Source organism: Xanthomonas sp. D-36-1 (assembly GCF_017746155.1).
In the GTDB taxonomy this organism is placed as follows: domain Bacteria; phylum Pseudomonadota; class Gammaproteobacteria; order Xanthomonadales; family Xanthomonadaceae; genus Xanthomonas; species Xanthomonas cissicola.
This window is the reverse complement of the sequence record NZ_JAGHWR010000019.1, coordinates 1-57,671: the sequence shown is the minus strand read 5'-3', so window position 1 is coordinate 57,671 and position 57,671 is coordinate 1. Positions and strand designations below refer to the sequence as shown.

The window sequence follows — 57,671 nt, the reverse complement described above, 5'->3', positions numbered from 1 at the left end:
AGATCGCCGACATCATCTCCGTCATCGACGGCATTGCCTTCCAGACCAACATCCTGGCGCTGAACGCCGCGGTGGAAGCTGCCCGGGCAGGCGAACAGGGTCGTGGCTTTGCGGTTGTTGCCTCGGAAGTGCGCACGCTGGCGCAACGCTCCTCCGGCGCAGCGAAGGAGATCAAGGACCTGATCGACGATTCCGTCCAACGCGTGGCCGAAGGCTCGGCACTGGTGCAGCGCCGGCAAGACCATGGGCGAGGTCGTGGCCAGCGTCCAGCGCGTCACCGACATCATGGGCGAAATTTCGGCGGCCTCGCAGGAGCAATCTGCCGGCATCGAACAGGTCAATCAAACCATCACGCACATGGATGAAACCACGCAACAGAATGCGGCGCTGGTGGAAGAAGCCACTGCCGCCGCCCGCTCCCTGGAAGAACAAGCCGTGCAACTCACCGACGCGGTCGCCATCTTCAAGATCGATGCACGGCAGGCACGCCGCGCAGACGCGCGCGCTACCGCACCGGTCGCGCATCTGTTGGACAAGGTACGCCACGCCTGAGCAGTGGCGTGGCCGCCGGCTGACTTTCAAAGGGGCAGCTGGCGTGAGCGCACCGCAGCGCTTGCCGGCGGCGATCGCAACAAGCCACTCACGTCCTCCCAAGCGCGCCCTGAGCGCGCGCTTGGCTGTTGCAACGGCGCAGCTACCTTTGCAGGGACACCATCTGCGCCAACGCCGCCTGTTCGCTGTCAAATAAACTGCCGAACATATCGAATTGTCGAGCAATCCCTGCACCGGCGGCGATCCGACGGCCCGGCCTGGCGGGTGGACTGCAATAGATCACCATGGACCAGCAGAATTTCCGGCTCCCACACCTGCGCAATGACTGCATAACGCTGCAGACAGAGCGATTAGCGCAGCGCCACGTGCTCGGGTAGCAGCAACAGCACACACAGCAGCAGCATGAAGACCGCGATCAGTCCATCCAGTATCTGCCACGCACGCGGATGCCGGAACACCGGCTGCAACAAGCGGGCGCCATAGCCCAGGCCAGAGAACCAACTGACGCTGGCGATACACGCACCGAGCGCAAATGCCCAGCGCAACGCACCGGGATAATGCGTGGCCAGGCTGCCGAGCAAGAGCATCGTATCGAGATAGACGTGCGGATTGAGGAAGGTAAACGCCAGGCAGGTGAGCACTGCGCGTTGCCAGTGTTCTTCGCCCTGTTGCGCCGGGGTCATTGTGCCTTCGCCGCGCCAGGCACGGCGCGCGGCCATCCAGCCATAGACTGCAAGAAATGCGGCACCTGCGTAACGCAGCAGCTGCAGCAGGCCCGACCATTGCTGCGCCAATACGCCGATTCCGGCGACACCGAGCAATATCAGCGCGATATCCCCTAGTACGCAGATCGTCACCACTAGCCCCACGTGCTGGCGCTTGAGTCCTTGCCGCAGCACGAACGCATTCTGCGCGCCAATCGCAACGATGAGGCCGACACCGGCGAGAAAGCCGGCGATTATTGCTTGAGCGATCACAGTGTTGTCTCCGGGTAAGGAGTGCATCGTCTGCCATTGCAGATCATTAGAAAAACTAAATAATCTGTATGCTGCTTAGATCTCCTAATGCGCTCAAACTATGGATCTCCTACATCCTCAACTGGCCGCATTCGCAGCCGTATTGGACGAAGGCAGCTTCGACGCTGCTGCACAGCGGCTGGCGGTAACGCCCTCGGCAATCTCGCAACGCATCAAGGCGCTCGAAGATCGACTGGGGCAGGTACTGGTCATGCGTAAGGCGCCTTGCCGGCCAACACCGGCAGGCGAACGGCTGTTGCGCCGACTTAAGCCCATGCAGGTACTCGAAGCCGAAGCGATTGCCGACTTCCTGCCTGGCGATGGCGTCGCCGGCCATCTGCGCACACTCGCCATCGCGGTCAATGACGACTCGCTACAAACCTGGTTCCTGCAGGCGTTGTCGTCGCTGCACCAGACGCACAACTTCCTGTTCGATGTGCAGGTGGACGACCAGGATCACACCCTGGAATTGTTGCGCACTGGCAGCGTACTGGGCGCGGTCACCTCCGAGCGCGCGCCACTGCAGGGCTGCAATGTCCACGCATTGGGCGTGATGCGGTACCACGCAGTCGCATCGGCAGCGTTCGTCGCTGCGCACTTCAAGGGTGGCTTTACGGCCAGCGCGCTGGACCAGGCGCCGATGATGGTATTCAATCGCAAGGACACGTTGCAGGCGCGCTTCGTCAGGCGCATCACGCGCACCCGGTTGGCCCCGCCCACGCATTACCTGCCCACCTCCACCGGTTTCGTCGAAGCCGCTGCACGCGGACTCGGCTGGTGCCTGGCACCCGAAGCGATGGTGCTGCCTGCGGTGCGCAACCAGCAGGTCGTCATCATCGACCCCACCCGCTGGCTCGATGTCCCGCTGTACTGGCAATACGCCGCTGTGCGCTCGAGCGCCTTGCAGCAACTCAGCCAGGCACTGCGCGAGGCCGCTGCCACCAGCTTGCGTGGCAGCAGATAGACACCACAGCCACCGTTCTCACTGCCTGCCCATCGCCGGGCTGCCATGCATCGGCTTGCGGGGCATGCGCGCCAGCGCACTGTGGCAGACAGGGCTATCGCACTTCTCGCCGGCTACCCGTGTCGTTCAACTTCGGCAACACACGCGCTCGATCACTCGGCGCTGCGCTGCTGCAACAGCGAGAGCGCATGTTTTAGATCGCGAAAATGGAAAGGCTTCTGCAGACCGTGCCGGTGCCGGTACTTCTCGGGAATCCCGCCCTGCGCATAGCCGGTCACGAAGATATACGGAACACCGCGCGCGTCCAGTTCTTCTGCAATTGGAAACGACCAGGTGCCGCCAAGATTGATGTCCAGCAGTGCCAGGTCGAGGTTGCCTTCCTGCACCGCTTGCAGCGCTGCGTCCACGTCGGCCACGGTTGCCGCCACCTCGTAGCCCAGTTCCGCCAGGCAATCCTCCAGGAGCATCGCCACCAACGACTCGTCTTCGACCAGGAGCACGCGCATGGTCATGGCCGTGCCTCGGCATGCTCGGGCGGCAACGGGATGGAAACGCGGAAACACACGCCAGCCGGGTCGAACGACAGCTCAACCTCGCCCTTGAGGTCGTGCTTCAAGCCACGCTCCAAAAGACGCGTGCCGAATCCTTTGTGCGTGGGTGGTTGCACGGGCGGCCCCCCGCTTTCGCGCCAGATCAATTCGAGGCGCTCCTGCTCGCCGCGTGTGCTGCGCTCCCACGAAACCATGACATTCCCAGCTGGCAAGGATAATGCGCCGTGCTTGAGCGCGTTCGTGCACAGCTCATGCAGCGCCATCGACAGCGCCAATGCCCGCCGCGGATCCAGCCGACAAGAATCGCCCTGCAGCGTGAAGCGCTGGCTGTCGTGCGACTCATACAGCGCGGCAGCGTCGCGGGTCAGTTCCAGGACGTCGGCACTGACCCAGTTTTCGCGCGTCAGCGTGTCGTGTGCCCGCGACAGCGCCAGCAAGCGCGCGTCGAGCTTTTCCTGAGCGTCGGCCAAGCCGCCGGCGTTGGTGAACGACTGCCGCGCCAACGATTGCACCATTACCAACGAATTCTTGACCCGGTGGTTGAGCTCGTTGATCAACAGTTGCAGGTGCTGCTCATGCTGCTTGTGCTCGGTGATGTCGCGCGTGGCGCCAGCGATCGCCTCGACCCTGCCATCGGGTCCGAATACCGGAGTAAAAATGTAGTCGTAGATGCGCAGGCCCTTGGTGGTATGCGGGAATGGCACCTCGCCGCGCACCGGCTGGCCTGTTGCGATCACCTGTTCGATCTCTTCATCGTGCATGGCCGCATGCCAGGGCTCGTAGCCCAGTTCCAGGCAGGTCTTGCCGCAGGCGTCTTCCCAGCGCATGCCCCACATCGTCAACAACGCCTGATTGGCGTAGACGAAGCGATGCTGGATATCGAACACATACAAAAGATCCGGTGTTGCCTGTAGCAGGGCCTCGTAAATGCGCGATTTCGCTGCGTCTTCCTGATGCTCGGCCATTGCGTCATGCTTCCAAAATTGATGCGAACGATAAATGCACTTACGTGAACGCCTGATCATGCGTATTTGACGTCGAATCCAGCGCAGAAAACGCCCGCCGTCACCGAAGAGACCGGTTGCAATCGATCGATAACGCAACTGCACTCCACTCTTTCCTCTTGCGCGGCCAATCCCGCACCAACCAAAGCCGTAGTGATGACCGGTTCCTGGTCGCCCTGCACCACCGTCCCTGATAGCCTTCGGGGTTATTCCGCAGTGATTGCCGATTCGTCATGAAAAAAGCCGTTGTTCTGTTGTCCGGTGGCATGGATTCCGCCGCCGTTATCGCACTCGCGCAGGAGCAGGGCTTTGCCGTCTACGCGCTAAGCGTGCGCTATGGCCAACGCCACACGTCGGAACTGGACGCCGCAGCGCGCGTTGCTGCCGCGCAGGGCGTCATTGCGCATAAGGTGGTCGACGTGGACCTGCGCAGCATCGGCGGCTCGGCGTTGACCGACGACATCGACGTCCCCGACGCTGGCGGCGAAGGCATCCCGGTCACGTACGTCCCTGCGCGCAACACCATCATGCTGTCGCTGGCGCTCGGCTGGGCCGAGGTCATCGGCGCCAACGACTTGTTTTGTGGCGTCAATGCGGTGGACTACTCTGGCTACCCCGATTGCCGTCCCGAGTTCGTGCGCGCTTTCGAGGTGCTGGCCAACCTGGCTACCAAGGCAGGCGTGGAAGGTGCAGGGCTACGCGTGCACGCACCGCTGCAGTTCCTCAGCAAGGCCGACATCGTCCGTGAAGGCGTGCGCCTGGGTGTGGACTTCGGCCTCACGGTCTCCTGCTACCGCGCCGATGCGGATGGGCGCGCCTGCGGCCACTGCGACGCCTGCCGCCTGCGCGCAGCCGGCTTCGCCGATGCCGGCGTTCCCGACCCCACGCACTACGCCATTTTGTCTTGACGCCCGCGTAGGGTAGAATGCGCACCCCGACGCAATGTCGGGGTCAGTGGGCCGTTAGCTCAGTCGGTAGAGCAGAAGACTTTTAATCTTTTGGTCGATGGTTCGAATCCATCACGGCCCACCATCTCCAGCAAGGCTTTCAGCGAACTTCATCGCTGCGCAAGAAGGCACCCACTCCGCCATTCCGCAATCTTCGGTCGCCCTGCAAGCCTGCAGGTACCGATGCACCGCGACGTCATCGCCGTGCGCCTAAGGTCTTTGCCACCTTGTGGGATCGCCCGCTGCCAGATCAGACCGACTTACCGCCCAGATCTTTTTGCCAGCGTAAGGCGGGTTCCTGAGGCGCCGCGTTACCTGCCTGATCCTCAGCGCCCAGCCTCGTCGTTCCACAGCAGCTTATGCAGCTGCATCTGGAAGCGCACCGGCAAGCGATCTGCCACGATCCAGTCGGCCAGCTGGCGCGCGCTTACCTCGCTTTTGCTCGGCGAAAACCACACCGTGCAGCGGCGATCCAGGCCATGCGCGGCGACGACCTCGCGCGACCATTCGTAGTCGGCGCGGCTGCAAATCACCAACTTGATCTGGTCGCGTGCGGTCAGCAGCGGCAGGTTTTCCCAGCGATTGCGCGCCTGCTCGCCGGATGCGGGCGTCTTGATGTCGACCACGCGCGAAACGCGCGGATCCACGGCAGACACGTCCAGCGCACCGGAAGTTTCCAGCGAAACGTCGTAACCGGCGTCGCAAAGCTTCTCCAGCAATAACAGACAACGCTTCTGTGCCAACGGCTCGCCACCGGTCACGCAGACATGGCGCACGCCATGACTGGCGACCTCGGCAACGATGGCGTCGATGTCATGCCACTGCCCGCCATGGAACGCGTAGGCAGTGTCGCAATACAGGCAGCGCAACGGGCAGCCGGTCAGGCGCACGAACACCGTCGGCCAGCCGGCGGCATCGGCCTCGCCTTGCAGGGACAAAAAGATTTCGGTGATCTTCAATCGCGGCAATGGCGACTGGACGATCTCGCTGGGGACGGCGGCGTTCATGGGCGAAGTATGCGCCGTGCCGACCGGCACAGACGCGCAGGCTCAGCGCAGTTGCTGGCCGAGACGGATGGACTGCAGGCGCTCCTGCGCAACGCGTGCCGCGTCGGAGCCAGGGTACTGCGTAGCGACCTGCTGCAAGGTCTGCTGGGCCTCGTTGTTCTTGCCTTCGCCGTACTGCGACAGGCCAAGCTTCAACAAGCCGCCGGCGGCCTTGTCATGGGTGGGATAACGGCTGACGAGATCGCGGAACTGCGTCTCGGCAAGCTGGAAATTGCGGGTGGCGTAATAGCTTTCGCCCAGCCAATACAAGGCATTGGGGGTATAGACGCCGTTGGGATAGAGCTCCAGAAAGCTCAGGAACAGCTGCGATGCATCGTCGTACTTGCCGTTCTTCAACGCATCGAAGGCCACGTTGTAGGCAGTACGTTCGTCGTTGCTGACGGCCAGGGTGCCCGGGTCGCCATGGACGGTGGGCGGCTTCTCGGAAGTTGCCGCCACTGCGGGCCGCGCGGCAGGTGCCGGGGCCGGGGTCACGCTGCCGGTCGCTGGGGGCAATGGCGGTGTTGCGCCACCTGCGCCTTCCAACCGGTTCAAGCGTCCATCCAGGTCCAGGTATTGGTCCTTGGACTGCTGCTTGAGTTGCTCATTGTCGTGCTGCAGCTGTTCGACGGTCGACCGCAACGCCTGCAGGTCCGAACGCGCCTGCTGCAGCTGATTGAGGAGATCGTTGTTGGCCTGGCTATTGGCCTGCTGCTGCTCGAGCACGGCCACACGATCAGCGAGACTGGCTCGCTGGGCGTATGCCGGCGCGGCGACCACAAGGGCCGCCGCGACGAACAGGGATGTCACTCGAAAGCGCATCGCTTCTTACTGAGCCGTGTACACGATTTCGACGCGGCGGTTCTGCGACCAGCAGGACTCGTTCGACTCGGTGCAGACCGGACGCTCTTCGCCGTAGCTGACGACGGTCAGCTGGCTGGCCGAACCGCCGGCAGCCTGCAGCGAGGACGACACGGCATTGCCGCGACGCTCGCCCAGACCCATGTTGTACTCACGCGAACCGCGCTCGTCCGCATTGCCCTGCAGGGTGATGCGCGAGGAAGGGCGGTCACGCAGGTACTTGGCGTGGCAAGCCATGATGGCCTGGAATTCCGGCTTCAGGGAGTCCTGATCCAGATCGAAGTAAACAACGCGCTGACGCAGGCAGGCATCGGTATCCAGGTCGCCCGGGCCGTACAGGCCAGAGGTGGACGGGCCGGTGGGAACCGAGGAACCAGCGGTGGTATCGGTCGCAGGAGGCGGAGTTTCCTTCACCTTCTTCGAGCAACCAGCCAGCACAGCAACGGACAGCAGGGAGACAAGCAAGACGCGGGTGGACTTGTTCATGGGGTACCTATGGAGGCTCTGGGCCAATGAGTGGTTTAACGCAGCGAAATATTAACATTAATGCGCGGTTCGGTAAGGCCCCCATGCGGGTTCTCTCACATCGCCGTCGGCCAGCACCAGGCGCTGGCGGACCCGAGCGTCGGAAGAGACCGCGTACAGCACGCCACGGCCGCCTTCGCGTGCGGCGTACAACACCATGCTGGCGTTAGGCGCAAAGCTCGGCGATTCGTCCAGCGAACCCGGCGACAGCGTGCTCCAGCTGGGCGAACCCAGGCTGCGGTCCATCATCGCGATGCGGTAGGTGTTGCCGCTGCCCTGTGCCACGGCAATCTTCTTGCCGTCGAACGACACGCTGGCGGTGGCGTTGTAGTTGCCTTGGAAGGTCACGCGGTTGGCGCTGCCGCCGCTGGCTGCCACCTGGTAGATCTGCGGACGACCGCCACGATCGGAGGTGAAGTAGATGCTGCCGCCATCCGGCGCCCAGGTCGGCTCGGTGTCGATGCCGAAGTGGTTGGTGAGCTGGGTCAGCTGCTTGCTTCCCAGGTCCATTACGTAGATTTCCGGGTTACCGCTGCGCGACAGCGCCAGCGCCAGGCGACGCCCGTCCGGCGAGAACGACGGTGCGCCGTTGATGCCGCGGAAGCTGGAGACCAGCTCGCGTGCGCCGGTGGCGATGTCCTGCAGGTAGATCGACGAGTTGCCGCGCTCGAAGCTCACATACGCCAACTTCTTGCCGTCCGGGCTCCAGTTCGGCGACAGCAGCGGCTCGGCCGAACGCACGATGGTTTGCGGGTTGTAGCCATCCGAGTCAGCCACCATCAGCGCATAACGCATGGCGCCGCCCTTGCCGCTGGCGGTCACGTAGGCAATGCGGGTCCAGAATGCACCGCGCACGCCAGTGATTTTTTCGTAGATGGCATCGGCCATCTGGTGCGAAACATCGCGCATTGCGTTGGCACGCGCGGTCATCGCCAGGCCCAGCATGCGCTCGCCCTTGGCCACGTCGAACAACTCGTATTCGACCCGGTATGCGCCTTCGCCGGCGTCCATGACGCGGCCGACCACGATGTAGTTCTGCTTGAGGGTGCGCCAGGTCTGGAACTGCACCTCGGTGCCACGGGTCGGCTTTTCGACGATCTGCGCAGCCGGCAACGTGCGGAACTGGCCGGAACGATCCAGGTCGGCGCCGACCACGGCGGATACGTCGGTCTGCGGCGCGGTGCCCGAGCCCTGATAGGGCATCGGAATGACGGCGATCGGCGTGGCAGACGCGCTACCGCCGACGATATCGATGGTGAGGCCTTGCTGCTGCGCGAGTGCGCTCAGCGGCAACAACAGGGCGGTCAAGGCGGCTAGCCAACGCAGCGGTTTTTTCATGGACGGCTCGGATCGGGCAGGAAAAGTGTGCAAGGGATAGCAATCAACGAGTGAACATACTCGCAATCGTGAATGAGGTGACGTGAAAACGGAGCGAGCGATGGTGTAGCGACATGGACAGCCCCATGGACGATAACGCGGGGTGGCATCAGGCTGCGGCGACAGTGGTCGCCGCAGCCAGACCAGGGTCACTGATCCTGCGCCGTGAACACAAAGGTCAGGTTGCGCTGGAACACCGATTCGAAACCGCGGTAGGGCAACGGCTGGGCGCTCAACACGGCGGCTTCGATCGAACGCTGGCCAGCCTCGTCGTAGGGGCAGCCGGGTGCTACCTTGGCCTCCATCACGCTGCCGCCCGGCAACTGGCGGATGTTGATGGTGCATTTTTGGCCTGGCGGCACCGACGGCGGACGCACCCATTGCGCCAGCACTTTCTGCTGGATCGCGGCAGCGTACTTGGCCGACAGGTCGGTACTGGTACCGCCCTGCCCTGCGGTCGGCTGCGCGCTGGTCGCCGCGGCCGCGGAGGCCTGTTGCGCACGCGCGGCCGCGACCTGGCGCAACTTCTGCTCGGCCAGCGCCATTTCCTTATCGGCTTGCGCGCGCTGACGACGGATCTCGGCGATCTTCTTCTGGCGTTCGGCTTCTTCCGCCGCCTGCTGTGCGGCCGCCTGTTTCTTCTTGGCGTCGGCTTCTTCCTGCTGCTTGGCCAGGCGCAATTTCTGCTCGGCCTCTTCCTGGCGTTTGCGCTCGGTCAGGTCGATCTGCTCCTGGCGACGCTTGGCTTCCTGTTCCTGCTTGGCCTTTTCGGCGGAAATGGCCAATGCATCCACGCGCTCCTGGTCGACCTTGTCGGGCTGGGCGACGCGCTCCTGTGCCTGCGCCTGCTGCGGCGTGGGTGCATCCTGCGGGCGCGGCTCGGGGATCGGCTGCGGCGGTGGCACGCTGTCTTCCGGCGCGGGTTCGGGCAACGGCGCAGGCGGGGGCGGCGTTTCGACCGGCGTGGCCTTCAATGCCTGGCGCGCAACCCGCGCCTCGGCAGCCGACACGTCCAGCGAGGCCTCCATGCTGGGGTCGCCGGCTGCCGGTTCCACCGAGCGTTCCGGCGACCACAGCCAGCCGGCGATGAACACCAGCGCGACCAGGACGTGCACGACCAATGCCAGTACGACCGGTCGAAACCAGCCGTCGTCGCGCGCCGTCTGCGTGGGGAGCGCGTCAGCGTGCATCGCTGCCTGCGCTGCCGCCGGAGTCGGAAATCAGGCCCACCTTCTCGACCTTGGCCTGCTTGAGCACGTCGATGGCGTCCATGATCTTCTGGTACGGCGCGGCGCGATCGCCGGCCACCACCACACGTGCGTCCTTGTCCTGCGCCACGATGGCAGCCAACTGTGCCTGCAGCGCGGCCACGTCCATCGCCTGCGGCTTGCCCTTGGGCAGTTGCAGCGCCAATTTGCCATCGGCAGCGACCACCACCACCACCGGGTCCTGCTTGCTCTCCAGCGCCTTGGCGCGCGAGCTGGGCAGACTGACGTCGGTGCTCAGGGTCAGCAGCGGTGCGGTGACCATGAAGATGATCAGCAGCACCAGCATCACGTCGATATACGGCACGACGTTGATGTCGGATTTGAGCTTGCGCTTCTTACGACGGGAAATACCGGAGATCATCGCGAAACGTTCCTAATTAATCCTCGGCGCCGGGCGGCAGTGGAGTCGCGCGGCGCCCGGGTGAGGGACAGCCGCGCATCACGCTGTGCATCGACGCGACTGGCTCGCCCGGCCACGTCCCGCATCAAACCGTGCGGATGCATGCCGGGAGCGCGCATCACTCGTCCGCGCCAGCCTGGCGCTGCAGGATGGAGCTGAACTCGTCGGCGAAGGTCTCGTAGCGCACCGACAGCCGTTCCACGCGGGTGGTGAAGCGGTTGTAGGCCCACACCGCCGGAATCGCCACGAACAGGCCGATGGCGGTGGCGAACAGCGCTTCGGAGATACCCGGCGCCACGGCCGCGATGCCGGCCTGCTCGCCGCTGCTGACCATGTCGTGCATGGTCACCATGATGCCGAACACGGTACCGACCAGGCCGACGTACGGCGCGGTGGAGCCGATGTTGGCCAGCAATTCGAGATTGCGCTCGAGCTGGTCGACCTCACGGGTAAAGGCAGTGCGCATGGCGCGCTGCGCGCCTTCCAGTTGCACGCGCGCGTCCAGACGGCGGCGATCGCGCAGGCGCGAGAACTCGCGGAAGCCGCTTTCGAACATCGACTCCAGACCGCCAACGGTCCGGTTGCGGTCGGTTGCCGAGGCATACAGCTTGGCCAGGTCCGCACCGGACCAGAAGCGGTTCTCGAACTCGTCGGCCTCGCGATTGGCCAGCTTGAACGCACGCGCCTTGCGGAAAATGATCACCCAGCTGATGAACGAGCCGATCAGCAGCAGCAGCACGATGATCTTGACCGGGATACTGGCGCGCAGGATCAGGTCCACATAGTTGATGCTGCTGTTGTGCGCCACGCTGGCGGTCTGCGCCGCGGCAGCGGCGACGTCCTGCGGTAGTGCTTCCACTACCGTGTCCTGCAGGGCCAGGAGCAATGCAATCGACATCCGTTCGTTCCTCAGTAATCGGATTCTGGGGTTTCTAGAGCTTTCAACACGTCATACAGCGCATCGTCCATGCCACGCGGACGGAAGTCGCTGGCACCGAGCGCGGCAATGCGCACCTCGGCGGTCAGCAGCACTTCGCCTTCGCGACGGACCGATTGCGCGAACAGCAGGCTGGCCCGTCTGCATCGCAGCAACACCGCCGACACTGACAGCGCGTCGTCGAGCCGGGCCGGCTTGAGGAAATCCAGTTGCATCGAGCGAACCGCAAACACCAGGTCGTGCTCCTGGCGCATACGCTCCTGCCCGTAACCGAGCGCGCGCATCCACTCCGTGCGCGCACGTTCCATGAAGGCAACGTAGCGCGCGTGGTAGACCACCCCGCCGGCATCGGTATCTTCCCAGTAGACGCGTGTCGGCCAACTGAATACCGGCGGGGATTGGGGATTCGGGAATCGGGATTCGATGGTCATGGGCACGGAGCTTCGTTCGGGACGGCCCAGGTTGGCGACCAACAGAGCGTTCTCAAAACAGGTCTCCCGGTTCGCCGATGCCCGGGGCGCGGTCGCGCGGCGGTTTCAGGCCCAGATGCAGATAGGCCTTGGGCGTGACCATGCGGCCGCGCGCGGTGCGGACCAGAAAGCCCTGCTGGATCAGGTACGGCTCGATGACATCTTCCAGCGTGCCGCGCTCTTCCGACAGCGAGGCGGCCAACGATTCCACGCCGACCGGGCCGCCGTCGAAGTGCTCGACGATGGTGCGCAACATGCGGCGGTCGAGCTCGTCAAAGCCTTCCGGGTCGACCTTGAGCATCTGCATGGCCGCCTGCGCCACCGGCAGATCGATATGCCCGGCCGCCTTGACCTGTGCGTAGTCGCGTACGCGACGCAGCAAGCGATTGGCGATACGCGGGGTACCGCGCGCGCGGCGTGCGATTTCCGCCGCGCCTTCGGGCGTGCAGTCGATGCCGAGGATCGCCGCCGAGCGGATCACGATGCGGGTCAGTTCCTGCGGGGAATAGAACTCCAGCCGTTGCACGATGCCGAAGCGGTCGCGCAGCGGTGCGGTCAGCAACCCGGCACGCGTGGTGGCGCCGATCAGGGTGAACGGCGGCAGATCGATCTTGATCGAACGCGCAGCCGGGCCGTCGCCGATCATGATGTCGATCTGGAAATCTTCCATCGCCGGATATAGCACTTCTTCCACCACCGGCGAGAGGCGATGGATTTCGTCGATGAACAACACATCGTGTGGCTGCAGGTTGGTCAGCAGCGCGGCCAGATCGCCGGCCTTTTCGATCACCGGGCCGGAGGTCACGCGCAGGCTCACGCCCAGCTCGTTGGCGATGACGTGACTCAGCGTGGTCTTGCCGAGCCCGGGCGGGCCGAAGATCAGCACATGATCCATCGCCTCGCCACGCGCCTTGGCCGCCTGGATGTAGATCTCCATCTGCTCGCGCACCGGCTGCTGGCCGAGATAATCGGCAAGGCGCTTGGGACGAATGCTCGCATCGGCGGCGTCGTCTTCGCGGGTGGAGCTGCTGGCGATGATGCGCTGCTCGGTCATCCGACCATCTTCTCATGCCGCGCGCGGATGGCACAGCATCTAGACATCAAGCTCGGCCTGGCGCATGCCTGGACCGTGTTATGCACTTTGAGATGAGATGGGTTGGCTGCCAGCGGTGCGGAGCCGGTGCTGCGTAATGCCGGCTTGGCCGGCGCCAAGCCGCGCGGGGCGCGCTCCGTGCCGCTCACGGCCAACCCTCAGGAAGCGCCCTGCGGCGCGCCGATACCGCGTTGCGCGCCTTGCCCAGGCAGCCAGCCTGGCGGGCCGCAGCGCACGCCTTGTCTCGACGCGGCACAGACGCTTGGCAATCACCTCACACTACATGACACGCGCTAGATCTCGACTTGTGCGCCCAACTCCACCAGGCGGTTGCCGGGGATGCGGAAGAATCCGGTGGCCGGGGCGGCATTGCGGTGCATCAGGGCGAACAGCTTGTCGCGCCAGATCGGCATGCCGCGGTTGGCGCTGGCCACGATGGTTTCGCGGCTGGCGAAATAGGTGGTGTCCATCGGATCGAAATAGATCCCGCCCTGATCGCAGGAGCGCATCAGCGCCAGCGGCACGTCCGGGGTCTCCATGAAACCGAAGCGCACATGCACGCGGTAGAACTCGTCGCCGATCGCGTCGATCTTCAGCCGCTTCCCGGCGGCCGCGTACGGCACCTGCAGGGTTTCCACGGTCAGGAACACATTGCGCTCGTGCAGCACCTTGTTGTGCTTGAGGTTATGCATCAGCGCGTGCGGCACCACCATCGGGTCGGCGGTCAGGAACACGGCCGTCCCGGGCACGCGCACCGGCGGTGCCAGCATCAACCCGGGCAGGAAGGTGTCCAGCTTGATGCCGTCCTTGCGGATCTCGTCGTGCAGCAGCTTGCGGCCGCGGCGCCAGGTACGCATCAGGGTGAACAGGATCAGGCCCAGCAACAACGGGAACCAGGCGCCGTCCAGGAACTTGATGATGTTGGCGTAGAAGAACGCACAGTCCACCGCCAGGAACACCAGCGCGAACAACCACAGCAGCGGCGCCGGCACGCGCGGGTTGGCACGTGCGTAGATGATCATCAACACGGTGGTGATCAGCATGGTGCCGGTCACCGAGACGCCGTACGCGGTGGCCAACGAGGCCGAGTCGCCGAAACCGATCACCGCCACCGCCACCAGCGCCAGCAGGCACCAGTTCACCGCCGGCACGTAGATCTGGCCGATGGTGGAGTGCGAGGTGTGGCGAATGTGCATGCGCGGGATGTAGCCGAGCTGCATGGCCTGGCTGGCCACCGAATAGGCGCCGGTGATCAGTGCCTGCGAGGCGATCACCGTGGCCGCGGTGGCCAGCACGATCATCGGGTACAGCGCCCACTCCGGCACCGCCTCGTAGAACGGGTTGCTGACCGCGGCCGGATTGCGCAGCACCAACGCGCCCTGCCCCAGGTAGGTCAAGGTCAGCATCGGCAAGACCACGAACTGCCACGAGCGGCGGATCGCCTTGGCACCGAAATGGCCCATGTCCGCGTACAGCGCTTCGCCGCCGGTCACCGCCAGCACCACTGCGCCGAGCACGAACACCGCATGCCAGTTGTGTTGCGCGAAGAAGCGCACGCCCCACCACGGATTCAGCGCATGCAGCACTTCCGGTGCGCGGGCCATGTTGTAGACGCCGATCGCGCCCAACGCGAAGAACCAGAGCAGGGTGATCGGCCCGAATGCCTTGCCGACGCGTTCGGTGCCGAAGCGCTGCGCCAGGAACAGCATGCTCAGCACCACCAACGTGATCGGCACCACGAACGGCTCCAGCTTGGGCGCGGCCACCTCCAGGCCCTCCACCGCAGACAGCACCGAAATCGCCGGGGTGATGACGCCGTCGCCAAAGAACAGCGAGGCGCCGAAGATGCCGAGGATGCCGACCACATACATCGAGCGCGAGCCGCCCGGCAGGGTGCGCTGCGCCAGCGCGGTCAACGCCATGATGCCGCCCTCGCCATCGTTGTCGGCGCGCATGATCACGGTGACGTATTTGAGCGTGACCACCAGCATCAGCGCCCAGAACACCAGCGACAGGATGCCCAGCACGGTGTCGTGGTCCGGGGTCAGCCCGTAGTGCGGCGAAAACGCCTCTTTGAGCGTATACAGCGGGCTGGTACCGATATCGCCGAAGACGACGCCGATCGCGCCGATGACCAAGGCGGTCTGGCTATTGGCGGGCGCGTGGCTGGAGCCGGCTGATTTGGGGGTGTGAGACATGAGGTGGGCAGTTTTCGCCAGACAGCGTGAAGAAGATGAGGGAGACAGCACCTATCGAAGGTGCCTGCACTGACGTCACAGGCACCCAAGGTACGGGCTGGCCGCGGGCAAGGATGCGCAGTGTACGGGCCGCCCCTGTCGATGCCGAGTGCCGGCCGCGCCCGCTTTGCAGCCAGGCGATGGTCCGTGGCCGCGCCTAGCGCAGCGCGGCTTGCAGCGCCTTGCGAATGACGGTCGCGACCTCGTCGCCTTCTGCACCGGCGTCGCGCGCCATGCGGGCGGCCTCGGCCGGCTTGTAGCCCAGCTGTTGCAAGGCCACGGTGGCTTCGGAAACGGCATCGGGCCCCAACTGTCCGGTAATCGGTGCACCGCTGCTGAAATCGGCGGCGCGGTCGCGCAGTTCCACCACCATGCGCTCGGCGGTCTTCTTGCCGATGCCGGGAATGCGCGTCAGTGCCGTGATGTCGCCGCTGGTGATCAGGCGGGCGAACTCGTCCACGCTGACCCCGGACAACACCGCCAGCGCGATCTTGGCGCCGATGCCGGTGACCTTCTGCACATCGCGGAACAGCCGCCGCTCGCCCTCGCGCAGGAAGCCGTACAGCGACACGCTGTCTTCCTTTTGCGCGTAATGGGTAAACAGGATCACGTCGCGACCGACATCGGGCAGGTCGTAGAAGGTGCTCATCGGCGCCTCCAGCTCATACCCCACCCCACCCACGTCGATCACCAGCCACGGCGGCTGCTTGTAGGCCAGGATCCCGCGCAGACGGCCGATCATTGGGCACCGCCGTTGTGGTGCGGGGATTGGGGATTGGGGATTGGGGATTGGCAAGAACCCTCGCTGCCGTCAACAACAGTCTCACCCCGACGAAGCGGTGCAGCGCGCGCGGACTCGACTTTGCGAATCCCCAATCCCAAATCCCGAATCCCGATTGTCATTTCTTGCGGCTCCAGGCCTGTTGGGTATTGACGCCCAGGCGTTGCGCGGTGGCGCGCACGTGGGCGTGAGTGATGGCGACCGCCAATGCGTCGGCAGCGTCGGGCTGCAGCTTGCCATTCAAGTTGAGCATGATGCCGACCATGTGCTGCACCTGCACCTTGTCGGCGCCGCCCTTCCCGACCAGCGCCAGTTTGATTTCCTTGGCCGCGTATTCGTGCACGGGCAGGTCGCGCATGACCACCGCGCAGATCGCCGCGCCGCGCGCGTGGCCGAGCTTGAGCGCCGAAGCGGCACTCTTGCCCATGAACACCTTTTCGATCGCGACTTCATCCGGCCGATAGATCTCGATCAACTCGCCCAAGCCCTGCAGCAGGCGCTTGAGCCGCTGGGAGAAATCACCCTCGCCCAGCAGCATCAGCGGCGCGTGGTGCACATGCCGGGTGCGACCGCCCTCGTCGATATCGATGATGCCGATGCCGGTGCGCTGCGAACCCGGATCGATGCCCAGGATGCGGGTCATTGAGCGGCCGGGAATTGGGAGTCGGGAATCGGGAATGGGTAAAGCGGCCTACTGGCGTGCTCGACATTGCCGAGCGATGCAGGATGCTGCTGTTTCGATTCCCGATTCTCCATTCCCGATTCCCGGCGCCTCAGGCGCCAAGCGCCGCTTGATCGACGTTCGAATACACGTCCTGCACGTCGTCCAGGTCTTCGAGCATGTCCAGTAGCTTGCGGACCTGCACGGCGGTATCGCCGTCCACGGCGATGTCGTTGTCGGCGCGGAAGGTGATTTCGGCGTGTGCCGGTTCCAGCCCTGCAGCGACCAGGGCGTCCCTGACCTGGGCGAAGGCGTCCGGGGCGGTCAGCACGTCGATGGCTCCGTCTTCCGGGTACACCACCACATCGTCGGCGCCGGCTTCGATGGCGGCATCGGTGAGGGTGTCTTCATCGATGCCGGCAGCGAAGCTCAGCACGCCCAGGCGCTTGAACATGAAGGCCACCGAGCCCTCGGTGCCCATGTTGCCGCCGCATTTGCTGAAGGCATGGCGCACATCGGCCACGGTGCGCACGCGGTTGTCGGTCAGGCAGTCCACGATCACCGCCACGCCGCCGGGCGCGTAGCCCTCGTAGCGCACTTCTTCGTATTCCACCCCTTCCAGCTCGCCGGTGGACTTCTTGATGGCGCGCTCCATCACGTCCTTGGACATGTTCGACGACAGGCCCTTGTCCATGGCGGTGCGCAGACGCGGATTGTTGGACGGGTCGCCGCCACCGGCGCGGGCGGCCACGCTGATCTCGCGGATGATCTTGGTAAACATCTTGCCGCGTTTGGCGTCGGAGGCGTTCTTGCGGCCTTCGATCGAGGGACCTCTACCCATGGGTGGTTCCAGACTGGCTTCAATGACAGGGCGCGGATTTTACCTGATTGCCTGCCTTCACCGGGGCAGCGCCATCCGCCGGCGCATGTTCACGGCTGGAAGCGGCCGGTGCGCAGAAAGGCCAGCGCCTGTGCGGCGGCTTCGGGCGAGCGCAACAGCCCGCTGTGGCTTGCCCGCACTACGCAATGGTCGCGCAGCCCGGGCAGGCGGGTTTCGGCCAGCGTCACGGTGCCGTCCGAGTCACCTTCAAGGGGGGCGAGCCAGCGACCGATCCCGCGCGCCACGTTGCCGGCCACCTGGCCGATCTCGGCCTGGCCGTCCCAGCGCACAAAACCCTGTTGCAAGATCGCAGCGCTGCGGCCCATCGCCCATCGCCCGCCACGCTGCGCCAGCCCGCGCGCGGCGGCGCTGCCGCACAACGGCGAGCCCAGGCAGACCACGCGACGCACCGGCAGGTCGGGCGCATCCTGCAATGCCTGCAGGGTCATCAGCCCACCCAGGCTGTGACAGATCACCAACTGCACGCGGCTGGCGCGCAGGCGTTCGATCAGATGCGGCACCGCATGCGCGGGGCCGCCGAGCACGCTGGCGTAACCGAACAGCGCAGGCGCCAGCCCGTGGGCACGCATCCGCCGCGCCAATGGCAGCAGCCAGTGCGCGGTGTTCCAGATGCCATGCACCAGCAGCACGTCGGCGGTCGCGGCGCTCGCCTCCTCGCGGGGACTGCGCCGCGGCGGCGCCGGGCTAATGGGTGATGCGCTGGACACTGAGATGGTTACCGGCAGAGGGCGTCAGCTGCGTGTGCGGTGCGCGCTGGATGCCAGGGCCAACGCGCAATGGCAACCGGCGGCAGCACTGGTGCGTTCAGTCCGCTGCCAGCACCGGCCTGCGCCGCAGGATGTATTCGCGGTCGACGATCTTGCCAACCGGAAAATCGTATTCGCCCACCTTTTCGAATCCGTAGCGGGCGTAGAAGCGTTGCGCGCCGAAATTCTCCGACCACACGCCGATCCACAAGGTGCGTGGACCGTCGCGCTCCAACCATTGCAGTGCGGTTTCGAACAATCGGCTGCCCCAGCCGCTGTTCTGATAGTCCTTCAGCAGATACAACCGCTTCAGCTCCCCATCGCCGGGACGCACCTGGTCATGCGGCAGTCCGCAGGGGCCGGCGGCCGCATGGCCGACCAGCAGGTTGTCCATCTCCAGCAGCCAGATCGCGTAATCCGGGTGCGCCAGCACGGTCCGCGCGCGCTCCACGGCATAGGTCTCTTCCAGAAAACCGCGCAGGTCCTCTTCCGGATACAGATGCCCGAAGGTTTCGGTAAAGGTCTGCGCGGCCAGAAGCGACAGCGCTTCGGCATCGTCCGGCGTGGCGCGGCGAATGCGGGTCATGCGGGCCCCTCTGGCAAGTCGACGCGGCAGCTTCTCGCATGCCGCGGCGTTGCTGCAAGTGGGGAATGGAGAATCGGGAATCGGGAATTGTCGAGCGCCCTGCGCGCCGGACACTGGATGCGTCTGCTCGGCTGGTGGTGTGAGCACCCTGAGGTCTTATTGACATGTGCGATGGAGTGGCACAAAAAGCGCTGCATCGCCTGCTTGAGCCTGCGCGCAGTTCCTCTGCAGGTACTGAGGTTTTAGGAAAGTCGCCGTGCGAGATTTGGGGGGAGCGACCTACGCACGCGAGCTGCGCGTGAAGCTGTTCGATCCGCGCGCTGAGTGCAGCGCGGACCGGCCGGCAAAGCCTTGCGCGCAAACTGCTCGCTGCGCATGAGCGCACACGGCCACGCAACGGGCGTGGCCGTGTGCGATGGCGGATCAGACCTGCTTCGGGCGCACCTGCACGTGCACTTCGGCGAGCTGGTCGGCAGCGATCGGCGACGGGGCGTCGGTCATCAGATCCTGCGCGCCGGTGGTCTTGGGGAACGGGATGACGTCGCGAATCGACTCGGTACCGGCCATCAGCGCGGCGATGCGGTCGATACCGAAGGCGATGCCGCCGTGCGGCGGTGCGCCATAGTTCAAGGCATCCAGCAGGAAGCCGAACTTGGCGCGCGCCTCTTCGGCACCGATGCCGAGCAGTTCGAACACTGCGCTCTGCATGTCCGGGCGATGGATACGGATCGAGCCGCCGCCGATTTCATTGCCGTTGAGCACCATGTCGTAGCCGCGCGAGACCGCAGTGCGGGCATTGGCGCGCAGGTCGGCAATATCGTCCACCGCCGGTGCGGTGAAGGGGTGATGCAAGGCGACGTAACGCTGCGCCTCTTCGTCCCATTCGAACATCGGAAAGTCGGTGACCCACAGCGGCGCCCAGCCGTCGGCGATCAGGTTGAACTCCTTGCCGGCCTTCAGGCGCAGCGCGCCCATGAAGTCGGACACCTTGGTGTAGCCGCCGGCACCGAAGAACACGATGTCGCCATTGCCGGCGCCCACATGCTTGAGCAGCGCGGCGAAGGATTCTTCACTGAAGAACTTGGCGATCGGCGAACTGACCTCGCCGGTCTCCGACAGCTTGATGTAGGCCAGGCCCTTGGCGCCGTATTTGGCGGCGTGCGCTGCGTATTCGTCGATCTGCTTGCGCGACAGGCTGGCGCCACCGGGAATGCGCAGCGCGGCGACACGCCCATCGGCATCGTTGGCGGCAGCGGTGAACACCGGGAATTGGCTGGCCTTGACCAGCTCGGCCACGTCGACCAGTTCCAGCGCGATGCGCAGATCCGGCTTGTCCGACCCAAAGCGGCGCATCGCCTCGGCCCAGGTCATGCGCGGGAACTGCGCAGCCAGGTCCACGTCCACCACTTCCTTGAAGATGGCGCGGATCATGTCTTCGACGAAATCCTGCACGTCGCGCTCGCGCACGAAGGCGAACTCCATGTCGAGCTGGGTGAATTCCAGCTGGCGGTCGGCGCGCAGCGCTTCGTCGCGGAAGCAGCGCGCGATCTGGTAGTAGCGGTCGAAGCCGGCCACCATCAGGATCTGCTTGAACAGCTGCGGGCTCTGCGGCAGCGCATAGAATTCGCCCGGATGCATGCGCGCCGGCACCAGGAAGTCGCGCGCGCCTTCCGGGGTGGCCTTGGTCAGGATCGGGGTTTCGATGTCCTGGAAGTCGCGCGCATCCAGATGCCGGCGCAGCGCCTGCACCAGCTTGATGCGGGTGCGCTGCATGCGCTGCATCTCCGGACGACGCAGGTCAAGATAGCGGTACTTCAGGCGGGTTTCTTCGCCCGGATTCTCACGCGCGTGGAACGGCAGCGGCGCGGCCTTGTTGAGGATGCTGATGCGCGTGGCGATCACTTCCACCTTGCCGCTGCGCAGCTTGTCGTTGACCGCATGCCGCGCGCGCACCACACCTTCCACCTGCAACACGTCCTCGTAGCCCAGGCTGGCGGCCACCTTGAACAGCTCTGCGCTGGCGTCGTCGCCGGCCACCGGTTCCACCGTCACCTGCACGATGCCCTCGTGGTCGCGCAGGTCGATGAAGCACACCCCGCCCAGGTTGCGGGCCACGTCGGTCCAGCCGGCGAGAGTGACGGTTTGGCCGATCAAGGTCTCGTCGACCAGGCCGCAGAAGTGGGTACGCATCGAAAGCTCCGCTGAAAACCCGACGCAGGACAGCGCCGGAAAGCCGGATATTCTGGGGCCGGCGGGCGACAGGAGCAAATGCGCGGGCGCTCATGGGCGCTTAAGTCAGCGCCCGGCTGAATAGGCGCCACGCCCCTCCTGCACCAAGGACGACACGATGCTGCGCACTGCCCTGCTGCTCTCCGGCTTCGGCCTGATCACCTTGACCGGCGCCTTTGCCAGCGTCACTGCCAGCGCCCAGGAGCGCGGCTGGAACGGCCCCAGCATCACCTGTTCCAGCAACGACAATCGCCGTCGCGAGTGCGATACGCCGTTCCGCGGCCGCGCGGTACTGGTGGAAAACATCTCTGGCACGCGCTGCATCGAAGGCCGCAACTGGGGCAGCGAGCGCGGCCGGATCTGGGTGGACAACGGCTGTCGCGGCCGTTTCGTCGAAACCCGCAACGGCGGCGGCTGGGGCGGCGGCAATGGCCCCGGCGACTTTGGCGGGGTCGCTGGAACGGTGCGCTGCGAGAGCAACGATCAGCGTCAGAAGATCTGCGATACCGGCTGGCGCCGCGCCATGTTGGTGCGCCAACTCTCCAACACACCCTGTGTGGAAGGCCGCAACTGGCGCCAGGAGGGCGGCCGGATCTGGGTGGACGACGGCTGCCGGGGCGAATTCGCACAGGCCCGCGGCGGCGGCTGGGACGGCGGTTATGGCGGCCGCGACGACCGCCCCGGCAACGGCTACACCATCACCTGCGCCAGCGACGACCGGCGCCTGCGCGCCTGCGCCTGGGATGGCCGCTATGGCCGCCCGGTACTGACCCGCCAGTTATCGGACACACGCTGTGAGGAAGGCCGCAGCTGGGGATACGACGATCGTCGCGCCACGGTGTGGGTCAACGATGGCTGCCGGGGGCGTTTCGAGGCGCGCTGAGGCAGCGAATGGGCGCGCCGCGTGCGGCTGGGTCCAGGGGTTGGGACTTCCGCCCTGCCAGCGGCTGCGGCGCGCTGGTCCGGCTCAGGCGGGGTCGGACGCTGGCTTGGCGGCTGGCTTGCTCTCCGCGGTCGCCGCCGGTTTGGCATCGCCACCGGTGCCGCTGCTTTCGGTGAGGTTCTTCTTTTTCTCGCCGGCGGACTTGAAGTCGGTCTCGTACCAGCCGCTGCCGGACAGGCGGAAAGACGGCGCGGTGACCTGGCGCTTGATCGTGGCCGCGGCGCAGGCCGGGTAGGTTTGCGGATCGGGGTCGGCCATTTTCTGTAGGCGGTCGAATGCGTGGCCGCAGGTAGTGCACTGGAAACCGTAGATGGGCATGGCAAGGATCAGCCGAAGACGTTGCAAGGGGCGCAAATTCTAGACGCATGCGGGCTGGCAAGTGCAGTGCCTGGCGACGGGCAGCGGGCCGCCGCTGATGCGTGTACATGGCCGGCGCCAGGCGACGGCGGCAATGCGCGATGGCCGCTTCGACAGCCGCACATGTCGATGCGCTGGCTTACCGACGCAATGCCGTACCACGCTACGCGCAGGCATGGCTGGCGGCAGCATGGCGGCGAGTGCGGCGCACGCCCCCTCTGCGTGCGCGCCATGCGCGCCACGCATGCATGGGTTGCGCACCCAAGCAACGCAACGAATGCGCAACCACAAAACCGCGGGCTGCGGCAATCACATCCCCACGCAATCGCTAAAAACGCGCACGCGCCAACGGCGCCGATCGAGCCGCACCGACCAGGCTGCTACACTCGAACACGTGATCGACGCGCCTTTCCCCCCACGAGGGCCGCATCCATGTTGCGGTTGACTGCCTTATTGCTTGGCGTTGCCCTGCTGCTCACCGGTAGCGGGTTGCTGGGCACCCTGCTCGCCGTGCGCGGCGATCAGGCCGGTTTCGATGCGCGGGCGTTGGGGTTGATCATGTCCGGCTACTTCGCCGGCTTCTTTCTCGGCACCTTCTTTGCACCACCGCTGATTCGCCGCATCGGCCATATCCGCGCATTTGCGTTTTATGCGGCGCTGGCGGCCATTGCGGTGTTGCTGCATCCGATCTGGTTGAACGCCTGGGGCTGGGGCGTGCTGCGCCTGGTGACCGGCGCGGCGCTGGTCGGCCTGTATACGGTGATCGAAAGCTGGCTCAACGCCGAGCCGGACGCGCGTCGGCGCAGCCGGGTGTTTTCGGTCTACATGGCGATCAATCTGTCGGCGCTGGCACTGGGCCAGGTCCTGCTCACCATCGGCGATGCGGGCGCACCGGCGATGTTCACGCTGACGGCGATCCTGATCTGTGCGGCAATGATGCCGGTGATGACCACGCGCCTGATTCCGCCCGAAGTGCCGCATGTCTCGCGCCTGCGACTGAAAACGCTGTACGCGTTGGCGCCGGTGGCAACCATCGGCGCGGGACTGTCGGGCCTGGCGATGGGTGCGTTCTGGGGCTTGTTGCCGGTCTACGCCAACCGCATCGGACTGGATGCCGACGGCGTGGCGATGTTCATGCTCACCGCCATCGTGGGCGGTGCGGTGCTGCAGTGGCCGATCGGGCGCATCAGCGATGGGCATGACCGCCGCATCGGCCTGGTGACCGTGAGCGCGCTGGCCGCTGCCATCGCGATCGCTGCCGCATTGCCGATGGTGCAGACGCAGACCACCGTGCTGTTCGTGCTGTTCTTCGTCTATGGCGGGTTGGCGTTTTCGCTGTACCCGTTCGCGGTGGCGCACATGCTCGATTACCTGCCGCGCGAAGACCTGCTGTCCGGCAGCAGCAGCTTGTTGCTGGTGCATGGCGTAGGTGCGGCGATCGGCCCGGCGTTGGCGGGCGGTGCCATGCAGAAATTCGGCCCGGCCGCGCTGCCGGTGTACTTCGCAGTGATGCTGTTGGCACTGGCTGGATTCACGCTATCGCGGCTGCTGCGCTTCGCCCGCCGCCGCACCCATCCGATCGCCTTCCGCCCGATGCTGCGCACCACGCCGTCAGCACTGGAGTTGATGCCGGAAACACAGCAGACCGAAGCGCCGCCGCACGCCAGGCACCGCTGACAACACTGTTTCGCGCTGTTTTCCAGGATGCTTGAACGGTTCGATCAGCGGACTGCAGAGGTGCGGCTGCGACCAGCACTGCTTCGATAAATCCCGACACTTTGCGCGCTCTGAAAAGCGATTGAATGCTGTTGCTGCGTCGGCGGCAGGCGGATGATCTGTTGCTTGGCTGCAGGGCCCTTGCACGCCAACTATTGCGGGACACGCTGCAAGTACGTCCTTGTCAGCTCCGTGACGGCATCCATGCCGCCAAGGGTCCCGCGACGGTAAGCGGGCAAGGACCAGTCGAGTTGGTCGGTGCGCATAGCTCTCAATAAACAGCCAGGAAACCGTCTGGCGCGGTGTCCTCACCGCTTGCGGGACCGTTGGTGGCATGGATGCCGCATCGAGCCCCCATGGACGGGTTGACGGCGTGTCCCGCAAGCGGTGAGGGCACCGCGCCCGCGACCGACTCAGCTTCTGACTCAACCCGCTGACCAAACCCAAACCCGCTTCGCCCAACGGTTTCGTTAGCGCGCCTGGAAACATCCAAACAGCACTAAACAGTCGTCGCTTCACAACCCAGGCTGCGAACATCCAACGAGTGATCGAGACCACGCTTCCAGCGCGGTCATCATCACGCAACGCAATCGCGGCAGTCTTCCCAGATCCCCTTCCCCGCTGTGGATTTCAATGGATTCGATGTCCTCCTTGCGCGTGCGCCATCCTGCCACGCTCGCGTTACTGCTGGTTCCGCTCACCCTGCCCGCGTACGCACAGCAGGTTCCCGACGGCGCAACCCCCGACCCGGCCGCAGCCGTACCGGCCAGCGCTGACGAGCAAGTATCGACGCTGGATCAGGTGCAAGTGGTCGGCCAGGCAATGACCTATTCCAAGACCTCCGTCAGCAAGGAGATGCTGGACCGCCAGTTCGTGCTCGGCAGCGTCAACGATGCGCTCAACGAACTGCCCGGCGTGGTGGTGACCGAAGCCGATGCCTTCGGCTCGTCGGATTGGGGCACGCAAATCAGCATGCGCGGCTTCGTCAGCAATCGCGATACGCAGCAGATCGGCACCACGATCGACGGCGTGCCCAATGGTGGCTCGGCGTACGGCGGTGGCTCCAAGGCCAACCGCTTTATCGACATGCCGGATCTGGAAACGGTGGAAGTGAGCCAGGGCACCGCCGACATCGCCTCGCGCTCCAACGAGGCGCTGGGCGGCACCTTGAATTACCTCACCAGCGAACCGCTGGAAACGCAGCGTGTGCGCGTGATCGGCGGCATTGGCGATAACCAGGCGCGCAAGTACTACGCGCGCTACGACACCGGCCTGATCGGCGGCAATACGCGTGCATGGGTCAGTGGCTCGTCGGCACGCAACGACGACTGGATCGACGGCAGCGGCCACACCAGCCGCGATCACCTGGCCGGCAAGTTCGTCAGCGTGTTGAATCAGTGGACGCTCAGCGGCTACGCCTCTTACGACGATGCCGACGAATCCGAATACGCCAGCGTGACCCCGCAGCAATTCGCACGCGACCCCGAGCACGACCTGCTGACCGGCACGCTCACCGGCATTCCGTATCTGGACCAGAACTATCGCTCCGGCTCGCGTGCATTACGCAAGAATACGTTTGGCTACGTGCGTGGCGCGTTTGATGGCGGCAGCGGCTTCAAGACCACGCTGACCGGCTATGCCCACCGCATGCAGGGGCGCGGCGACTGGATTCCGCCGTATCTGGTGGATGTCAGCAACGATGGCGCCGGCATGCCGGAATCCGAGGCGCGTGGCGGCAACACCGTGTATGGCGGCAGCGATCTGGGCAAGCTGTATTACCTCACCCCCGGCGGCGCAGCTGCCACCATGCTGGCCGGCTGTGCCGGCAGCGATGCGATGCCGGCCCAATCCAATCCGGCCTGCTATCCGGCCGGTTCGGTGCCAGTGCAATCGTATCGACATAGCCACTACGACAATCACCGCGCCGGCGCGATGGCCGATGTGGAATGGCGGACCGATCTCGGCGCCATCGACAACACCGTGCGTGCCGGTGCCTGGCTGGAGCGCGTTGAGCGCAGCGTCACCCGCGACTGGCACCGCCTGCTCAACGTCGGCACCAACATCAGCTTCGATCATCAGCCGTATTGGGTGCAGTTCAAGGATAACTACCAGACCGACGAGCAGATGTATTACCTGGAAGACGTGATGCGCTATGGCGCATTCGCCTGGCGCGTAAGCGTAAAGCAATTCTTCGTCGACCAGACCCGCGACCGCCGCATCGGCGATGCGCAGCACCTGCAATCGGATTCGCATTCCGACCCGCTGCTGTCGGCCGGCCTGACCTGGACGACACCGGTGCAGGGCCTGGAAGCCTTTGCCGGTTACTCGCAGAACTTCGCCGCGATTCCGTCCGGCGTGCTGGGCGAAACCGACCCGGTCGCACTGAGCCGGGTGAAACCGGAAACCGCCGACAACATCGAACTCGGCCTGCGTGTCAGCCGCTGGCCGTTGACCGGCAGCGTCACGCTGTACGACATTCGCTTCGACAACCGCATCGTGTATGTGCCGGCCAACTTCGTCACCGGTATCGATTACCTGGGCGAAACCGACGGCGTGTACGAAAACTTCGGCGGCGTGCATGCGCGCGGCGTGGAAGCAGCGCTGGGCTACGGCTGGGACAACGGCTGGCGCATCAATGGCGCCTACACCTACAACAAGGCCGATTATCTCGGCAGCGGCGATGCCGCGCGCGATACCGCATTGGAGATCACGCCCGGTGCACAGGTGGTCGGCCAACCGCGCAATACGCTGGTGGTGTCGGCCGACTGGCGCGGTCAGGCATGGCGCTTCGGTGTCTCCGGACGCTACCTGGGCAAGCGCTACCTGGACGCATCCAACCGCGCCGCACTCGATGGCGTGACCACCTTCGATGCCAATCTGGGGGTGGAGCTTTCGCAACTGACCTCGCAGCTCAAAGGCCTGCAGCTGGCGCTCAACGTCAGCAACCTCACCGACAAGCGCTATCTGGAAGGCGTGGACGGCAGCGACAGCGCCTTTATTGCCGCACCGCGCACCGTGGGCCTGACCCTGACGCTGGACCTGTAACGGTGAACTGCCATGCTATGCGATGCCCGCACCAGACATCGGTGCGAGCGGTCCTTCCGATGCGATGAGCCCACATGATCGATCTGCCCCGACGCCGCCTGCTGCAAGCCGGCTTCACCAGCGGCGCGGCCGCATTGCTGCCCAGCATCGCGCGCGCCGCCGCCATCGCGCCGGACCGCCGCAACGGCACGCTGGAGGATCTTCAGCATGTGGTGATCCTGATGCAGGAAAACCGCGCGTTCGATCATTACTTCGGCGCGCTGCCCGGGGTGCGCGGGTTCGGCGACCGTTTCCCGATTCCTGCGCCGCCCTTGCCGGGCGCACCGGCGCGCACGGTGTGGCTGCAACCCAGCGAGGACGGCCGGCAGTGGCTGACGCCGTTCGCGTTGGACACCGCCGCGCAGTTCGGCTTCATGCGCGTCAAGGGCACCCCGCATAGCTGGCCGGATGCACAACAGGCCTGGGACCATGGCCGGCTCGGGCACTGGGCCGCCGCCAAGCACAATCATGCGCTGGGCTATTACACGCGCGCGGACATTCCCTTCCAGTACGCGCTGGCCGATGCCTTTACCGTCTGCGATGCGTACCACGCTGCGATCCAGACCGGCACCAATTCCAATCGCGTGTTCCTGTGGACCGGCGGCAACGATCCGCAGGCGCGCGCAGGCGGCCCGGTGATCGGCAATTCGCACGACAACTTTGCGGAACTGGGCGGTTTTGCCGAGCCATATCACTGGGGCACCTACGTCCAGGCGCTGCAGCACGCCGGTGTGTCCTGGCAGATCTATCAGGACATGGCAGACAACTTCACCGACAACCCATTGGCCGGCTTTGCGGCATTTCGACAGGCGTACAGCGCCGCGCCCGGACACGACCCGCAACTGCGCGCGCGTGGCGTGAGCACGCGCGGTCTGGCGCAGCTGCGCGAGGACGTACTGGGCGGGCGCCTGCCTGCGGTGAGCTACATCATTGCCGATGCGGCCGGCAGCGAGCATCCGGATCCGTCCAGCCCCGCCCAGGGTGCGGCCTACACCGCACGCGTGCTGGATGCGCTCACTGCCGATCCGGCGGTGTGGAGTCGCACCGCCTTGCTGGTGATGTTCGACGAGAACGACGGCTTCTTCGACCATGTGCCGCCGCCCGCGCCACCGTCGCCGGATGCACGCGCAACTGGCGGGTTTGCCGGCGCATCGACGATTGCCACCGACGACGACTATCACCGCCACCCGGCACCGGGCGAACAGAAAGTGGATCTTCCCGCGCTACGCGGGCGGCCGTATGGGCTTGGCCCGCGCGTGCCGATGTATCTGGTCTCGCCATGGAGCCGCGGCGGCTGGGTGGATTCGCAGGTGTACGACCACACCTCGGTGCTGCGTCTGCTGGAACGCCGCTTCGGCGTGCCTGCGCCGGAGATCACGCCCTGGCGGCGTGCGGTGTGCGGCGACTTGACCAACGCCTTCGATTTCCGCCAGACCGATGCGCGCCCCTTCGCCGCCGCGCTGCCCGATGTCGGCGCAACCGCAGCGCGCGCAGCAGCCTTGCGCGAGCACGCACTGCCGCCGTTGCCGGCCACGTTGCAGCCGCCCGAGCAACCGTTCGGCGTGCGCCGCTCTCGCGCGCTGCCGTATCGTCCCAGCGTGGAGCTGATCTACCTGCCCGAGCGCGGCGAAGTGAACCTCCGCATGGCCAACGCGGGCGCGGCGGCGGTGCTGCATGTCCACGACCGCTTCGATCTGGCCGCAATTCCGCGCCGCTATACGGTGGGGAATGGCGCCACCGTGGACGGCACGTGGACCACCTACGACGGCCGCTACGATCTGTGGCTGCTCGGTCCCAACGGCTTCCATCGTCACTATCGGGGCGATGTGGGTGCACCGCTGCTGGTGGCCGAGATGGCGCGGGATCCGAACGATTCCGCATCCGTGTCGCTATCGCTGCGCAATGCTGGCAGCACGGCCCTGCAGGTGGAGCTGCAACCGGGCGCGTACGCAGCCGCACAGCCGCACGAACGCCTCAGCATTGCACCCGGCACCACTGAACAGCGGCACTGGAAGGCGGCGGCAACCGGCGGCTGGTACGACCTGTGGGTGAACCACGACGGCGTGGCCCAGCGTCTGGCCGGGCGCATCGAAACCGGCGCAGACAGCGTCAGCGACCCGGCCATGGGTGGGCCGGCGCGGCTGCAGCAAGAGCTGCCTGTCTTGACCGGCGCACTCGATTAAGAGCGGCTTACCCAACGACTGCGCGCTCCGCCACGCGTGCGCGGTCGACGCCAGGTGCGGCATGTCCCACGCGTACACGGCGGTTCCGAGCGCAAGGTCCACATCCGCCGGACGACTACTCGCTACGTTTTGGTAGCCGCTCCAAGCCTTTGCGGCTCTGAATGCGCTGAGCGTGCAGATGGCTGCGCGGTCGGCGGGCTTGCGCACGGTTGCACTCAGCGCGCGCCAGGTGCGTCCGGCAGGGCAACCATCGCTGACCAGGTTTCCACCAGCGGCGGCCCATGTGCGATCGGCAGTGTGGCCGCGCGCAGGCCGAACGCAGCAGATGTCCGTCCCTTCCAGAACCATGGCCAGGACTTGATCGCTACCGCCGGGGAACACCAGCACCGCCGCACGGGTGTTGCGACCCTTGGGCGCGTAGACCGTCATTGTCGGGCGGATGACAGCGCTCACCTTGGTCCATGGGAAGCGCCCCTCGCCGATGCCCACCGCCGCTGGCTTCGGATGGCAAACCGCATCAGGCACCGCTTGCGGCCAGAGCGGTATCTCGACCTAGCCAGGCGCTGGCTGCCAGGCAGCGGCCATTACGAGCCCATGCACAAACAACAGCGCAACCGCCGCACACCAATGACGCAGCTTGATTTGCGCTGTGAACTGCTGAAAAGCCGACAGGTAACAGCGAGCACGTCGTGGGTTCACACGCGAATGAAACGTGGAAAACAGTTGGCGGTTGCACTCAACCTGCGATGCTCTCGCGTACCGCAACTGCCACCGCCTTCAACGCCGCATCGCGTGCCGCGTCGTCGACCTTGGCGCCGTTCAAGTACGTGGTCAGCAGCAGTGGCCCCCTGCCCTTCGGCGGCCAGAGGATGGCGATGTCGTTGCGCGTGTCGGTGCCGTTGCTGCCGGTCTTGTCGCCGATCTTCCAGCCGGCCGTGAGCCCCGCACGCAGGCAATCGTCTCCGGTGCGGTTGTCGATCATCCAGTCGGTCAGCTGTTTGCGCGAGGCTGGCTGCAGCGCGTCGCCAAGCAGCAGCGTGCGCAGCGTGGCCGCCATTGCCGCAGGCGTGGTGGTATCGCGGGGGTCGCCGGCGGCGAACCGGTTCATCTCCGGTTCGTAGCGGTCGGTGCGGGTCTGGGCATCGCCGATGCCGCGCAGGAATGCAGTCACGCCGGCCGGGTCGCCAACCAGCGGGAACAACAGATTGGCGGCAGGGTTGTCGCTGTAAATCATCGTGGCCCGGCACAGTTCGCCGATACTCAGCGAACCGCCGACATGGCGTTCGGTCACCGGGGCATGCTCGAGCATGTCGGAAGCGCGGATCTTGACCTGCCGTGCCAGCGTCAGCTTGCCCTGGTCCACCTGCTGCAGCACCGCGGCAGCCAATACACAAATTTGAAGGTGCTGCACATCGGAAAGCGCTCGTCCTCGCGCTGCCCGAGGCGCTTGCCGGTGGCGCTGTCGAGCAGGCAGATGCCCAGGCGGCCGCCAGTGCCACGTTCGATCTGCGCCCACCGTGCCCGCAGCATGTCGTCCACGTTCACCGCGGGGGTGAGCGCACACGCGGGTCTGGACGCTGCAAGCAGCACGCCCGCGCCGGTTGCGTACAGGAACTGTCGCCGATTCAACATGCGGTTGCCTCCTTGAGAGAGCCCGCAGTATCGATGCGCACGACGCAGCCGACCATCGCGATGTTTCGATCTCAGGCATGAATTGGACTAATCTCTGCCCATGCCCCGACCCCGCCTGCCGCTCAATGCCCTGCGCGCGTTCGAAGCCGCCGCGCGCCATCAGAATCTGACCCGCGCGGCCAACGAGTTGTGCGTCAGCCAGGCCGCGCTGAGTCACCAGATCAAGGCGCTGGAGCAGCAGCTGGGCACCAGCCTGTTCCACCGCCTGCCGCGCGGGGTGGCACTGACCGACGAAGGCGCCGCGCTGGCACCGGTGCTCGGCGAGGCCTTCGACCGCATCGCCGCCACCTTGGAACGCTTCGCCAATGGCCGTTACCGTGAGGTGCTCAGCGTGGGCGTGGTCGGCACCTTCGCCACCGGCTGGCTGTTGCCGCGGCTGGCGGCATTTCATGCAGCGCATGCGGATATCGAGCTGCGCCTGTCCACCCACAACAACCGCGTCGACCTGGCCGGAGAAGGCCTGGATCTGGCCATCCGCTTCGGCGATGGCGACTGGCAGGGCCAGGTTGCCGAAGCGGTGATGGAAGCGCCCTTTGCGCCGGTGTGTGCGCCGGCAATGGCGCGCGGCTTGGGCGTGCCGGAGGATCTGGCGCGCGTGCCGTTACTGCGCTCGTATCGTCTGGATGAGTGGCCGCAGTGGTTTCGCGCGGCGCGTGTGACGGAGGTGCCCGCGCGCGGCACCATGTTCGATTCGTCGCTCACCCTGGCCAGCGCAGCGGCAGCCGGTGCCGGCGTGGCGTTGTTGCCGCTGCCGATGTTTCGCCAGGACCTGGATGCCGGGCGCCTGGTCTGCCCGTTCCCGATCGCCATCGATGCCGGGCGCTACTGGCTGACGCGGCTACGCTCGCGGCCGCAAAGCGACGCCGGGCGCCGGTTGCGCGATTGGCTACTGGCCGAACAGCACGGCAGCAGCTGAGCAGCACTGCCGCGCTTAGGACGCCTTGGACGTCTTTCCCACCTGCACCGCCAGCTGACGAAACGCCTCGTACTGCGCCCTGTCGGCGAACCAGTGCGGGCAGAACAGCTCGAACAGCCGGTCGTTGTGGTACAGCAGCAGCACCCGCTCGTTTTCGCGGATGCGGATGTAATCGGACCAGGGGCGACGCAGATGGCCGTCCGCCCAGGTGATTTCCAGTGCGTTCTCGTCCCATGCATAGGTGTAGGGATGCCGCAGCGCGGCCTGCTGCGCGTGCAGGCGTTTGATCCGCCGTGGCAGGCCCCACACGTGCAACAGCGCCAGGCCGATCAACCCGCCGCCACCGCTGCCGATCAGCACCTGGCCAATGATCTCGTTCGCGTCACTCAGTTGCAGCACCACTACGCCGACCAGCAGCAGAACAGCCAGAAACACCATCACACGTTTGGACGACTGACGCGCATGCAGGCGCTGTGCGGCCAGATGGTCTTCCAGGCTGATGGTGGCGGTGATCATGGGCAACCTCCTTGTTGGGCTCCAGGCGCAGCGTAACCCAGCGGTATTTGTCGTGACTAACGACAGGTAGCGCAATCGGCAGGCGGGTACGAACCGTGCGCAGAACCACAACGTAAGAGGGTTACCTGCCGCACCGCGCACCGGCCGCAGCCACCCGATGGCTGCGCAGTCGTATTGTCAGCCGCTCTTACGCACCGTCGATCAACTCCATCCACGCCGCCTCTGCCTCAGCCAGCTGCAGCGCGGTTGCTTCGCGGTCGCGTCCGAGCACGGCCATCTTCTCGCTGTCGGCGTAGTTGCCGGGATTGGCCAGCTCGCGATCCAGCGCAGCAAGCGCCGCTTCCAGCTCGCCGACGCGCTTTTCGGCGCTGGCCAGCTTGTGCGGGTTGACGGCTTTTTTCGGCGGCAGCGGCTTGGTGGGCGGTGGCGGAGTCGGCGCCACTTCGGCCATCTTCTGCTTGGTGCCCTGCGCAGCCGGGCGACTACGCAACCAGGCCGCGTATTCGTCCAGGTCGCCGGCGAACGGCTCGACCACGCCATCGGCCACGCGCCAGAAACTGTCGCAGACCAGGCCGATCAGATGGCGGTCGTGCGAGACCATCACGATGGCCCCCTCAAAATCGCTCAGCGCCTCGGCCAGCGCTTCACGCATTTCCAGGTCCAAGTGGTTGGTCGGTTCGTCGAGCAGCAGCACGTTCGGCTGCTGCCAGGCGATCAACGCCAGCGCCAGACGCGCGCGCTCGCCGCCGGAGAAGCCATCCACCACTTCGAAGGCGCGGTCGCCGGCGAAATTCCATTTACCCAAAAAATCGCGAAACGCCTGATTGGCGCCATCCGGCGACAGCTCGCGGAAGTGGTCCATCGGCGATTGGCCTTCGTGCAGCGATTCCACCGTGTGCTGGGCGAAGTAACCGATGCGCAAATCCGGATGCGCGCTGCGCTCGCCAGATAGTGGCGCCAGCTCGCCCACCAGCGTTTTGACCAGCGTCGACTTACCCGCGCCATTGGGCCCAAGCAAACCAATCCGGTCACCCGCCTCTAGCCCGAATCCAACATCATGCAGCACGGTAATGGCATCGCTGGAACCACGCTTTTGCGATTCCCCATTCCCGATTCCAGAATCCCGCGGCGCAGCGGCATAGCCGCAAGCGGCATGATTCAACCGAATCAACGAAAACGGCAGACGATTGGGCTGCGCGAACTGGATGCGAAACTCGCGCTCGGCGCGCACCGCCTCGGTGCCGGCCATCTTGGCCAGGCGCTTCATGCGGCTCTGCGCCTGGGTCGCCTTGCTGGCCTGCGCCTTGAAGCGGTCGATGAAGCTCTGCAGATGCGCGCGCTCGGCCTGTTCCTTGTCGTGCGCGATCTGTTGCTGACGCAAATGTTCGATGCGCTGGCGTTCGAAATCGGTGTAGCCACCGACATACAGCTTGGCGGTGCCGCCATGCAGGTGCAGGGTGTGGGTGGCCACGTTGTCGAGAAATTCGCGGTCATGCGAAATCAGCAGCAGCGTACCCGGGTACTTGAGCAGCCACTGCTCCAGCCACAGCACCGCATCCATGTCCAAGTGGTTGGTCGGTTCGTCGAGCAGCAGCAGGTCGCTGGGCATCATCAGCGCGCGCGCCAGATTCAGCCGCACGCGCCAGCCGCCGGAGAACGACGACACCGCGCGATGGTGCGTGTCTGCTGGAAATCCCAGACCGTGCAGCAACTTGCCGGCGCGCGCTTCGGCGTCGTAGGCACCGATCTCGGCCATTTTCTGGTGTGCGTTGGCCACCGCCTCCCAGTCTTCGCGCGCGGTGGCTGCGGCTTCTTCCTGCAGCACCGCGGAGACTTCGATGTCCCCGCCCAGTACGAACGACAGCGCCGGGTCGGGCAAGGACGGGGTTTCCTGCGAAACGCTGGCCGTGCGCACTTTGCCGGGCAGATCGACATCGCCCTTGTCGGCCTCCAGCTCGCCCTTCACCGCAGCGAACAGGCTTGACTTGCCGGTGCCGTTACGGCCCACCACACCGACGCGGTAGCCGGCGTGCATGGTCAGGTCGACATTGGAGAGCAGCAGACGCTCGCCGCGTCGCATGGAGAAGTTACGCAGGGAAATCATTGATGGACAGTCCAATAGAACGAAAAGGAATGAGCAGATGAGCAGCATTCCTGCGACGCCATTCTAGCGTTAACGAATAATTAGCGCCTTCAGCGTGGCCGCCGTCTTCTTCGCCCTCCCGCGACCGCCGCCTGCCTAGCCTTGCCTGGTCCTGCCTGGACCCACGTTTTTGGAGTTGTCATGAACACCCCCGTTTCCGCGCTTGCGACCGCCGTGGTCGCTGCACTGCTTGCCTCCCCCGCCCTGGCCCAGACCGCCGCGCCGGCGACTGCCCCGGCCAACACCCTGGATACGGTCATCGTCACCGGCACCCGCGTGTCGGACCGCACCGTGGCCGAGTCGCAGTCGCCGATCGACATCATCAGCGCCGAATCGCTGCAGGCCACCGGCACCCCGGAACTGGCCACCGCGCTGGCGCGCGCCCTGCCCTCGTTGAACTTCCCGCGCCCGGCGCTGAGCGATGGCACCAGCGCGATCCGCCCCGCGCAGCTGCGCGGCCTGTCGCCCGATCAGGTGCTGGTGCTGGTCAATGGCAAGCGCCGCCATACCTCCTCGCTGCTCAACCTCAACGGCACCATTGGTCGCGGCGCGGCGGCGGTGGATCTGAACACCATCCCGGTCGCGGCCATCGCACGGGTGGAAGTGCTGCGCGACGGCGCCTCGGCCCAATACGGCTCCGACGCCATTGCCGGTGTGGTCAACATCGTGCTCAAGGGCGCAGAAAAGGGCGGCAGCCTGCAAGCCGGCTTCGGCCAGTATTCGGCGGGCGACGGCAACAACTACGAGCTCTCCGGCGACACCGGCGTGGCCTACGGCGGCGACCGCGGCTGGCTGCACGTCGCCGCCCAGCTCAACCAGCAGGATCCCACCGACCGTGCGCGCGCCTATGCCGGCGCGCCCAGCGTCTCGCAGCCGGCAGTCGGCCAGAAGGCGTTCAAGATCGGCGACCCGGAGGTCAATGCGCAGGCGGTCTCGGCCAATACCGAATTCGCCTTCAGCGACAGCATCACCGGCTATGCGTTCGCCACCGCCAGCAACCGCGACATCACCTCGTTCGCGTTCTTCCGCGCGCCGGGCAGCACCACCCAGAATATCTTGTCGATCTATCCGCAGGGCTTCCTGCCGGAAATCCAGACCTACGCCAAGGACCGCTCGCTGGTGGCCGGCGTGCGCGGTTCCACCGCCAGCGGTTGGGACTGGGACGCCAGCTACAACTACGGCTACAACCGCATCGATTTCCATACCCGCAATACGCTCAATGTGAGCCTGGGCCCGACCTCGCCCACCTCGTTCTACGACGGCGCGCTGGAAACCACGCAGAACATCGTCAACCTGGACGTCAAGCGCGGTTTCGACTGGGGCCTGGCCTATCCGGTGACGGTGGCCTTCGGCGCCGAGTACCGCAACGAAAAGTGGAACCAGTCACCGGGCGAAGTGGGCTCGTATTTCCAGACCGGCACACTGGCCGGCGGCGCGCAGGGCTTCGGTGGATTCGCGCCCAGCGTCTCGGGCCAGTACTCGCGCGACAGCTACGCGCTGTATGCGGATCTGGAAGCCGACTTCACCGACAAGTTCTCTGCCGGCCTGGCCGGGCGGTACGAGGACTTCAGCGATTTCGGCAGCCAGGCCTCGGGCAAGTTGTCGGCGCGCTACGCCTTCACCGACAGGATCGCGTTGCGCGGCACGGTGTCGTCGGGCTTCCGCGCGCCATCGCTGGCGCAGCAATATTTCCAGTCCACCAGCACCACCTTCCTGGCCGGCAACCCGAACCCGTTCGAGATCCGCACCTTCCCCGCCGACAGCAACGTAGCGCGCGCGCTCGGCGCCGAACCGCTGGATGCGGAAACCTCGCTGTCCTACAGCCTGGGCCTGGTGCTGCAGCCGACCGATGCGCTCTACCTCACCGTGGATGCATACCAGATCGATGTGGACGACCGCATCGTGCTGTCGTCCAACCTCACCGGCACCGGCGTGCGCAGCCTGCTGGAATCGCAGGGCATCTTCGGCATCAACGGCGGGCGCTACTTCACTAATGCAGTGGACACGCGCACGCGCGGCGTGGACGTGGTGGGGAGCTACCGCTGGCAGCTGGCCGCCAGCAGCGTGGACCTGACCGCCGGCTACAACTACTCGGAAACCGAGGTGCGCAGCGTGGCCGCCAACCCGGCAGCGTTGTCGGCCAACGGGCTGAGCCTGGAGCGCATCGACCGCACCGAGCGTGGCCGCATCGAAGAAGGCTTCCCGCGCGACAAGTTCCTGATCAACGGCAGCTGGAACCTGGAGCACTGGACGCTGGCACTCGGGGCCACGCGCTACGGCAAGTACAGCACCCGCCCGGCAGACGCGAGCAACGACCAGACCTTCGGTGCCAAGTGGGTGGTGGATGCATCGGCCAGCTACAAGGTCGACCGTTGGACGCTGACGCTGGGCGCAGACAATGTGCTGGATGAATATCCGGACGAAAACAGCTTCGCCAATTCCACCAGCGGGCAATTCCCCTACAGCAACCTGTCGCCGTTCGGCTTCAACGGTGCGTATGTGTATGGGCGCATCAACTACCGCTGGTAAGCGCTGCGCTTGAGCAGCCGATCTCGTCCTCGTGATCGTGAGGCGGGCGATGCGATCGGCCATCTCGCGATCAGCACGAGGCATCCGCAGCCTGCGCCGTGATCGAGAACGCGGCGTCGATGCACGCATGGCAATCTTCGACATCGAGAGTCGACCACACGCCCCGGCCAGCCCGGGGCGTGTGCGTATCGGCCAGGCGTTGCCTACGGCCTCTTTGGAGCGGCAAACACACTCACTGCCAGCGCCAGGCGGACGCAGCCGGTGCTCGGTGCTCGGTGCAGCATCGACCATGCGTGCACCGCGGTTGGTGTGCGCCGTCTGCGCGCACCTGGCAACTACGCGCCACGCTCTGGAAGCCGCCCTGCGCACCGCATCGCTGCGAGGTGAAGAACAGCCGGCAGCTGCGGTGGTATCAACTGTGCTCCCGTCATTGCCGGAGCACGCTCCATGCAAACATCGCAGCTGTCGCGCGGACGCTTGATCGACCATCTGCACCTGGTGGTGCAGGACCTACCGGCCAGCCGGCGCTTCTACCAGGCTGTGCTGGACGTGCTCGGCATTCCGGTCGGTGGCGAAGGCGACGGCTTCTTCTGGGCCGACGAACTGTTCGTCTCCGACCGCAACACGGTGGCACAAGGTGTGCTGACCGGCCGCCATCACCTAGCGTTTCAGGCACGCGATGTGGCGATGGTGCAGGCCTTCCATCAGGCGGCACTCGCCCATGGGGGTCGCGACAATGGTGCGCCCGGCCAGCGCCCCTATCACCCGCACTACTACGCTGCGTTCGTGCTCGATCCGGACGGCAACAACATCGAAGCGGTCTTCCATGGTGTTGCGCAACGCAGTGCAGATGCGGTGCAGATCACATTCTGATGCGCAAGTTTCATAACTGGTATTGCCGTCCACTATGGTGCAAGCGAGCGCCCGCCGCAGCAAGTCTGGTGCACGCGTCGCATCAATTTGGTGCACGATGACAACGTTGCCAGTAGCACGACAGGGATGACAGTTGCTTGCGCAACGTAACCAAAATTTGACATGCGGTTACACGTGGTTAATGGTTGAGAACGCACCGCAGCTGCCGCGATGGACGCGGCCCGGGAGGGGGCCCCTGCGATGCATCCGTTCCCCACTCGGAGTTGTCACCGCATGAATTGCAAGACCAGTCCACTCGCAGTCGCCGTTGTTCTTGCACTGTCGTTTTCCGCTTCAACCGCATCTGCACAGTCGCAGGCGCCGACCCAGAAAACACTCGACACCCTGATCGTGACCGGCACGCGTGTGGCCGATCGCACGGTCGCCGAATCGGCATCGCCGATCGACATCATCTCGCCGCAGGCACTGGAATCGACCGGTACCACCGAATTGGCGACCGCGCTTTCACGCGCGATTCCCTCGCTCAATTTTCCGCGCCCGGCCATCTCCGACGGCTCTGACGCGGTGCGTCCGGCACAGCTGCGCGGCCTGTCGCCCGATCAGGTGCTGGTGCTGGTCAACGGCAAGCGCTACCACAGCACGGCGTTGATCAATCTCAACGATACCCAGGGGCGTGGCTCTTCGCCGGCAGACCTCAACACCATTCCGATCGCCGCGGTGGAGCGCATCGAAGTGCTGCGCGATGGTGCATCGGCGCAATACGGCTCGGATGCCATCGCCGGCGTGATCAATGTCGTGCTCAAGGGCAGCGGCGAAGGCGGCAGCATCAATGGCCGCTATGGCAAGTACAGCGCTGGCGACGGCGAGCAGTATCAGTTGTCCGGCGATGCCGGTTTCAGCTTCGCCGGCACCGGCAAGGTGCACCTGGCCGCACAGGCCGGGCACTCGGATCAGACCAACCGCGCGTTGCCCTTCCAGGGCCGTGTGGAGCAACGTTACGGCGACCCCGACATCGACCAGGGCGCGCTTTCGTTCAACGGCGAATACAGCCCCACCGATTACCTCACCTTCTATTCGTTCGGCATGGTCAGCCGGCGCGAAGTATTGTCCAACGGCTATTTCCGTTTTGCCGGCGATAATCGCAACCGCCCGGAAATCTATCCGGACGGCTTCCTTCCGCAGATCTACAACGTCAGCAAAGACGTCTCGTGGGTAGGCGGTCTGAAGACCTCAACCGAAGGTGGCTTGAACATCGATCTGAGCTACAACTACGGCCAGAACAATCTCACCTTCGATGTGCGCAACAGCTTGAACAACAGCCTCGGCGTGACCAGCCCGACCGACTTCCACGCCGGTACGCTGGAAGTGACACAAAACGTGCTTAATGCCGATTTCACCAAGACGCTGGATTGGGGCCTGGCCTATCCGGTGACGCTGGCCTTCGGTGCCGAATGGCGCGGCGAGAAGTTCAACCAGTCGCCCGGCGATGCGGCGTCCTCGGCCAACGGCGGTATTCCCTCGGCCAACGGATCGTTGATTCCCGGCGCACAGGTGTTCCCGGGCTTCAAGCTCTCCGACGCCGGTTACTACAACCGCAACAGTCATTCGGTCTACGCCGATCTGGAAGCGGATCTGACCGAAAAATTGTCGGCCGGGCTGGCAGGGCGCTACGAGAAGTACAGCGACTTCGGCGACACCGCCACCGGCAAGCTGTCGCTGCGCTATGCCTTTACCGACAAGGTGGCGGTGCGTGCGACTGCGTCCACCGGCTTCCGCGCGCCGTCGCTGCAGCAGCAGAACTTCCAGTCGATCGCCACCCAGTTCCTCAACGTGGCACAGCCCAACGGCACGGTGACCGCGATTCCGTTCGAGATCGGCACCTTCCGTACCGATAACCCTGCCGCGATTGCGCTCGGTGCCGAACCGCTCAAGGCCGAAGAATCCAAGAATTACGGCCTGGGCGTGGTGTTGCAGCCGGTGGAGAATCTGTACATCACGGTGGATGCATATCGCATCGATATCGACGATCGCATCGTGCTGTCTGAAAACCTCACCTCCAATGCGGTCCGCAACTACCTGCAGGCCAATGGCTTCCCGGGCATCGGTGGCGGGCGCTACTTCACCAATGCGGTAGACACCAAGACCCAAGGCGTGGATGCGGTCGGCACCTATCGCTGGAACCTGGATGGCGGCAGCGTAGAGCTGACCTCCGGCTACAACTACAACAAGACCGAAATCAAACGCATCGCCGACAACCCGGCAGCGCTGATGGCGATCGACCCGAGTGCGGTGCGCATCGGCCGCGCCGAAATCGGCCGTATCACCGAAGGCACGCCGCGCGACAAGTTCTTCCTCGGCGGTACCTGGTCGCCGGGCAACTGGTCGTTCACCGGCACCGCCACGCGCTGGGGCGAGTTCAGCACGTTCGGCACCAACGCCGGCAGCGACCAGACCTACGCGGCCAAGTGGACGCTGGATCTGGCCGCGTCCTACAAGTTGGGCGCGTGGAACTTCACCGTTGGTGGCGACAACGTGCTCAACGAGTATCCAGACCGCCAGCAAGCCGGTTTGGGCACGCGCACCTACCTGCCCTACAGCAGCGCCTCACCGTTCGGTTTCAACGGCGCGCTGGTCTATGCAAACGTGAATTACAAGTGGTAACTCCCAAGTGCCGGTCGGCCACGACCGGCACTTGAGTCGCGCGGCACTGCACGTTTGACGTGTCGCCACGTCACCGTCCCTGGCCACCCTCGCATACGTGAGGTGGTCAGGTTAGACGCTCTCCGCTGCACGCTGCACCGCTTCAGCAAGGACGCGCGCAGCAAAGTGCGCAAGGCGCCACACCGCGCGTTGCCGATTGCTGCCCTCTTCGCGCGCACTGCTCCGTACTGCGGCAGCAAGCGGCGCGCAGGCATGGCCGATTACCCGTACGCAGTCTCATTCCCCCGGTATTTACGGTGCTTCGTCGCTACGTCCATCACTCCTTTCGAGCCTTGACTCCCATGCACAACTCCAACGCACTCTCGCTGGCGATTTCAGTCGCACTCACCGTCTGTTCCTTCGCTGCCGGTGCGCAGTCGCAATCGACCCAGCCGCAGAAAACCCTCGACACCCTGATCGTCACCGGTACGCGCGTCAGCGACAGGACCGTGGCCGAATCCGAATCGCCGATCGACATCATCTCCGAGGAGTCGTTGCAGGCCACCGGCGCCACCGATGTCGCCACCGCGCTCGGCAAGCTGTTGCCGTCGCTGAACTTTCCGCGCCCGGCCATCGCCGACGGCAACGACGCCGCCCGTCCCGCCACGCTGCGTGGGCTGTCGCCGGACAACGTGCTGGTTCTGGTCGACGGCAAGCGCTATCACACCTCCTCGCTGGTGAACTACAACCCCTATGTCGGCCGCGGCTCGGCACCGGCCGATCTCAACTCGCTGCCGATGTCGGCCATCGCCCGCATCGAGGTGCTGCGCGATGGCGCGTCGGCGCAATACGGCTCCGATGCGATTGCAGGCGTGGTCAACATCGTGCTCAAGCACGGCGCCGCTGCCGGCAGCAACAGCATTTCGGTCAATGGCGGCATCATGGACAAGGGTGACGGCGCACAGAACGGTATCGACGGCTCGGTCGGCCTGCCGTTCGGCGCCACCAGCGGCGATACCGCGCCTGGCTGGGTGCGACTGTCGTGGAATTACCAGAATTCGATGGACACCAACCGCAGCGAGAACACCAATCGCGCCACCACGCTTGCCGGCGCAGCCAATCCCAGCGGCGTGCCCTACCAGCGCCATGGCGATCCGGATGCCAGGTTCTACCAGGGCCTGGCCGCGTTCGGCTATGACTTCACACCCAACGTCGAACTGTATGGCCATCTGAGCGTCAGCCGCCGCGAAGTGACTTCCAACGGCTACTACCGTGCCTACGACAACAGCGACCGCAATGTGCAGGCGGTGTATCCCAATGGCTTCCTGCCGCAGATCTACAACCCGATCAACGACCGCTCGGCGGTGCTCGGCGTCAAGGGCACCACCGAAAGCGATTGGCATTGGGACGTGTCGGCCACCTACGGCAAGAACGACATGACCTTCAACATCCTCAACAGCATCAACACCAATCTGTACTGGAGCACGGGCAGCTCGCCGACGAACTTCAATTCCGGCGGTTTCGAAACCGAACAGGGCACGCTCAACGCCGACTTCAACAAGTCCTTCGACTGGGGGCTGGCCTATCCGGTCAATCTGGCCTTCGGTGTCGAACACCGCCAGGACCGCTACGAGATCGTCGCCGGCTCGCCGGCGTCGTATTTCTTCGACCCCGACACCATCAACCCGGAGACCGGAAGCCCCTACCCCGGCGGTGCGCAGGTGTTCTCCGGCCTGGAACCCTCGGTGGCCGGCAAGTTCGGCCGCCACAGCAATGCGGCATACGCAGCGCTGGAAGCGGACCTGACCGACAAGCTGTCCGGCGGTATCGCCGGGCGTTACGAGAACTACAGCGATGCCGGTTCCACCCGCTCGGGCAAGCTGTCGGCCCGCTATGCGTTCACCGATACGTTCTCCATGCGCGCAACGGTCTCCAACGGCTTTCGGGCGCCCTCGTTGGCGCAACAGAACTACGCCTCGGTGGTGACCTTGCCGCAGGACGGTCAGCTGATCCAGGTCGGCACGTATCGCACCTCCGACCCGATCGCCGTGCAGCTGGGCGCGCGTCCGCTGAGCCCGGAAAAGTCCACCAATTACGGGATCGGCAGCGTCTGGCAGCCGACCGCCAACTTCACCTCGACGCTGGACGTGTACCAGATCCGCATCTGGGACCAGATCCTGTATTCGGACCAGATCCAGCTCGCCCAGCCGATCGGCCAGGTCGGTGCCGTGCAATTCTTCGTCAACGGCGCCACCAGCCGCACGCGCGGCGTCGACTGGGTCAACAGCTATCGGGCCGATCTCGGTGCCGGCGGCAGCCTCAACCTGAGCGCCAGCGCCAACTACAACAAGACCAAGATCCTGGAGTTGTCCAATCCGAACTTCGGACGCGCCAGCCAGGGCTTGTTGACCGAATCCACGCCACGCACCAAGTACATGCTAGCAGCGGACTGGACCTTGGACGGCTTCTCGCTCAATGGCAATGCCACCCGCTATGGCGCGATCAAGCGCATCGGCGATCCGGCCGACGGCAGCCAGGACCAGACCTACTCGGCGCGCTGGATCCTCAATCTGGCGGCCAACTACACCTGGCAGGCGCTGACCTTCACCGTGGGTGCCGACAACGTCACCAACCAGTATCCGACCAAGGCACAGCTGACCACCGGCTACGATGATCGCGCCAGCGGTCTGCAGTACTCCTCGTTGTCGCCGTTCGGCTTCAACGGTCGCTACTGGTACGGCCGGGTGACCTACCGCTTCTGATCGGCCGGCTCGAGCGAACCTGCCGATCCGGGCATGCGTACACGCAAACACCGCCGAGTGATCGGCGGTGTTTGTGGGTGTGGGCATCTCGATTCGGGTGCAGCGGCCATGCCTCGTCTGCCACGACGATTGCCAGCGCGGTGATTGCCGCTGCGATTCCATCCCGGCACGTCACGTCGCTGCACCGCCTGGCCACAGCTCACCAGGAGGCGAGCAGCGCGTCGACACCGCGCAGGTTGGCGCGATCGTTCCAGCTCAGCGTATCCAGCTGCTCCAGCCGAAGCGCCGGCAGACGCGCAAGCAGGCAGGCCAGCGCGGCTTCCATGTCGATCAGGGCCAGCCGGTTGCCCAGGCAGTGGTGGATGCCGCCACCGAACGACAGCGCGCGGCCCTGCTGGCGGCGGATATCCAGCACCTGCGGGTCGGTGAACTGCAGCGTGTCGTGATTGGCCGCGCCCAGCATCAGATACAGCATGGCGCCCTGGGGAACCGCCACGCCCTCGATCTCGAAATCCTGCAAGGCGGTGCGCGTGGCGATCTGCACCGAGCTGTCGTAGCGCATGCATTCGAGCACCGCGTTGGGAAGCAGGCTCGGGGTTTCCTGCAGCAGGCGCAATTGCTGCGGATGCCGATGCAGGGCGACCAGCGCATTGCAGATCATGTTGGAGGTGGTTTCGTGGCCGGCAAAGAACAGCAGGATCACGTTGGAGACGATCTCCTCCTCGCTCAGGCGGCGGCCGTTGTCCTCGGCCTGGATGAAGCGCGCGATCAGATCGTCGCCGCCATCGCTGCGACGTTGCGCGATCACGCCGTGGAAATACCTCGCCAGCTGGTCGTACGCCACGCTGGTCGCCTGCAGTTCTTCCGCCGTCATCATCGGATCGAAGACTTTTGCCAGCGCGCTGGTCGCGTGGCTCAGCGCGGTGACATCGGCTGCATCGATGTCCAGCATCCGGCAGATGATGGCGATCGGCAGCGGGAACGCGAACTCGGTCAGCAGATCGCAGTGGCCGTTGGCCTGGAAAGCGTCGATCAAGCCGGTGGCGGTATCGCTGGCTACCTCACGCATGAACTCCATCTGCCGAGCACCGAAGGCCTGCGTCATCAGTCCGCGCAACTGGGTGTGCAGCGGCGGATTGAGCAGCAGGAACATGCGGCTCATGCCCTGAAACAGCGGCAGGTGCACCGCCGTCTCGCCGTAGCGCAGACGAATGCTTTGCAGATAGTCGCGGCCGACCCGGCGATCGCCTAGCAGGCGATCGACCATGGCGTAGCGGCCGGACATCAGCCGGCCGTCTGCCACCTGCACCAGTGGGCCTTCCTCGCGCAGGCGTGCGTAGGTCGGATAGGGATCGTGCCGGAACTGGGGTGTTGCCAAATCGCTGAGATGCATGGACTTGCTCATGTGGCATCACCCGCAACGGGAGCGATGCATGCGTGCGCCTGCCGGAGAACGCCGGTGCTTCACTGGAAGCCCGAATTATCGGCATGCGCCATGCCCCGGCCTTGCGCAAGCGCGAAGCGGTGTCGTCAATGTTGAGCCGGCGTGCCGGACTTGCGCCGTGCGTCTCAGCTCGCAGAGGTAGGCATGGGCACAGCGGTTTACGCGCGGCGCCTGATGCATGTATCTGTTCGCGCGCATGCGCCGCGTGTCGCATCGCGTTAATCATGCGCTGTGTACTATGGGCGTCCGGCCAACCGGACCTGTCTTGCGGTCCAGTTCCCCCTGCCGGACTCCAGCCATGACCACGCAATGCCCGCAGGCGACGCCCGGCGCAGTGCCGTTGGCTGGTCGACTTCGACGATCTCCCGGACACTCTCACAACGGATTGGAATGCATCACGACACCAGCCTCATCGACATCATCGCCGTCGGCCTCGCGGTCGCCTTCATCCTTGGCACGCTCGCGCAGAAGGTGAAGCTCTCGCCGCTGGTCGGCTATCTGCTGGCCGGCGTGTGCGTGGGGCCGTTTACGCCGGGCTTCGTGGCCGACCAGACCATCGCCAACCAGCTGTCCGAACTGGGCGTGATGTTGCTGATGTTCGGCGTGGGGCTACATTTTTCGCTCGACGATTTGATGGAAGTGAAGTGGATCGCGGTGCCCGGCGCACTGGCACAGATCGTGGTGGCCACTTTGCTCGGCTGGGCGCTGGCGTGGAGCATGGGCTGGTCGCTGATTCACGGCTTGGTGTTCGGCCTGGCGCTGTCGGTGGCAAGTACGGTGGTGCTGTTGCGCGCCCTGGAAGAACGCCGTTTGCTGGACACCCAGCGCGGCCGCATCGCGGTGGGCTGGCTGATCGTCGAAGACCTGGTGATGGTGCTGGCATTGGTGTTGCTCCCGGCGCTGGCGGATGTGCTCGGTACCGGCACGCCAGCGGCGGCGCACGATGCCCAATCGCCCTCGCTGCTGGCCGCGCTGGGCGTGACTTTGCTCAAGATGGTGGCGTTCGTCGCGGCGATGCTGGTCATCGGCCGGCGCGTGATTCCCTGGTCGTTGGAAAAAGTGGCGGCAACCGGCTCGCGCGAACTGTTCACCCTGGCCGTGCTCGGCATCGCGCTGGGCGTGGCATTCGTGTCGGCCACGTTCTTTGGCGTGTCGTTCGCGCTCGGCGCGTTCTTCGCCGGCATGCTGCTCAAGGAATCGGAACTCAGCCATAAGGCCGCCAACGATTCGCTGCCACTGCGCGATGCATTTGCGGTGTTGTTCTTCGTCTCGGTGGGCATGTTGTTCGACCCGATGATCCTGATCGCGCACCCGTGGCAGGTCCTGGCGACCTTCCTGACCATCACCGTGGGCAAGTCGCTGGCGGCATTTCTGATCGTGCGCGCGTTTGGCCACCCCACCGGCACGGCGCTCACCATTTCCACCAGCCTGGCGCAGATTGGCGAGTTTTCCTTCATCCTGGCCGGCCTGGGCGTGCAACTGGCGATCCTGCCGGAAACCGGCCGCGACCTGATCCTGGCCGGCGCGCTGCTGTCGATCGTGGCCAACCCGTTCCTGTTCTCGTGGCTGGACCGCTGGCAGGCCAAGCAGGCGCAGGACGCGCCCGCCGCCGTCGAGCCGGAACTGCCGCCCGGCCCGCCGCTGCCGGCCGACGGGCATGCCATCGTGATCGGCTACGGCCGCGTGGGCAGTTCGCTGGCGCAGTTGCTGCGCAGCCGCGGCGTGCCGGTGCTGGTGATCGACGACAACGGCGACCACGTCGCCAAGGCGCATGCGGCCGGTATTCCCGGCATCCGGGGCAGCGCGGCAGCGGACCGCGTGCTGGCCGAGGCGCGCCCGGAGCACGCCAAGATCGCGATCCTGGCCATTCCGCAGCCGCTGGAAGCCGGCGAAGCACTGGCCAAGCTGCGCGTCATCAACCCCTCGCTGACACTGCTGGCGCGCGCCCACAGCGATGCCGAGGTCAAGCACCTGCTCGAACATGGCGCCGACGGCGCGGTACTGGCCGAGCGCGAACTGGCCTATTCGCTGGCCGAAATGGTGATGTCCACCCCGCCGTATCGCGCGTTGAACGTGCCGGCGTCGTAGTTGGGCGCGCGCGGATGGCGCTTTCCGCAAAACCCGTCCGCCGTCAGCACGTCATCTACGCACAAGCTGCTTCTGGAGCTGGCGCGTCTGTACGGCGGTAAGCGCTGCATCCGACAGCAGCGGCGTCCGCCCCGGATGACCAACACGCCGAAGCCCGTCGGCGTCCAACGCCCGCGGGCTTTTCCATTTCTGGCAGACACTTCAGTTCGAAAACATCGGCTTGATCGCTGTTCCAAACTGCGACCAGGGCAGCAAAAACCTCCCTTCAGACACACTTGATAATCATTCCCATCAAGCGCAGGATGAGCGCCCGTTTACTTGACGGCCTCTTCCATGGCGGTTGCAGTCGGCATCCTCAATGCATTGCCAAGCGTGCAGCTCTGCGAGCTGCTGGGCCGTCTCGGCTATGGCTTCGTGGTGCTGGATCTGGAGCATGTGCTGCGCGCGCCCGACGAACTGGAGCATGCCATCCGTGCCTGTGAACTGTCCGGCTGCGAAGCCTGGGTGCGGGTGCCGGAGGTGGACGAAAAACTGATCGGCCGGGTGCTGGATGCCGGTGCGCGCGGGATCGTGATTCCGCGGGCCGAGTCTGCGGCGCAGATCGCTGACGCCGTCGCTGCGGCGCGCTTCCCGCCGCTGGGCCGGCGCGGCATCACCGGCGGCCGTGTCACCGGCTTCGGCAACGTCGATCTGCCCACCTACATCGCGCAGGCCAATGCGAACATCCGTCTCGTGCCGATGATCGAAAGCGCCGCCGGCGTGGCTGGCCTGCCGGAGATTCTTGCCATCCCGGGCGTGGCCCTGGTGATGGAAGGCGCGCTGGATCTGGCGCTGGATCTGGGTCTGGGCGCGCAGCCCACCCACCCGCAGGTGTGGCAATTGCTGCTGCAACTGCATGCAAAGTGCATTGCTGCAAACGTCCCGTTCTGCCCCAATCCGCGCACCGACGCGCAACGTGCGCACTGGCTGCAACAGCCACAGTTGCGCTGGATGCTGGCCGGCGAAGACCGCGCGCTGATCCAACGCGCCTTGCGCGGCCATTTGGCCAGCCTTGCCGTCCCCCAATCACCTCCCGCCTGCAGGAGCACGCCGTAGATGTCGACGTTCCGTTTCCACGCCCTGGCCATCGCTATCGCGGCGAGCACGCTGACGCTGCCGCAGCTGACGCGCGCAAGCGATACGCCGACGACCGATGCGCTTGATGCGACCGTTAGCGGCACGCCGATCCGTGCGCTGGACGCGATCCAGGTGCAAGGCAGCCTGCTCGGGCGCTCCAAGCCCGACGATGTGCAGCGTTATGCCGGCAGCCGCCAGGTGATCGACCGTGACCAGTTGCGCAATGGCGGCAATCGTTCGCTGGACGATGCCCTCCAACGCGTGCCGGGCATCAAGATTTTCGATGAAACCGGCACCGGCGCGCTGCCGCAGCTGATGCTGCGCGGCCTGTACGAAAGCCGTAGCGGTCGCGTGCAGGTGCTCGAAGACGGCATTCCATTGGCGTTGGCCCCGTATGGGCAGACCAGCCTGTCGCTGTTTCCGGTAGGACTGAACCAGATCGACCGCATCGACATCGTGCGCGGCGGCGCAGCGGTACAGTACGGGCCGAATAACGTGGGCGGAGTGATCAACCTGGTCAGCAAGGAGATCCCGAGCGCGTGGAGCACCACGCTGGCGCACAAGGTCACCGCCGGCGGCCAGGGCCGGTTCCTGCAGGACAGTGCGCTCAGCAGCGGTGGATATCTCACCGATAACTTCGGGATGCAGATCGATGCCAATCGCACCTATGGCCAGTACTGGCGCGCGCATAGCGACACCGACATCAGCAATCTGCGCGTCCGTGCCGAATGGTGGCTGGACGACACCAAGCTGCTCAAGGCCAGCGTGCAGCGGTACCTGGTCGACATGGATCTGGCCGGCGCGCTGAGCCCGGATGATTATCGGCGCGACCCGCGCCAGTCCACGCGCCCGCTGGACAGCTTCAACGGCCGCACCACACGTACGTCGCTGAGCTACGAACAGCTGCTGGGCGATTGGGGACCGCTGCAGGACGTGCGCCTGGACTGGAGCAACTTCAGTGCACTCAGCAGTCGCAATTTCATCGTCGGCATGCGCCAGGCCTCCACCGAAACCTGGCGCTCGGACCTGCCACCGCAACTGCGCCAGACCGCACCGCGCGATTTCCGCGTGGTCGGCAGCGAACCACGGCTGAGCTGGAGCATGGGCGATGCCGGTGGCGTGCGTCAGCAGTGGACTGCCGGGGTGCGTGCAGTGCGCGAGGACATCGATTTCCTGGTCGGCAATCTGCGTCTGAGCGACGGGCTGTTCACCACCGTGCGCGATTGGCGGTTCGAAGACCGCGCGTTGGCCGCATACGTCAGCAACGCCATCACCTTGCCGGGCGAGCGCGTGACGATCACGCCGGGCCTGCGCTACGAACGCCTGGATTCGCGCTATTTCAATCGCGCCACCGGCGTCAGCACGCTCAACCAGACGCGCGATGTCCTGCCCGGCCTGACGGTGGGCTTCCAGGCAACTGAGCAGTGGTTCTTCTACGCCGACGGGCAGCGCTCGATGCGCGCGCCGCAGGTGACCCAGATCATCTTCGGCAACAACCTGGATGCCGAACTGGCCTGGAATTACGAGGCGGGCGCGCGCTATCAACCCAACGAGCGCACACGTATCCAGTTGGGTGGCTATCTCATCGATTTCGATCAACAGATTCAACTCGACAACACCACGCGCGTGTTCCGCAACCTGGGCAAGACCCGCCATCAAGGTGGCGAGCTGGAATTGCAGTGGAGCCCTGAGCAACTGCGTGCGCTCACCCTCAACGCCAGTTATGCCTATCTGGATGCCAGCCAGGAATCGGGCGCCTTCCGCGGCTTGCGTGTGCCTTACACCTCCCGCAACCAGATCACGCTGGGCGGCACTTACGCGCTCGGTCACACCACTGTCGCGCTTTCCGGCTATTACTTCAGCAAGGCCTTCAGCGACGCGGCCAACACCGTGCAAGAGAATGCCATCGCGTCGGTGGGTCAGTTGCCGGCCTACATGGTCTGGAACACGCAAGTGAGCCATACCTTGTTCGAACGCGATGGACAGAAGTTCAGTGCATCGTTGGCGATCAACAATCTGTTCGACCGGCACTACTGGTTTCGTGGCGTGGACACCAGCCCCTGGGGGCGCCAGGCCGCGCCTGCGCGCACCGTCACTGCCGGACTGGAGTACACGTTTTAAACCTGCATCACGTGGCAAGCGCTGCACACGACCAACGCAAAGGCGTAGGTTGCGCGTGAAGCAACGGCGGTCGTACTGACAGCCGCCAAGACAACACGGCGTGCATGAGGCACGCGTCATTGCCGCAGCACGCGGCATGCGATCGACGTATCGCAGGCCACCCACCGCCGCCATGGCGCCAGGCAGCCCGTTTCAGTACCGGTTTCCCCCACCGTCCTGTCGAACGAGAGCTGCCATGACTGCGACATCCGCTGCACCGTTGGTGATCCTCACCCATGTCTGCCATCCGGCCATCACCGAAGGTTTCCTGCCGGCCGCGCACGCGCTGGGCCTGCCGGTGTGGTTGCTGACCGACCACCGGCTCGACCACCTGGCTTATTTCCGCGAGCATCCGAGCCATGCACCGCAGCAGGTGATCGAATGCGACGTGTTCAATCCGCTCGGCGTCCTCGACGTATTGCACGATGCAGGCATCGCCCCGCGCGCGGTCTTCAGCAATAGCGACCACCTGCAGACCAGCACCGCGCTGGTGGCCGCAGCGCTTGGCCTGCCGGGCAAGGACTGGCAGGTGTGCTACGCCGCCAAGAACAAGGCCGCGATGCGCCAACGCTTGCGTGCGAATGGGCTGCCCTGCCCATGGTTTTGCACGCTGGCGCCGGGCGCGGCGTTGCCGGCACAGATTCCATGGCCTGTGGTGGCCAAACCTCGCGAGGGCGTGGCGAGCCTGGATGTGCGCCACTGCGCCGATGCAGCGCAATTGCAGGCCTACCTGGACGATGTATGGCAGCGCCATCCGCAGCGCGCCGTGCTGTTGGAAAGCATGCTGGAAGGTGCGCTGTTTACGCTGGAAACGCTGGGCGATGGCAAGCGCCTGCAAGCCGTCGGCGGCTTCAAGGTGCGGTTGTCGCCGCCACCGCATTTCGTCGAATGCGAAGCGCAGTGGGATGCCGACGTGGACACCACGGTGATCGCCCAGGCGCTGCAACAGTTGCGCGCGTTCGGTGTCGGCTTCGGGCTGTGCCATAGCGAATTCATTCTCACCGGCGACGGGCCGGTTCTGGTGGAGATCAATTACCGCAGCATCGGCGACCGTCGCGAATTCCTGCTCGACGAGATGTTTGCCAAGCAATGGTTCAACGCGGCGCTGGCACCGCATCTGGGCCTGCCGTTGCCACAGCTACGCAGTGCCCATGCACATGCCTTGCTGCGCTACTACGTGGCAGAACACGATGGCGAACTGGTCGCCGCCAGCGAAGACCACCGCCAGCGCGATGCGCACAGCGACGTGCAGTACCGGCGGATGCGCGCACCGGGCGAGCGCATCCGCCTGAGCCATTCCAACAAGGATTACCTGGGCGTGCTGAGCGCGTTGGCACGCGATGCGCAGACCCTGCAACACGCAGTGGTGCAGGCCGAAGCGGGGCTGCAGTGGCGCATCGATGGCGCGGAACTGCGCGCATGAGCAGCATGGCCGACCAACGCTACATCGCCACCCGCATCATCGATGCCTGCCTGCGCGAAGACCTGCGCGGGATCGCGACCCGCGGCAGTGCCGCGGTACCGGACGCCGAGGTGCTGGCGCAGTGGACCGACCCCATCCCGGTGCAAGGCTGGTGGCGCATCGCCCACCTGCCCGGCGGCACGGTGTGGCTGCCGATCCACCGTCAAGGCGCGCTGCAGGACATCGGGGCCTGCGGCGACAGCTGGATTGTGCGCAACAACGACGGCGTGCATGTCGAACGTGGCGCACACGCCTGGTTGCAACGCCTGGGTGCACAGCTCGATAGCGAAACGCAACAGCTGCATCGCGCCTACGCCGACGAAGCCGACTGCGCCGCTGCGCACCGCGGGCTGGCGCGGCAGGCCTACCACGCGCAGGCACCGGCGTTGCGCACTGCGCTGCATCACCGCGATGCCGCCGAGCGCGCCTACCGCTGCGACCAACTGGCCAGCTACCGCGACCATCCGTTCTATCCCACCGCGCGCGCCAAGGCCGGGCTGGAGGCGGCCGAGCTGCGCCACTACGCGCCGGAATTCGCGCCGACCTTTGCGCTGCGTTGGCTGGCGATTCCACAGGCGTTGGCGCAATGCACCAGCGCCCCGCCGGCCGCGCTATGGCCGCAGTTCGAAAACCTGGGTCTGCCGCCGGAACTGGCTGCCACGCATCTCGCATGGCCCGTGCATCCGCTGGTCTGGGAGCGCTTGGAGCAGGAAGGCTTCGCGCTGCCCGAGGGCGTGCAGCGAGCGCCGAACGCCTGGCTGGACGTGCGCCCGACGCTGTCGGTGCGCACGCTGGTGCCGTTGCAGCATCCGCACCTGCATCTCAAATTGCCCATTCCGATGCGCACGCTGGGCGCCCTCAACCTGCGTCTGATCAAGCCGTCCACGCTGTATGACGGGCACTGGATGGAGCGCGCATTGCGGCACATCGATGCGGTCGACCCTGCACTGCAAGGCCGTTGCGTGTTCGTCGACGAGTCGCACGGGGGGCATGTCGGGCAGACGCGGCATCTGGCCTATCTGGTGCGGCGTTACCCAGCGCTGGACGATGCCACGCTGGTCCCGGTCGCTGCACTGTGCGCGCCCATGCCCGATGGCCGCCCGATGGCGATCCATCTTGCCGAACGTTTTGCGCATGGCGAAGTGCTGCGCTGGTGGCGCGACTACACCGAGCTGCTGCTTGCCGTGCATCTGCGCCTGTGGCTGCGTTATGGCGTTGCACTGGAAGCCAATCAGCAGAACAGCGTGCTGGTGTATGCCGATGGCCAAGCCACGCGCCTGTTGATGAAGGACAACGACGCTGCGCGTATTGCGCTGCCGCAATTGCGGGAAGCGCTGCCGGAGGTGGATGCATTGGGCCCGTTGCAGGATGCGCGTATTGCGGTAGACGATCCACAGGCGTTGGCGCAGATGTTCTGCACGATCGTGCTGCAGCTGGATCTGCAGGCGGTGCTGGAAGGCCTGGCCGAATGGCAGCCCGCGCTCCGCGCGCCGCTGTACGCGCAGTTGCAGGCCCAGGTCGCTGCAACGCTGGCGCAGGTGGAAGGCGACGGCATCGATATCGGCCCCGCACGCCGCCTGTTGGCCGCGCCACGGCTGCCGGTGAAGTACCTGCTCAGCGCCGGCAGCCTGCTCAGCAAGCAGCTCACCGGCGCCACCGACATCAACAAGTTCTACGGCGACAGCGCGCCCAATCCGTTCGGCGATGCGTTCGCCGATGCGCGACATCCGCCGCGCACGCAAGCGGGCGCGGCGCGATGAGGCGCATCCTGGGTCCGGTGCTGGCTGCGCATTATCTGGCGGCATTCACGGCGCTGGGCATGCCGCTGTTTCTGCCGCAGGTCTTGGCCGAACTCGCACCGTCGGCCGCCGTGGGCTGGAGCGGCGTGCTGTATGTATTGCCCACGCTTTGCACCGCGCTGACGGCAAGCACCTGGGGACGTTGGGCGGACCGCAATGGACGCAAGCGTTCGCTGCTGCGCGCACAACTGGGCCTGGCGCTGGGCTTTGCGATTGCCGGCTTCGCGCCGTCGCTGACCTGGCTGGTGATCGGCCTGATCGTACAGGGCACCTGCGGCGGTTCGCTGGCGGCGGCAAATGCGTATCTGGCCAGCCAGCCGCAGGCCGGCCCGTTGGCGCGTGCGCTGGACTGGACTCAATATTCGGCCCGGCTTGCCATGGTGAGTGCGCCGGCACTGCTGGGCCTGGCACTGGCGCTGGGCCCTGCGCAATCGCTGTATCGCGCACTGGCGTTGCTGCCATTGATTGCGTTTGCGTTGACGTGGCGACTGCCGGCCGATCAGCCTGCTGCGCGAGAACACACTGCCGGCACACCTGCTACGTCTTTGAAGCAGGCCGCTTCATCGCCTGCATCGCCGCGCACCATCGCCGCGCCCTCGTGGCCAACCCTGCTGCTCGCCCAGTTCTTGTTCTGCTTCGCGATGGTGGTGACGTTCCCGTATTTCATTCCGTATGCGCTCGCGCGCGGCGCAGGCCACGATGCGCTTGCCGGCCTGCTCTACAGCCTGCCGCATCTGGTGTATCTGGTGGTGCTGCCGTGGTGGCGACGCGGCGATGGCCAAGCATGGCTGCTGCCGGGCCTGGCGTTGTTCGCGGTGGCCTGCGTGTGGCAGGCGCTGTTGCACGATGCGCTCGCACTGGCAGCAGCGCGGCTGTTGTTCGGCTTCGGCATGCTGTTCGGGCTGCGTGGACTCAACCGCAGCCTGGCGCACATCGCCAGCGGGCATAGCGCCGGGCGACTGTTCGGCCGCTTCGATGCCTGCGGCAAATGGGCCGGCGTCTTCGCCGGTGCCGCCGCCGGTGCGCTGGCGCAGGCGTCCGGCCCCGCCACCCCTTTCCTGGCTGCCGCGCTGGCCGCGGCCACTGCTGCACTCACCGTTCTGGTGCGCTTCCCTTCGAGGAGAACTGCCGATGTCGCCGCACACGATGCATGACCCCTGGTACGACAGCATGGCCGACGCGCAGGCCTGCAGCTGCTGGTTGAACTGCTATCTGCGCGAATTCGCGATTCCGCAGCATGCGGTGCAGTTCGACTATCGCGGACTGGATCGGCCCGGCCCACGCGTGGCAGAACAACGCTGGCTGCGCATCGATCTGGGCGAGAGCGGTGCGCTGTGCGTGCGTATCGCCCATGCCGATCGCCTGGGCCGCTGCCGTTTCGCCTCCGCGCCGTTTCTCAAGAGCGCCGGCAAACCGTGGCATAGCCTGGATGCGCAAGCGCTGGCACGCTGCCTGCTGCAGGCCTTGGGCAGCGCGCAGGCCATCAACCCGGAGCTGCTGGCGCAAAGCGCCAACAGCCTGGCCGTCACCGCTGCATTATTGCGCCAGGCGCAGGTCACCCCCGCCACCGGCGAGGCGATGATCGACGCCGAACAATCGATGCTCTGGGGGCATGCGTTGCACCCCACGCCCAAGAGCCGCGAGGGCGTGGATCTGGATCAGGTGCTGGCCTGCGCACCGGAAGCGCGGGCGGCGTTCCAGCTGTTCTGGTTCCGCATCGACCCGCGCCTGCTACGCACACAGGGACGCGACGTGCGCGCGACACTAAGGCAGCTCTGCGGCAGCGACGATCTTTACCCCTGCCACCCCTGGGAAGCGCAGCGGCTGCTCGACGCCCCCTTGCTGCGCAGCTTGCAGGCGCGCGGCCTGATCGCGCCGGTCGGCCCGTTGGGCGATGCACTGCGGCCGACCTCGTCGGTCCGCACGCTGTATCACCCGGAACTCGCGTATTTCCTCAAGTGTTCGGTGCATGTACGGCTCACCAACTGCGTGCGCAAGAACGCTTGGTACGAACTGGAGAGTGCGGTTGCGCTCACCGAACTGCTGGCACCGAGCTGGCGTGCCCTGGCCACACAGGTGCCGGGTTTCGATGTGATGCTGGAGCCGGCGGCGACGTCATTGGACGTGGCCTCGGTCGATCCCGCATTGCATGCCGCCGACCCGCTGGCCGCACGCGGCCTGTCGGAAAGCTTCGGCATTCTGTACCGGCAAAGCATTCCCGCCGCGCAACGGGCACGCTGGCAACCGCAGGTGGCTGCGGCCTTGTTCACCTGCGATGCGCAGGGCAATAGCGTGTGCGCTGCGCGCCTGCGGGCGCTCGGCAGCGCGCAGATGGACCGCCCAACCGCAACGCTGCTGTGGTTCCGCGCCTATGCCGGGCTGCTGCTGGATGGGGTGTGGAGCGCGCTGTTCCAGCATGGCATCGCGCTGGAGCCGCACCTGCAAAACACCGTGATCGGTTTTGCCGGCGGCTGGCCGACGCGGGTGTGGGTCCGCGACCTGGAAGGCACCAAGCTGCTCGCCCATCACTGGCCGGCCGCGCGCCTGCGCGGCGTCGGCGAACGCGCACGCCAATCGCTGTACTACACGCCAGAACAGGGCTGGAACCGGGTGGCGTATTGCGCGCTGGTCAACAATCTGGCCGAGGCGATCTTTCATCTCGGCGAAGGCGATGCCGCACTCGAAGCGCGGCTATGGCAATGCGTGGGCGAGATCGCATTGCGCTGGCAACAACGCCATGGCGCGCAAGCGGCGCTGCAAGGCCTGCTCGACGGCGCACCACTGCCGGGCAAGAACAATCTGGGCACCCGTCTATGGCAGCGTGCCGATCGCCAATCCGACTACACCGCGCTGCCAAATCCCATCCCCCGCATCGCGGCGCAGCGGCAGGTGGCGGCGTGAGTCTGCAGATCGATACCGCCGCAATGCTTGCTGCCTTGCCGCAGGTGCGCGAACGCTGCGATGGCCAGATCTGCGCGTATGTCTACGATCTGGCCGCATTGGACAGGCATGCGGCCTGGATGCGTGCGCAGTTGCCGGCGCAGTGCGAACTGTTCTATGCGGCCAAGGCCAATGCAGAGCCACCGATCCTGCGCACGCTGGCACCCCATGTGGACGGCTTCGAGGCCGCCTCCGGTGGCGAACTGGCCTGGCTGCATGCGCAGCAACCACAGGCGCCCTTGCTGTTTGGCGGCCCGGGAAAACTCGACACCGAGCTCGCCCAGGCAGCCGCCCTGCCCGACTGCACCGTGCATGTGGAAAGCCTGAGCGAACTCGAACGGCTGGCGGAGGTCGCTGCGCACGCCGGCCGCTGCGTGCCGGTGTTTCTGCGCATGAATATCGCCGTGCCCGGCGCCCAAAGCACGCGCTTGATGATGGGCGGGCAGCCCTCGCCTTTCGGTCTGGATCCGTGCGATCTGCACGCAGCGATGCAGCGACTACAGGCGAGCCCATCGCTGCGCCTGACAGGCTTTCATTTCCATCTGATGTCGCATCAACGCGACGACACCGCACAACTGCATCTGATCGCCGCTTACCTGCGCATCGTGCAGCAGTGGCGGCACACCTATGCGCTTGGCCCACTGCGCGTGAACGCCGGTGGCGGCTTCGGTGTGGATTATCTGGCACCGGACGCGTCGTTCGACTGGGCCGGCTTCTGCGCCGGGCTGCCTGCCCTGCTGCGCGACCATGGCACCGACCTGCGCCTGCGCCTGGAACCGGGCCGCTATGTCAGCGCCAGCTGCGGCTGGTACCTGATGGAGGTGCTCGATCTCAAACGCAGCCACGGCGCCTGGTTTGCGATCGCCCGCGGTGGCACGCATCACTTTCGTACGCCGGCCGCGCAAGGCCACGATCATCCGTTCCGTGTATTGCGCGGTGAGCGTGCGCCAGTGTTGCGCGAGACCCCGGTGACCCTGGTCGGCCAGTTATGCACGCCCAAGGATGTGCTGGCACGCGATCAGCATGTCGCCGCGCTGGCGCCTGGCGATTGCCTGGCCTTCCCGCTAGCGGGCGCGTATGCGTGGAATATTTCGCATCAGCAGTTCCTGATGCACCCGCCGCCGCAGAAGGTGTTTCTAAGGAAGGTCTGATCAAC

The 57,671-nt window shown here is 65.4% G+C and carries 42 protein-coding genes, 1 tRNA gene, 1 other RNA gene and 3 pseudogenes (1 of these 47 running past the window's edge); 22 read left to right on the top strand and 25 right to left on the bottom strand.

Annotated elements, in window-relative coordinates; all coding sequences use genetic code 11:
* A pseudogene (locus J7367_RS05990) lies at nt 1–552 on the top strand (methyl-accepting chemotaxis protein); it begins 1,615 nt to the left of the window's first position.
* A 350-nt stretch (nt 553–902) separates the two neighbouring features.
* On the opposite strand, the gene J7367_RS05985 reads toward J7367_RS05990, so the two are convergent.
* Nucleotides 903–1,529 (bottom strand): LysE/ArgO family amino acid transporter, encoded by a 627-nt coding sequence (locus J7367_RS05985; protein ID WP_057659590.1) that lies wholly within the window; start codon nt 1,527–1,529, stop codon nt 903–905.
* Between the two features lie 100 nt (nt 1,530–1,629).
* Here J7367_RS05985 and J7367_RS05980 point away from each other — a divergent pair, with 100 nt between their 5' ends.
* Nucleotides 1,630–2,532, top strand: a complete 903-nt coding sequence (locus tag J7367_RS05980; protein ID WP_057659591.1) for a LysR family transcriptional regulator ArgP — start codon at nt 1,630–1,632, stop codon at nt 2,530–2,532.
* Nucleotides 2,533–2,684: 152 nt separating this feature from the next.
* Here the strand turns inward: J7367_RS05980 and J7367_RS05975 are convergent, their stop codons facing one another.
* The gene (locus tag J7367_RS05975; protein ID WP_057659593.1) at nt 2,685–3,044 is read right to left on the bottom strand and encodes a response regulator; all 360 of its coding nucleotides are present in this window, start codon (nt 3,042–3,044) and stop codon (nt 2,685–2,687) included.
* Nucleotides 3,041–4,048: an HWE histidine kinase domain-containing protein gene (locus J7367_RS05970; RefSeq protein ID WP_057659595.1), complete on the bottom strand. Its 1,008-nt coding sequence runs from the start codon at nt 4,046–4,048 to the stop codon at nt 3,041–3,043. Before J7367_RS05970 ends, J7367_RS05975 begins: the two co-directional genes overlap by 4 nt.
* A gap of 272 nt (nt 4,049–4,320) precedes the next feature.
* Between J7367_RS05970 and queC the strand changes: the two genes are divergently transcribed.
* Both queC and J7367_RS05960 read left to right on the top strand, forming a co-directional pair.
* Nucleotides 4,321–4,995: a 7-cyano-7-deazaguanine synthase QueC gene (gene queC, locus J7367_RS05965; protein WP_057659598.1), complete on the top strand. Its 675-nt coding sequence runs from the start codon at nt 4,321–4,323 to the stop codon at nt 4,993–4,995.
* Nucleotides 4,996–5,043: 48 nt separating this feature from the next.
* Nucleotides 5,044–5,119 (top strand) — tRNA-Lys (locus J7367_RS05960).
* 241 nt (nt 5,120–5,360) lie between these two features.
* On the opposite strand, the gene queE is transcribed toward J7367_RS05960, so the two are convergent.
* The 16 genes from queE to aspS form a co-directional block, all read right to left on the bottom strand.
* Nucleotides 5,361–6,041, bottom strand: a complete 681-nt coding sequence (gene queE, locus J7367_RS05955; protein WP_057659600.1) for a 7-carboxy-7-deazaguanine synthase QueE — start codon at nt 6,039–6,041, stop codon at nt 5,361–5,363.
* Nucleotides 6,042–6,083: 42 nt separating this feature from the next.
* Complete coding sequence (ybgF, locus tag J7367_RS05950; protein ID WP_017156647.1) at nt 6,084–6,902, bottom strand: tol-pal system protein YbgF; 819 nt, start codon at nt 6,900–6,902, stop codon at nt 6,084–6,086.
* Nucleotides 6,903–6,908: 6 nt separating this feature from the next.
* Nucleotides 6,909–7,427, bottom strand: a complete 519-nt coding sequence (pal, locus tag J7367_RS05945) for a peptidoglycan-associated lipoprotein Pal (RefSeq protein WP_003482562.1) — start codon at nt 7,425–7,427, stop codon at nt 6,909–6,911.
* Between the two features lie 57 nt (nt 7,428–7,484).
* Nucleotides 7,485–8,804 (bottom strand): Tol-Pal system beta propeller repeat protein TolB, encoded by a 1,320-nt coding sequence (gene tolB, locus J7367_RS05940; RefSeq protein WP_003482565.1) that lies wholly within the window; start codon nt 8,802–8,804, stop codon nt 7,485–7,487.
* Nucleotides 8,805–8,992: 188 nt separating this feature from the next.
* Nucleotides 8,993–10,033, bottom strand: coding sequence for a cell envelope integrity protein TolA (tolA, locus tag J7367_RS05935; protein WP_017159323.1), 1,041 nt, complete (start codon nt 10,031–10,033; stop codon nt 8,993–8,995).
* Nucleotides 10,023–10,472 (bottom strand): protein TolR, encoded by a 450-nt coding sequence (gene tolR / locus J7367_RS05930; RefSeq protein ID WP_017156650.1) that lies wholly within the window; start codon nt 10,470–10,472, stop codon nt 10,023–10,025. The genes tolA and tolR overlap by 11 nt, the downstream gene beginning before the upstream one ends.
* Before the next feature lie 157 nt (nt 10,473–10,629).
* Complete coding sequence (gene tolQ, locus J7367_RS05925) at nt 10,630–11,409, bottom strand: protein TolQ (RefSeq protein WP_008578063.1); 780 nt, start codon at nt 11,407–11,409, stop codon at nt 10,630–10,632.
* Nucleotides 11,410–11,420: 11 nt separating this feature from the next.
* On the bottom strand, nt 11,421–11,879 hold the full coding sequence (gene ybgC, locus J7367_RS05920; protein ID WP_017169053.1) for a tol-pal system-associated acyl-CoA thioesterase: 459 nt from the start codon (nt 11,877–11,879) through the stop codon (nt 11,421–11,423).
* 52 nt (nt 11,880–11,931) lie between these two features.
* Nucleotides 11,932–12,972, bottom strand: a complete 1,041-nt coding sequence (ruvB, locus tag J7367_RS05915; RefSeq protein WP_041019372.1) for a Holliday junction branch migration DNA helicase RuvB — start codon at nt 12,970–12,972, stop codon at nt 11,932–11,934.
* Between the two features lie 332 nt (nt 12,973–13,304).
* Nucleotides 13,305–15,209 carry a potassium transporter Kup gene (locus J7367_RS05910; RefSeq protein ID WP_057659602.1) on the bottom strand — a complete coding sequence of 635 codons (1,905 nt, stop codon included), beginning with the start codon at nt 15,207–15,209 and terminating at the stop codon, nt 13,305–13,307.
* Nucleotides 15,210–15,405: 196 nt separating this feature from the next.
* Entirely contained in the window at nt 15,406–15,990 is a 585-nt protein-coding gene (gene ruvA, locus J7367_RS05905; protein ID WP_003482577.1) for a Holliday junction branch migration protein RuvA, read from the bottom strand.
* A gap of 157 nt (nt 15,991–16,147) precedes the next feature.
* Nucleotides 16,148–16,672 (bottom strand): crossover junction endodeoxyribonuclease RuvC, encoded by a 525-nt coding sequence (gene ruvC, locus J7367_RS05900; protein WP_007967208.1) that lies wholly within the window; start codon nt 16,670–16,672, stop codon nt 16,148–16,150.
* 130 nt (nt 16,673–16,802) lie between these two features.
* Complete coding sequence (locus J7367_RS05895; protein ID WP_017156656.1) at nt 16,803–17,531, bottom strand: YebC/PmpR family DNA-binding transcriptional regulator; 729 nt, start codon at nt 17,529–17,531, stop codon at nt 16,803–16,805.
* An 89-nt stretch (nt 17,532–17,620) separates the two neighbouring features.
* Nucleotides 17,621–18,298, bottom strand: coding sequence for an alpha/beta hydrolase (locus J7367_RS05890; RefSeq protein ID WP_057659605.1), 678 nt, complete (start codon nt 18,296–18,298; stop codon nt 17,621–17,623).
* A gap of 97 nt (nt 18,299–18,395) precedes the next feature.
* Nucleotides 18,396–18,923: an N-acetyltransferase gene (locus tag J7367_RS05885; protein ID WP_005913643.1), complete on the bottom strand. Its 528-nt coding sequence runs from the start codon at nt 18,921–18,923 to the stop codon at nt 18,396–18,398.
* Nucleotides 18,924–19,346: 423 nt separating this feature from the next.
* Nucleotides 19,347–21,113, bottom strand: a complete 1,767-nt coding sequence (gene aspS, locus J7367_RS05880; protein WP_057659606.1) for an aspartate--tRNA ligase — start codon at nt 21,111–21,113, stop codon at nt 19,347–19,349.
* A 157-nt stretch (nt 21,114–21,270) separates the two neighbouring features.
* Here aspS and J7367_RS05875 point away from each other — a divergent pair, with 157 nt between their 5' ends.
* Nucleotides 21,271–22,035 carry a DUF3011 domain-containing protein gene (locus tag J7367_RS05875; RefSeq protein ID WP_007967215.1) on the top strand — a complete coding sequence of 255 codons (765 nt, stop codon included), beginning with the start codon at nt 21,271–21,273 and terminating at the stop codon, nt 22,033–22,035.
* Between the two features lie 84 nt (nt 22,036–22,119).
* On the opposite strand, the gene J7367_RS05870 is transcribed toward J7367_RS05875, so the two are convergent.
* Entirely contained in the window at nt 22,120–22,413 is a 294-nt protein-coding gene (locus tag J7367_RS05870) for a zinc ribbon domain-containing protein (protein ID WP_057659608.1), read from the bottom strand.
* Between the two features lie 471 nt (nt 22,414–22,884).
* Between J7367_RS05870 and J7367_RS05865 the strand changes: the two genes are divergently transcribed.
* From J7367_RS05865 to J7367_RS05850, 4 genes are all read left to right on the top strand, one after another.
* Nucleotides 22,885–24,129 carry an MFS transporter gene (locus tag J7367_RS05865; protein ID WP_022558716.1) on the top strand — a complete coding sequence of 415 codons (1,245 nt, stop codon included), beginning with the start codon at nt 22,885–22,887 and terminating at the stop codon, nt 24,127–24,129.
* A gap of 612 nt (nt 24,130–24,741) precedes the next feature.
* On the top strand, nt 24,742–27,213 hold the full coding sequence (locus J7367_RS05860) for a TonB-dependent receptor (protein WP_176214990.1): 2,472 nt from the start codon (nt 24,742–24,744) through the stop codon (nt 27,211–27,213).
* 74 nt (nt 27,214–27,287) lie between these two features.
* Complete coding sequence (locus J7367_RS05855) at nt 27,288–29,435, top strand: phospholipase C, phosphocholine-specific (RefSeq protein ID WP_057659613.1); 2,148 nt, start codon at nt 27,288–27,290, stop codon at nt 29,433–29,435.
* Nucleotides 29,436–29,496: 61 nt separating this feature from the next.
* Nucleotides 29,497–29,573, top strand: a non-coding RNA gene (locus J7367_RS05850) — sX9 sRNA.
* Between the two features lie 183 nt (nt 29,574–29,756).
* Here the strand turns inward: J7367_RS05850 and J7367_RS05845 are convergent.
* Together J7367_RS05845 and bla are read right to left on the bottom strand one after the other, a co-directional pair.
* Nucleotides 29,757–30,020 (bottom strand): annotated as a pseudogene (locus J7367_RS05845) (alpha/beta hydrolase); the annotation flags it as partial.
* 151 nt (nt 30,021–30,171) lie between these two features.
* A pseudogene (bla, locus tag J7367_RS05840) lies at nt 30,172–31,067 on the bottom strand (class A beta-lactamase).
* A gap of 100 nt (nt 31,068–31,167) precedes the next feature.
* On the opposite strand from bla, the gene ampR reads away from it, so the two are divergent.
* Complete coding sequence (gene ampR, locus J7367_RS05835) at nt 31,168–32,043, top strand: LysR family transcriptional regulator AmpR (protein WP_057659617.1); 876 nt, start codon at nt 31,168–31,170, stop codon at nt 32,041–32,043.
* Between the two features lie 15 nt (nt 32,044–32,058).
* On the opposite strand, the gene J7367_RS05830 is transcribed toward ampR, so the two are convergent.
* Both J7367_RS05830 and J7367_RS05825 read right to left on the bottom strand, forming a co-directional pair.
* Nucleotides 32,059–32,559 carry a YcxB family protein gene (locus J7367_RS05830; protein WP_007964933.1) on the bottom strand — a complete coding sequence of 167 codons (501 nt, stop codon included), beginning with the start codon at nt 32,557–32,559 and terminating at the stop codon, nt 32,059–32,061.
* A gap of 187 nt (nt 32,560–32,746) precedes the next feature.
* Nucleotides 32,747–34,663: an ABC-F family ATP-binding cassette domain-containing protein gene (locus J7367_RS05825; protein WP_042675375.1), complete on the bottom strand. Its 1,917-nt coding sequence runs from the start codon at nt 34,661–34,663 to the stop codon at nt 32,747–32,749.
* A 180-nt stretch (nt 34,664–34,843) separates the two neighbouring features.
* Here J7367_RS05825 and J7367_RS05820 point away from each other — a divergent pair, with 180 nt between their 5' ends.
* From J7367_RS05820 to J7367_RS05805, 4 genes are all read left to right on the top strand, one after another.
* The gene (locus J7367_RS05820) at nt 34,844–37,231 is read left to right on the top strand and encodes a TonB-dependent receptor (RefSeq protein ID WP_057659619.1); all 2,388 of its coding nucleotides are present in this window, start codon (nt 34,844–34,846) and stop codon (nt 37,229–37,231) included.
* A gap of 447 nt (nt 37,232–37,678) precedes the next feature.
* Nucleotides 37,679–38,104 carry a VOC family protein gene (locus J7367_RS05815; RefSeq protein ID WP_007964927.1) on the top strand — a complete coding sequence of 142 codons (426 nt, stop codon included), beginning with the start codon at nt 37,679–37,681 and terminating at the stop codon, nt 38,102–38,104.
* Nucleotides 38,105–38,377: 273 nt separating this feature from the next.
* On the top strand, nt 38,378–40,765 hold the full coding sequence (locus tag J7367_RS05810) for a TonB-dependent receptor (protein ID WP_022558709.1): 2,388 nt from the start codon (nt 38,378–38,380) through the stop codon (nt 40,763–40,765).
* A 341-nt stretch (nt 40,766–41,106) separates the two neighbouring features.
* Nucleotides 41,107–43,506: a TonB-dependent receptor gene (locus tag J7367_RS05805; RefSeq protein WP_007964924.1), complete on the top strand. Its 2,400-nt coding sequence runs from the start codon at nt 41,107–41,109 to the stop codon at nt 43,504–43,506.
* 199 nt (nt 43,507–43,705) lie between these two features.
* On the opposite strand, the gene J7367_RS05800 is transcribed toward J7367_RS05805, so the two are convergent.
* Entirely contained in the window at nt 43,706–44,899 is a 1,194-nt protein-coding gene (locus J7367_RS05800) for a cytochrome P450 (RefSeq protein ID WP_057659637.1), read from the bottom strand.
* A 441-nt stretch (nt 44,900–45,340) separates the two neighbouring features.
* Between J7367_RS05800 and ybaL the strand changes: the two genes are divergently transcribed.
* The 8 genes from ybaL (at nt 45,341) to J7367_RS05760 (ending at nt 57,666) form a co-directional block, all read left to right on the top strand.
* Nucleotides 45,341–47,038: a YbaL family putative K(+) efflux transporter gene (gene ybaL / locus J7367_RS05795; RefSeq protein ID WP_057659621.1), complete on the top strand. Its 1,698-nt coding sequence runs from the start codon at nt 45,341–45,343 to the stop codon at nt 47,036–47,038.
* Between the two features lie 333 nt (nt 47,039–47,371).
* Nucleotides 47,372–48,133 carry an aldolase/citrate lyase family protein gene (locus tag J7367_RS05790; RefSeq protein ID WP_057659623.1) on the top strand — a complete coding sequence of 254 codons (762 nt, stop codon included), beginning with the start codon at nt 47,372–47,374 and terminating at the stop codon, nt 48,131–48,133.
* Entirely contained in the window at nt 48,134–50,275 is a 2,142-nt protein-coding gene (locus J7367_RS05785; protein ID WP_057659625.1) for a TonB-dependent siderophore receptor, read from the top strand.
* Nucleotides 50,276–50,510: 235 nt separating this feature from the next.
* On the top strand, nt 50,511–51,737 hold the full coding sequence (locus J7367_RS05780) for an ATP-grasp domain-containing protein (RefSeq protein ID WP_057659627.1): 1,227 nt from the start codon (nt 50,511–50,513) through the stop codon (nt 51,735–51,737).
* A complete protein-coding gene (locus tag J7367_RS05775; protein WP_057659629.1) occupies nt 51,734–53,536 on the top strand; it encodes an IucA/IucC family protein in 1,803 nt (600 codons plus the stop codon). The genes J7367_RS05780 and J7367_RS05775 overlap by 4 nt, the downstream gene beginning before the upstream one ends.
* Nucleotides 53,533–54,729, top strand: coding sequence for an MFS transporter (locus J7367_RS05770; RefSeq protein ID WP_007964910.1), 1,197 nt, complete (start codon nt 53,533–53,535; stop codon nt 54,727–54,729). Before J7367_RS05775 ends, J7367_RS05770 begins: the two co-directional genes overlap by 4 nt.
* Nucleotides 54,707–56,476 carry an IucA/IucC family protein gene (locus J7367_RS05765; RefSeq protein ID WP_057659630.1) on the top strand — a complete coding sequence of 590 codons (1,770 nt, stop codon included), beginning with the start codon at nt 54,707–54,709 and terminating at the stop codon, nt 56,474–56,476. The genes J7367_RS05770 and J7367_RS05765 overlap by 23 nt, the downstream gene beginning before the upstream one ends.
* Nucleotides 56,473–57,666, top strand: a complete 1,194-nt coding sequence (locus J7367_RS05760; RefSeq protein WP_057659633.1) for a type III PLP-dependent enzyme — start codon at nt 56,473–56,475, stop codon at nt 57,664–57,666. Before J7367_RS05765 ends, J7367_RS05760 begins: the two co-directional genes overlap by 4 nt.
* The last annotated feature ends 5 nt before the right edge of the window (nt 57,667–57,671 follow it).

Bases quoted from the DNA above. Each gene is read 5' to 3' on its own strand.
- J7367_RS05980 (WP_057659591.1), top strand. From the start codon at position 1,630: ATGGATCTCCTACATCCTCAACTGGCCGCATTCGCAGCCGTATTGGAC.
- J7367_RS05975 (WP_057659593.1), bottom strand. From the start codon at position 3,044: ATGACCATGCGCGTGCTCCTGGTCGAAGACGAGTCGTTGGTGGCGATG.
- J7367_RS05970 (WP_057659595.1), bottom strand. From the start codon at position 4,048: ATGGCCGAGCATCAGGAAGACGCAGCGAAATCGCGCATTTACGAGGCC.
- queC (WP_057659598.1), top strand. From the start codon at position 4,321: ATGAAAAAAGCCGTTGTTCTGTTGTCCGGTGGCATGGATTCCGCCGCC.
- queE (WP_057659600.1), bottom strand. From the start codon at position 6,041: ATGAACGCCGCCGTCCCCAGCGAGATCGTCCAGTCGCCATTGCCGCGA.
- ybgF (WP_017156647.1), bottom strand. From the start codon at position 6,902: ATGCGCTTTCGAGTGACATCCCTGTTCGTCGCGGCGGCCCTTGTGGTC.
- pal (WP_003482562.1), bottom strand. From the start codon at position 7,427: ATGAACAAGTCCACCCGCGTCTTGCTTGTCTCCCTGCTGTCCGTTGCT.
- tolB (WP_003482565.1), bottom strand. From the start codon at position 8,804: ATGAAAAAACCGCTGCGTTGGCTAGCCGCCTTGACCGCCCTGTTGTTG.
- tolA (WP_017159323.1), bottom strand. From the start codon at position 10,033: ATGCACGCTGACGCGCTCCCCACGCAGACGGCGCGCGACGACGGCTGG.
- tolR (WP_017156650.1), bottom strand. From the start codon at position 10,472: ATGATCTCCGGTATTTCCCGTCGTAAGAAGCGCAAGCTCAAATCCGAC.
- tolQ (WP_008578063.1), bottom strand. From the start codon at position 11,409: ATGTCGATTGCATTGCTCCTGGCCCTGCAGGACACGGTAGTGGAAGCA.
- ybgC (WP_017169053.1), bottom strand. From the start codon at position 11,879: ATGACCATCGAATCCCGATTCCCGAATCCCCAATCCCCGCCGGTATTC.
- ruvB (WP_041019372.1), bottom strand. From the start codon at position 12,972: ATGACCGAGCAGCGCATCATCGCCAGCAGCTCCACCCGCGAAGACGAC.
- J7367_RS05910 (WP_057659602.1), bottom strand. From the start codon at position 15,209: ATGTCTCACACCCCCAAATCAGCCGGCTCCAGCCACGCGCCCGCCAAT.
- ruvA (WP_003482577.1), bottom strand. From the start codon at position 15,990: ATGATCGGCCGTCTGCGCGGGATCCTGGCCTACAAGCAGCCGCCGTGG.
- ruvC (WP_007967208.1), bottom strand. From the start codon at position 16,672: ATGACCCGCATCCTGGGCATCGATCCGGGTTCGCAGCGCACCGGCATC.
- J7367_RS05895 (WP_017156656.1), bottom strand. From the start codon at position 17,531: ATGGGTAGAGGTCCCTCGATCGAAGGCCGCAAGAACGCCTCCGACGCC.
- J7367_RS05885 (WP_005913643.1), bottom strand. From the start codon at position 18,923: ATGACCCGCATTCGCCGCGCCACGCCGGACGATGCCGAAGCGCTGTCG.
- aspS (WP_057659606.1), bottom strand. From the start codon at position 21,113: ATGCGTACCCACTTCTGCGGCCTGGTCGACGAGACCTTGATCGGCCAA.
- J7367_RS05875 (WP_007967215.1), top strand. From the start codon at position 21,271: ATGCTGCGCACTGCCCTGCTGCTCTCCGGCTTCGGCCTGATCACCTTG.
- J7367_RS05870 (WP_057659608.1), bottom strand. From the start codon at position 22,413: ATGCCCATCTACGGTTTCCAGTGCACTACCTGCGGCCACGCATTCGAC.
- J7367_RS05865 (WP_022558716.1), top strand. From the start codon at position 22,885: ATGTTGCGGTTGACTGCCTTATTGCTTGGCGTTGCCCTGCTGCTCACC.
- J7367_RS05855 (WP_057659613.1), top strand. From the start codon at position 27,288: ATGATCGATCTGCCCCGACGCCGCCTGCTGCAAGCCGGCTTCACCAGC.
- ampR (WP_057659617.1), top strand. From the start codon at position 31,168: ATGCCCCGACCCCGCCTGCCGCTCAATGCCCTGCGCGCGTTCGAAGCC.
- J7367_RS05830 (WP_007964933.1), bottom strand. From the start codon at position 32,559: ATGATCACCGCCACCATCAGCCTGGAAGACCATCTGGCCGCACAGCGC.
- J7367_RS05825 (WP_042675375.1), bottom strand. From the start codon at position 34,663: ATGATTTCCCTGCGTAACTTCTCCATGCGACGCGGCGAGCGTCTGCTG.
- J7367_RS05820 (WP_057659619.1), top strand. From the start codon at position 34,844: ATGAACACCCCCGTTTCCGCGCTTGCGACCGCCGTGGTCGCTGCACTG.
- J7367_RS05815 (WP_007964927.1), top strand. From the start codon at position 37,679: ATGCAAACATCGCAGCTGTCGCGCGGACGCTTGATCGACCATCTGCAC.
- J7367_RS05810 (WP_022558709.1), top strand. From the start codon at position 38,378: ATGAATTGCAAGACCAGTCCACTCGCAGTCGCCGTTGTTCTTGCACTG.
- J7367_RS05805 (WP_007964924.1), top strand. From the start codon at position 41,107: ATGCACAACTCCAACGCACTCTCGCTGGCGATTTCAGTCGCACTCACC.
- J7367_RS05800 (WP_057659637.1), bottom strand. From the start codon at position 44,899: ATGCATCTCAGCGATTTGGCAACACCCCAGTTCCGGCACGATCCCTAT.
- ybaL (WP_057659621.1), top strand. From the start codon at position 45,341: ATGCATCACGACACCAGCCTCATCGACATCATCGCCGTCGGCCTCGCG.
- J7367_RS05790 (WP_057659623.1), top strand. From the start codon at position 47,372: ATGGCGGTTGCAGTCGGCATCCTCAATGCATTGCCAAGCGTGCAGCTC.
- J7367_RS05785 (WP_057659625.1), top strand. From the start codon at position 48,134: ATGTCGACGTTCCGTTTCCACGCCCTGGCCATCGCTATCGCGGCGAGC.
- J7367_RS05780 (WP_057659627.1), top strand. From the start codon at position 50,511: ATGACTGCGACATCCGCTGCACCGTTGGTGATCCTCACCCATGTCTGC.
- J7367_RS05775 (WP_057659629.1), top strand. From the start codon at position 51,734: ATGAGCAGCATGGCCGACCAACGCTACATCGCCACCCGCATCATCGAT.
- J7367_RS05770 (WP_007964910.1), top strand. From the start codon at position 53,533: ATGAGGCGCATCCTGGGTCCGGTGCTGGCTGCGCATTATCTGGCGGCA.
- J7367_RS05765 (WP_057659630.1), top strand. From the start codon at position 54,707: ATGTCGCCGCACACGATGCATGACCCCTGGTACGACAGCATGGCCGAC.